This is a genomic window from Sphingomonas sp. SP2, from assembly GCF_058313385.1.
The window spans coordinates 163160-220019 of record NZ_JBZFLD010000002.1 but is presented as its reverse complement, the minus strand read 5'-3'; the positions used below and the strand labels follow the sequence as shown (position 1 = coordinate 220019).

The 56860-nt window shown below is 66.8% G+C and carries 52 protein-coding genes and 2 tRNA genes (2 of these 54 cut by a window edge); 22 read left to right on the top strand and 32 right to left on the bottom strand.

Translation table 11 applies throughout. The annotated features are described in order from the left end of the window. The 4 genes in view from cysK to fmt are tightly spaced (at most 5 nt apart) and all read right to left on the bottom strand, a layout consistent with a single transcriptional unit that may run on beyond the window. Positions 1-273, bottom strand: partial view of a cysteine synthase A gene (gene cysK / locus AC4GYU_RS11730; protein WP_491087132.1) — the start only. Its footprint begins 660 nt before the window's first position; only the first 273 of its 933 coding nucleotides appear in the window; its start codon is at positions 271-273; its stop codon lies off the left edge, out of view. Further along, positions 270-1550 carry an MFS transporter gene (locus AC4GYU_RS11725; RefSeq protein WP_491087131.1) on the bottom strand — a complete coding sequence of 427 codons (1281 nt, stop codon included), beginning with the start codon at positions 1548-1550 and terminating at the stop codon, positions 270-272. Before AC4GYU_RS11725 ends, cysK begins: the two co-directional genes overlap by 4 nt. A 5-nt stretch (positions 1551-1555) precedes the next feature. Further along, positions 1556-2308, bottom strand: coding sequence for a tRNA pseudouridine(38-40) synthase TruA (gene truA, locus AC4GYU_RS11720; protein ID WP_491087130.1), 753 nt, complete (start codon positions 2306-2308; stop codon positions 1556-1558). Then, positions 2305-3204 carry a methionyl-tRNA formyltransferase gene (fmt, locus tag AC4GYU_RS11715; protein ID WP_491087129.1) on the bottom strand — a complete coding sequence of 300 codons (900 nt, stop codon included), beginning with the start codon at positions 3202-3204 and terminating at the stop codon, positions 2305-2307. Before fmt ends, truA begins: the two co-directional genes overlap by 4 nt. A 49-nt stretch (positions 3205-3253) precedes the next feature. Here fmt and recR point away from each other — a divergent pair, with 49 nt between their 5' ends. The 4 genes from recR to AC4GYU_RS11695 all read left to right on the top strand — a co-directional run bounded on the left by recR (position 3254) and on the right by AC4GYU_RS11695 (position 5409). After that, on the top strand, positions 3254-3850 hold the full coding sequence (gene recR, locus AC4GYU_RS11710; RefSeq protein ID WP_491087128.1) for a recombination mediator RecR: 597 nt from the start codon (positions 3254-3256) through the stop codon (positions 3848-3850). Further along, positions 3847-4428, top strand: a complete 582-nt coding sequence (locus AC4GYU_RS11705) for a hypothetical protein (protein WP_491087127.1) — start codon at positions 3847-3849, stop codon at positions 4426-4428. The genes recR and AC4GYU_RS11705 overlap by 4 nt, the downstream gene beginning before the upstream one ends. A 60-nt stretch (positions 4429-4488) precedes the next feature. Next, positions 4489-4932 (top strand): EF-hand domain-containing protein, encoded by a 444-nt coding sequence (locus AC4GYU_RS11700; protein ID WP_491087126.1) that lies wholly within the window; start codon positions 4489-4491, stop codon positions 4930-4932. 66 nt (positions 4933-4998) lie between these two features. Continuing rightward, entirely contained in the window at positions 4999-5409 is a 411-nt protein-coding gene (locus AC4GYU_RS11695; RefSeq protein WP_491087125.1) for a BLUF domain-containing protein, read from the top strand. A gap of 3 nt (positions 5410-5412) precedes the next feature. Here the strand turns inward: AC4GYU_RS11695 and trmFO are convergent, their stop codons facing one another. From trmFO to AC4GYU_RS11675, 4 genes are all read right to left on the bottom strand, one after another. After that, entirely contained in the window at positions 5413-6744 is a 1332-nt protein-coding gene (gene trmFO / locus AC4GYU_RS11690) for a methylenetetrahydrofolate--tRNA-(uracil(54)-C(5))-methyltransferase (FADH(2)-oxidizing) TrmFO (protein WP_491087124.1), read from the bottom strand. Positions 6745-6799: 55 nt separating this feature from the next. Continuing rightward, positions 6800-7777, bottom strand: a complete 978-nt coding sequence (locus tag AC4GYU_RS11685; protein ID WP_491087123.1) for an SRPBCC family protein — start codon at positions 7775-7777, stop codon at positions 6800-6802. Between the two features lie 29 nt (positions 7778-7806). Then, a complete protein-coding gene (locus AC4GYU_RS11680) occupies positions 7807-8175 on the bottom strand; it encodes a hypothetical protein (RefSeq protein WP_491087122.1) in 369 nt (122 codons plus the stop codon). 80 nt (positions 8176-8255) lie between these two features. Then, positions 8256-8813, bottom strand: coding sequence for a GbsR/MarR family transcriptional regulator (locus AC4GYU_RS11675; protein ID WP_491087358.1), 558 nt, complete (start codon positions 8811-8813; stop codon positions 8256-8258). A gap of 113 nt (positions 8814-8926) precedes the next feature. Here AC4GYU_RS11675 and AC4GYU_RS11670 point away from each other — a divergent pair, with 113 nt between their 5' ends. After that, on the top strand, positions 8927-10291 hold the full coding sequence (locus tag AC4GYU_RS11670) for an alpha-amylase family glycosyl hydrolase (protein WP_491087121.1): 1365 nt from the start codon (positions 8927-8929) through the stop codon (positions 10289-10291). 4 nt (positions 10292-10295) lie between these two features. Here AC4GYU_RS11670 and AC4GYU_RS11665 read toward each other — a convergent pair whose 3' ends face one another. Continuing rightward, positions 10296-11582, bottom strand: a complete 1287-nt coding sequence (locus tag AC4GYU_RS11665; protein WP_491087120.1) for a sugar transferase — start codon at positions 11580-11582, stop codon at positions 10296-10298. A gap of 24 nt (positions 11583-11606) precedes the next feature. Continuing rightward, positions 11607-12878, bottom strand: a complete 1272-nt coding sequence (locus AC4GYU_RS11660) for a nucleotide sugar dehydrogenase (RefSeq protein WP_491087119.1) — start codon at positions 12876-12878, stop codon at positions 11607-11609. A gap of 153 nt (positions 12879-13031) precedes the next feature. On the opposite strand from AC4GYU_RS11660, the gene AC4GYU_RS11655 reads away from it, so the two are divergent. Then, a complete protein-coding gene (locus AC4GYU_RS11655) occupies positions 13032-13421 on the top strand; it encodes a hypothetical protein (protein WP_491087118.1) in 390 nt (129 codons plus the stop codon). Between the two features lie 9 nt (positions 13422-13430). On the opposite strand, the gene AC4GYU_RS11650 is transcribed toward AC4GYU_RS11655, so the two are convergent. The 4 genes from AC4GYU_RS11650 to AC4GYU_RS11635 all read right to left on the bottom strand — a co-directional run bounded on the left by AC4GYU_RS11650 (position 13431) and on the right by AC4GYU_RS11635 (position 18549). Continuing rightward, positions 13431-14879, bottom strand: coding sequence for an AMP nucleosidase (locus AC4GYU_RS11650; RefSeq protein WP_491087117.1), 1449 nt, complete (start codon positions 14877-14879; stop codon positions 13431-13433). 50 nt (positions 14880-14929) lie between these two features. Continuing rightward, positions 14930-15003: transfer RNA gene (locus AC4GYU_RS11645), tRNA-Gly, on the bottom strand. Between the two features lie 104 nt (positions 15004-15107). Beyond that, a complete protein-coding gene (locus AC4GYU_RS11640) occupies positions 15108-17696 on the bottom strand; it encodes a TonB-dependent receptor (protein ID WP_491087116.1) in 2589 nt (862 codons plus the stop codon). A gap of 205 nt (positions 17697-17901) precedes the next feature. Next, a complete protein-coding gene (locus AC4GYU_RS11635) occupies positions 17902-18549 on the bottom strand; it encodes a queuosine precursor transporter (RefSeq protein WP_491087115.1) in 648 nt (215 codons plus the stop codon). A 77-nt stretch (positions 18550-18626) separates the two neighbouring features. Between AC4GYU_RS11635 and AC4GYU_RS11630 the strand changes: the two genes are divergently transcribed. From AC4GYU_RS11630 to AC4GYU_RS11595, 8 genes are all read left to right on the top strand, one after another. Then, a complete protein-coding gene (locus tag AC4GYU_RS11630; RefSeq protein WP_491087114.1) occupies positions 18627-19613 on the top strand; it encodes an adenosine kinase in 987 nt (328 codons plus the stop codon). Then, a complete protein-coding gene (locus AC4GYU_RS11625) occupies positions 19610-20191 on the top strand; it encodes an LOG family protein (RefSeq protein WP_491087113.1) in 582 nt (193 codons plus the stop codon). Before AC4GYU_RS11630 ends, AC4GYU_RS11625 begins: the two co-directional genes overlap by 4 nt. 23 nt (positions 20192-20214) lie before the next feature. Further along, entirely contained in the window at positions 20215-21498 is a 1284-nt protein-coding gene (locus AC4GYU_RS11620; RefSeq protein WP_491087112.1) for a NupC/NupG family nucleoside CNT transporter, read from the top strand. A 55-nt stretch (positions 21499-21553) separates the two neighbouring features. Beyond that, a complete protein-coding gene (locus tag AC4GYU_RS11615) occupies positions 21554-22504 on the top strand; it encodes an isopenicillin N synthase family dioxygenase (RefSeq protein ID WP_491087111.1) in 951 nt (316 codons plus the stop codon). A gap of 101 nt (positions 22505-22605) precedes the next feature. Continuing rightward, positions 22606-23103, top strand: a complete 498-nt coding sequence (locus AC4GYU_RS11610; RefSeq protein ID WP_491087110.1) for a Csu type fimbrial protein — start codon at positions 22606-22608, stop codon at positions 23101-23103. A 2-nt stretch (positions 23104-23105) separates the two neighbouring features. Beyond that, on the top strand, positions 23106-23807 hold the full coding sequence (locus AC4GYU_RS11605) for a fimbrial biogenesis chaperone (RefSeq protein ID WP_491087109.1): 702 nt from the start codon (positions 23106-23108) through the stop codon (positions 23805-23807). Between the two features lie 15 nt (positions 23808-23822). Further along, complete coding sequence (locus tag AC4GYU_RS11600; protein ID WP_491087108.1) at positions 23823-26162, top strand: fimbria/pilus outer membrane usher protein; 2340 nt, start codon at positions 23823-23825, stop codon at positions 26160-26162. Further along, complete coding sequence (locus AC4GYU_RS11595; RefSeq protein ID WP_491087107.1) at positions 26159-26629, top strand: Csu type fimbrial protein; 471 nt, start codon at positions 26159-26161, stop codon at positions 26627-26629. Before AC4GYU_RS11600 ends, AC4GYU_RS11595 begins: the two co-directional genes overlap by 4 nt. On the opposite strand, the gene AC4GYU_RS11590 is transcribed toward AC4GYU_RS11595, so the two are convergent. From AC4GYU_RS11590 to AC4GYU_RS11545, 10 genes are all read right to left on the bottom strand, one after another. Further along, positions 26623-28275 carry a response regulator gene (locus AC4GYU_RS11590; protein ID WP_491087106.1) on the bottom strand — a complete coding sequence of 551 codons (1653 nt, stop codon included), beginning with the start codon at positions 28273-28275 and terminating at the stop codon, positions 26623-26625. The two genes, AC4GYU_RS11595 and AC4GYU_RS11590, sit on opposite strands and share 7 nt — an antisense overlap. Then, positions 28272-28844 (bottom strand): chemotaxis protein CheB, encoded by a 573-nt coding sequence (locus AC4GYU_RS11585; RefSeq protein WP_491087105.1) that lies wholly within the window; start codon positions 28842-28844, stop codon positions 28272-28274. The genes AC4GYU_RS11590 and AC4GYU_RS11585 overlap by 4 nt, the downstream gene beginning before the upstream one ends. Continuing rightward, the gene (locus tag AC4GYU_RS11580; protein ID WP_491087104.1) at positions 28841-29677 is read right to left on the bottom strand and encodes a CheR family methyltransferase; all 837 of its coding nucleotides are present in this window, start codon (positions 29675-29677) and stop codon (positions 28841-28843) included. Before AC4GYU_RS11580 ends, AC4GYU_RS11585 begins: the two co-directional genes overlap by 4 nt. Next, complete coding sequence (locus AC4GYU_RS11575) at positions 29674-33102, bottom strand: response regulator (RefSeq protein WP_491087103.1); 3429 nt, start codon at positions 33100-33102, stop codon at positions 29674-29676. Before AC4GYU_RS11575 ends, AC4GYU_RS11580 begins: the two co-directional genes overlap by 4 nt. A 154-nt stretch (positions 33103-33256) precedes the next feature. After that, positions 33257-33332: transfer RNA gene (locus AC4GYU_RS11570), tRNA-Lys, on the bottom strand. Positions 33333-33419: 87 nt separating this feature from the next. Beyond that, positions 33420-34535 (bottom strand): rod shape-determining protein RodA, encoded by a 1116-nt coding sequence (gene rodA, locus AC4GYU_RS11565; protein ID WP_491087102.1) that lies wholly within the window; start codon positions 34533-34535, stop codon positions 33420-33422. Next, entirely contained in the window at positions 34532-36421 is a 1890-nt protein-coding gene (gene mrdA, locus AC4GYU_RS11560; RefSeq protein WP_491087101.1) for a penicillin-binding protein 2, read from the bottom strand. The genes rodA and mrdA overlap by 4 nt, the downstream gene beginning before the upstream one ends. After that, positions 36418-36939, bottom strand: coding sequence for a rod shape-determining protein MreD (locus AC4GYU_RS11555; RefSeq protein WP_491087100.1), 522 nt, complete (start codon positions 36937-36939; stop codon positions 36418-36420). The genes mrdA and AC4GYU_RS11555 overlap by 4 nt, the downstream gene beginning before the upstream one ends. Before the next feature lie 3 nt (positions 36940-36942). Beyond that, complete coding sequence (locus tag AC4GYU_RS11550) at positions 36943-37827, bottom strand: rod shape-determining protein MreC (protein ID WP_491087099.1); 885 nt, start codon at positions 37825-37827, stop codon at positions 36943-36945. 14 nt (positions 37828-37841) lie between these two features. Next, on the bottom strand, positions 37842-38888 hold the full coding sequence (locus AC4GYU_RS11545; protein ID WP_491087098.1) for a rod shape-determining protein: 1047 nt from the start codon (positions 38886-38888) through the stop codon (positions 37842-37844). Between the two features lie 115 nt (positions 38889-39003). Between AC4GYU_RS11545 and mutL the strand changes: the two genes are divergently transcribed. Then, positions 39004-40782: a DNA mismatch repair endonuclease MutL gene (gene mutL, locus AC4GYU_RS11540; RefSeq protein WP_491087097.1), complete on the top strand. Its 1779-nt coding sequence runs from the start codon at positions 39004-39006 to the stop codon at positions 40780-40782. Between the two features lie 172 nt (positions 40783-40954). Here mutL and AC4GYU_RS11535 read toward each other — a convergent pair whose 3' ends face one another. The 3 genes from AC4GYU_RS11535 to AC4GYU_RS11525 form a co-directional block, all read right to left on the bottom strand. After that, positions 40955-42376 (bottom strand): MFS transporter, encoded by a 1422-nt coding sequence (locus AC4GYU_RS11535; protein WP_491087096.1) that lies wholly within the window; start codon positions 42374-42376, stop codon positions 40955-40957. A 13-nt stretch (positions 42377-42389) separates the two neighbouring features. Next, positions 42390-42980, bottom strand: a complete 591-nt coding sequence (locus AC4GYU_RS11530; protein WP_491087095.1) for a DUF4126 domain-containing protein — start codon at positions 42978-42980, stop codon at positions 42390-42392. A gap of 188 nt (positions 42981-43168) precedes the next feature. Further along, positions 43169-43507 carry a hypothetical protein gene (locus AC4GYU_RS11525; RefSeq protein WP_491087094.1) on the bottom strand — a complete coding sequence of 113 codons (339 nt, stop codon included), beginning with the start codon at positions 43505-43507 and terminating at the stop codon, positions 43169-43171. 73 nt (positions 43508-43580) lie between these two features. Between AC4GYU_RS11525 and ygiD the strand changes: the two genes are divergently transcribed. Further along, a complete protein-coding gene (ygiD, locus tag AC4GYU_RS11520) occupies positions 43581-44447 on the top strand; it encodes a 4,5-DOPA-extradiol-dioxygenase (RefSeq protein ID WP_491087093.1) in 867 nt (288 codons plus the stop codon). A 16-nt stretch (positions 44448-44463) separates the two neighbouring features. Here ygiD and AC4GYU_RS11515 read toward each other — a convergent pair whose 3' ends face one another. Beyond that, on the bottom strand, positions 44464-44937 hold the full coding sequence (locus AC4GYU_RS11515; RefSeq protein ID WP_491087092.1) for a hypothetical protein: 474 nt from the start codon (positions 44935-44937) through the stop codon (positions 44464-44466). 37 nt (positions 44938-44974) lie between these two features. Between AC4GYU_RS11515 and AC4GYU_RS11510 the strand changes: the two genes are divergently transcribed. The 3 genes from AC4GYU_RS11510 to AC4GYU_RS11500 all read left to right on the top strand — a co-directional run bounded on the left by AC4GYU_RS11510 (position 44975) and on the right by AC4GYU_RS11500 (position 47087). Next, positions 44975-45142 carry a cold-shock protein gene (locus tag AC4GYU_RS11510; protein ID WP_491087091.1) on the top strand — a complete coding sequence of 56 codons (168 nt, stop codon included), beginning with the start codon at positions 44975-44977 and terminating at the stop codon, positions 45140-45142. Between the two features lie 20 nt (positions 45143-45162). Continuing rightward, complete coding sequence (locus tag AC4GYU_RS11505; RefSeq protein ID WP_491087090.1) at positions 45163-45399, top strand: hypothetical protein; 237 nt, start codon at positions 45163-45165, stop codon at positions 45397-45399. A gap of 122 nt (positions 45400-45521) precedes the next feature. Further along, a complete protein-coding gene (locus AC4GYU_RS11500; RefSeq protein WP_491087089.1) occupies positions 45522-47087 on the top strand; it encodes a deaminase in 1566 nt (521 codons plus the stop codon). 403 nt (positions 47088-47490) lie between these two features. Here the strand turns inward: AC4GYU_RS11500 and rpoD are convergent, their stop codons facing one another. From rpoD to AC4GYU_RS11480, 4 genes are all read right to left on the bottom strand, one after another. Further along, positions 47491-49530, bottom strand: a complete 2040-nt coding sequence (gene rpoD / locus AC4GYU_RS11495; protein WP_491087088.1) for an RNA polymerase sigma factor RpoD — start codon at positions 49528-49530, stop codon at positions 47491-47493. A 15-nt stretch (positions 49531-49545) separates the two neighbouring features. Beyond that, entirely contained in the window at positions 49546-51414 is a 1869-nt protein-coding gene (gene dnaG / locus AC4GYU_RS11490; protein ID WP_491087087.1) for a DNA primase, read from the bottom strand. A gap of 29 nt (positions 51415-51443) precedes the next feature. Continuing rightward, entirely contained in the window at positions 51444-51797 is a 354-nt protein-coding gene (locus tag AC4GYU_RS11485) for a GIY-YIG nuclease family protein (protein ID WP_491087086.1), read from the bottom strand. 231 nt (positions 51798-52028) lie between these two features. Next, a complete protein-coding gene (locus AC4GYU_RS11480) occupies positions 52029-52484 on the bottom strand; it encodes a GatB/YqeY domain-containing protein (protein WP_491087085.1) in 456 nt (151 codons plus the stop codon). Between the two features lie 110 nt (positions 52485-52594). On the opposite strand from AC4GYU_RS11480, the gene carA reads away from it, so the two are divergent. The 3 genes in view from carA to carB are tightly spaced (at most 1 nt apart) and all read left to right on the top strand, a layout consistent with a single transcriptional unit that may run on beyond the window. Continuing rightward, the gene (gene carA, locus AC4GYU_RS11475) at positions 52595-53839 is read left to right on the top strand and encodes a glutamine-hydrolyzing carbamoyl-phosphate synthase small subunit (protein ID WP_491087084.1); all 1245 of its coding nucleotides are present in this window, start codon (positions 52595-52597) and stop codon (positions 53837-53839) included. Then, positions 53836-54159 carry a hypothetical protein gene (locus tag AC4GYU_RS11470; RefSeq protein ID WP_491087083.1) on the top strand — a complete coding sequence of 108 codons (324 nt, stop codon included), beginning with the start codon at positions 53836-53838 and terminating at the stop codon, positions 54157-54159. The genes carA and AC4GYU_RS11470 overlap by 4 nt, the downstream gene beginning before the upstream one ends. 1 nt (position 54160) lies before the next feature. Beyond that, positions 54161-56860, top strand: the 5' portion of a protein-coding gene (gene carB, locus AC4GYU_RS11465) for a carbamoyl-phosphate synthase large subunit (RefSeq protein WP_491087082.1). 639 nt of this gene lie beyond the right edge of the window; only the first 2700 of its 3339 coding nucleotides appear in the window; it begins with the start codon at positions 54161-54163; its stop codon lies beyond the right edge, outside the window.

Genomic DNA, 56860 nt, shown 5'->3' with positions numbered 1-56860 from the left:
GACGAGGATGAGCTTGTAGCCCTTGACCGCGGCGACCATCGCGAGGCCGACACCGGTGTTGCCGCTGGTCGGCTCGACGATCGTGCCGCCGGGTTTGAGGTGGCCGTCACGCTCGGCCGCTTCGATCATGGCAAGCGCGATGCGGTCCTTGACCGAGCCGGCCGGGTTCGACCGTTCGGACTTGATCCAGACCTCCGCATTGCCGCCGAACAGGCGATTGATGCGGATGTGGGGGGTTCCTCCGATGGTCTGAAGGATATTGTCGGCCTTCACGCTGGCTTCTCCTCTTGGATGGCGTTGGCGAGCACTTCGGGTGGCGGGTCGAAGGTCTTCGCCCGCTTCAGTTCGGGGAAGAGATAGGACCACGCCCCCGCAATACCAACCGCTGCCGCCCCGCCGGCGACCACGGCGCCCACCGGACCGAGCAAAGCGGCGGCGACGCCCGACTGCAATTCGCCCAGCTCATTGGACGCGCTGATGGCAAGCCCGCTTACCGCCGAAACGCGGCCGCGCATCATGTCGGGCGTGTGGAGCTGGACGAGGCTCGAGCGGACATAGACCGACAGCATGTCGGCCGCGCCGAGGAAAGCCAGGATGACGAGGCTGAGGAGGAAATTGCCCGACAGGCCGAACAGGATGGTGAGGAGGCCGAAGGCGGCGACGCTCCACAGCATCTTGATCCCGACATTGTTGCGGAGCGGCTGCCAAGCGAACCAGCCGGCGACCAGCGCCGCGCCGATCGCGGGTGCGCCGCGCATCAGCCCGAGGCCCTCGGTACCCACCTGGAGGATGTCGCGGGCGAAGACCGGAAGCATGGCCGTCGCCCCGCCGAGCAGGACCGCGAACAGGTCGAGGGTGATGGCGCCGAGCAGGAAGCGGTGACGGCGGACATAGGTAAGGCCGTCGACCATTTGTCGGATCGGGTGCGGATGGCCCTCGATCGGCGGAGGGACGATGCGCCGGACGGGGGTCAGGCAGAGGATCGCCACGAGCATCAGCGCGGCCGCGGTCCAGTAGGGAAGGGGGGCGCCTGCGGCATAGAGGAAGCCGCCGAGCGCGGGCCCCGCGACCGAGGCCGACTGCCAGGCGATCGACGACAAGGCGATCGCCTTCGGGAGCAGCTCGGGCGGCACGATATTGGGCGCGATCGACGACATGGAGGGGCCGACGAACACCCGCGCGACCCCGTGGAGCGCGGCGAAGGTGAAGAGCAAGGGGAGGTTGAGGACGTCGGCAGCGGTGGTAAGCGCGAGGCTGATTGCCACCAGCATGTCGACCGCATTGGCGCAGCGCGCCACCGTCCGCCGCTCGAAGCGGTCGGCGGTCCAGCCGGCGACCGGGGTCAAAAGCGCGAGCGGCACGAATTGCACCGCGCCGAGCAGGCCCAGCATCAGCGAGGCCTGACGGATGCTCATGCCGTAGTCGGCGCGGGCGACGTCATAGACCTGGTAGCCGATGATCACGACCATCCCCATGGTCGCGAGGACGGCGGCGAAGCGCGCGCACCAGTAGAGCTGGAAGTCGCGGATCTGGAGTGGCGAAGTGGGCATCGGGCTCAAGCGTTCGGACTCCGGTAAAGTGCCTCGGCGAAATAGAGGCCCTCGGCCGGGGCGTTGAGCCCGAGGGCGGCGCGGTCCCTGGCCTCGAGCGCCGCGCGCATCTGCTCGGGCGACCACTGGCCCATGCCAACCATGCCGAGGCAGCCGACCATCGAGCGAACCTGATGATGAAGGAAGGAGCGGGCGGCCGCGTCGACATGGATCTCGTCGCCGACCCGTTCGACGTCGAGCCGGTCGAGGGTCTTCACCGGACTGTCCGACTGGCAATGGACCGAGCGGAAGGTGGTGAAGTCATGGTGGCCGACGAGGTGCCGTGCGGCCTCGGCCATCCGTCCGGCATCGAGCGGCTTGGCAAGGCGCCAGGCCCGCCCGCGGTCGAGGGTCAGCGGAGCCCGGCGATTGCTGATCCGGTAGAGGTAGCGGCGGCCGGTGCAGGAGAAGCGCGCATGCCAGTCGGGCGCGACCTCCTCGGCGGAAAGGATTGCGACGGGGTGCGGACGGAGGAGGGCGTTCAACCCTTCGGCCAGGCGATGGCCAGTCAGTTCCTTTTGCAGATCGAGGTGCGCCGCCATCGCCAGCGCATGGACCCCGGCGTCGGTCCGGCCCGCCGCGTGAGCGGTGACTTCTTCGCCCGTCATGCGCCGGGCCGCTTCCTCGAGCGCGCCCTGGACCGACGGACCATGGTCCTGGCGCTGCCAGCCCATGAACGGCGCTCCGTCCCATTCGAGGATCAGCTTCCAGCGGGTCACGCGAGGAGGGTTCCGGGCGGGATCGGAAAGCCGCGCAGGAAGTCGGGAACGCTCATCGGGCGCGAGCCGGCGCGCTGGACGAGGGTCGGGCGAAGCGCCGCCGTCCCGCAGGCGATGGTCAGTGCCTCGTCGAGCACCGTTCCCGGCGCCCCCTGGTCATGAGTGAGGGTCGCGGCGAGGAGCTTGATCCGCTCGCCGCCCGCCTCGAACCAGGCCCCGGGCGAGGGCGAGAAGGCGCGGACCTGGCGCTCGGTAAAGGCGCCCGCGCGGGTCCAGTCGATCCGTGCCTCGGCCTTGGCGATCTTGGGGGCGTGGGTGACGCCCTCGGCGGGCTGGACGACAGGGGTGGAAGGGTCGGCAAGTTCCTCGACCATCAGCCGGGCGCCCATCAGCGCCAGCTCCTCGGTAAGGTCGGCGACATTCTTGTCGGCGATGGCGGTGCGGCCGACGCGCAGCATGGGTCCGGTGTCGAGCCCGGCTTCCATCTGCATGATGGTGACTCCCGTCTCCTCGTCGCCGGCAAGGATTGCCCGATGGATCGGCGCGGCACCCCGCCAGCGGGGGAGTAGGCTCGCATGGACGTTGAGGCAGCCGCGGCGGGGCGCGTCGAGGATCGCCTGCGGCAGGAGGAGGCCGTAGGCGGCGACCACGGCGGCATCGGCGTCGAGCGCCGCGAACGCCTGCTGTTCCTCTTCGCCGCGAAGCCGCTCGGGCGAACGGACGGGCAGGCCGAGCGCCTCGGCCCGCAGCTGCACCGCGGTCGGCTGGAGCTTCTTGCCGCGCTGGGCAGGCCGCGGCGGCTGGCAATAGACGGCCGCAATCTCGTGCCCGGCGGCGACCAGGGCATCGAGCGTCGGCACGGCGAAGGCGGGCGAGCCCATGAAGACGAGGCGCATAGCCGCGCGCTATGGCCTAGCGGGCCGCAAATTCCTACATGGCACGGAAATGGCGAGCCAAGAGATCGAAGCCCTGGCCGGTGCGCTGTCCCGTCTTCCCGGCCTTGGGCCGCGATCGGCACGGCGTGCGGTGCTGCACCTGATGAAGCGGCGCGAGGGCGCGCTGATGCCGTTGCTCGCGGCGCTCCAGACCGTCGCCGAGCGGCTGTCGACCTGCTCGATCTGCGGCAATGTCGATACGCGCGACCCCTGCACCATCTGCGCCGACCCCCGCCGCGATGACAAGAGCCTTTGCGTGGTCGAGGAAGTGTCCGACCTGTGGGCGCTCGATCGCTCGCGGCTGTTTCCCGGACGCTTCCATGTGCTCGGCGGACGGCTCTCGGCGCTCGAGGGGGTGCGGCCCGAGGACCTGTCGGTCGAGCCCTTGCTGCGCCGCGTCGCGGCCGGGGGGATCGACGAGGTGGTGCTGGCGATGAACGCCACGCTTGAGGGCCAGACTACCGCTCATTACCTTGCCGAGCGGCTGGAGAAGTTTCCGGTGCGGCTGACCCAGCTGGCGCATGGGCTGCCCGTCGGCGGCGAGCTCGACTATCTCGACGAAGGCACGCTCGCGCAGGCCCTGAGGGCGCGCCGCCCGGTCGCATGAGGGACCGCGATCTCGTCCGGCTGCACTGGCCCGAATCGCGGCGGCCGGCCTTTGACACCGTGCTGGCGCTCGACGACCGGCTTGCCGACATCGCCCTCGGCGCGGCGCAGCCGGCGCTCGGCGCAATCAAAATCGCCTGGTGGCGCGATCAGCTGGCCGCGCTCGACACCCAGCCCGCGCCGCCCGAACCCCTCCTGATGCAGGTGGTGGCGGAGCTCCTTCCGCTCGGCCTCAAGGGCGGCGATCTGGCAGGGCTTGCCGAGGCCTGGCTGGCGCTGACCGAGGAGCAGCCCGACCCCGGGCCGCGCGGCTGGGCGCTGTTCGGCCTGCTGGGCAAGCTGCTCGGGACCGAGGTGCGCGGCGGCGAGGCCTTCTCGCGCGCGGACCTTGCGCGGCGGTCCGGCGACCCGGCCTGGCTGGAAAAATCGGCGCCGGTGACGAGTCCGCGGCCGGCGCGTCCGGTCAGCCTGCTCGACGCGCTCGGCCGGCGCGATTCGGCGCGCTTCTGGCCGCCCGAACCCGAGGCAACGCCGGGCCGGTCCTGGACGCTCATCCGGCACCGTCTGACGGGGCGTTGACGACCGCTCGCGAAGGGCAGAAAAGGGCGCTCGCCGGATCGATGTCTGTGGAGGTCACTGATGACCCGCCTCATCGCCGGTGGCATCGCCGCCGTCCTGCTCGCCTCGGGTGCCTTCGTCTATTTCACGGGCAGCGCCGCCCCGCCCAAGCTCGCCGAAGCCCCGCCGGTTGCGACCGCCGCACCGCTGGTCGCCATCCCGACGCCCGAGGTCCGCGCCCCGCTGCTCGCTTCGCCCAAGTCGCGGGAGGAGAAAAGGTTCGCGCGGGCCGACAAGGACGATGACGGGCGGATCACCGCCGCCGAACTGTTCGAGCCCCGGCGCAAGGCCTTCGCCAAGCTCGACAGGGACGGCAATGGCGCGCTTAGCTTCGAGGAATGGGCGGCGAAGACCGTCGACAAGTTCGCAAGCGCCGATCAGGACCGGTCGGGCTGGCTGACGCCGGCCGAATATGCCTCGACCGCGCCTCCTCCGCCAAAGCGCAAGGCAGTCTGTTCCTGCTGATTTGCCAATAGCTTAGCCGGGTGGTAGATCGTTACGGGGCCCTTCCGGTCCGGGAAGGGTTTCCCCTTGCAGTACAAGCGTCTCGCCTACACCAGCCTCGCCGCGCTCGATCTCAGCGTGGAACAGCTCTTCGACATCGGCCAAACCGCCCGCGACCTCAACGCGCTCGACGGCGTGACCGGCCTGCTGCTCTTCAACGGCACCCACTTCCTCCAGTGGATCGAGGGCGCGCCGGAGACGATCGACGAGCTGATGGAGCGTCTGCGCCGCGATCCCCGTCACAGCGCGGTCGAGATCCGCGAGACGCAGATGGCCGACACGCGGCTGTTCGCCGACTGGTCGATGAAGCTGGTGCGGGTCCGCGCGCAGTTCATGCAGGCGCACGAGGATGTGCTCGAGGCGCTCCCCAGGGGCCTGCCCAACACCATCCGCGAACGCATCGCCGACATGGTCGAGCTGATCTCGGTCGAGGTCTGAGCCTCAGGCGGCGACCAGCTCGGTCTGGGTCGCCGCCAGCCATTCGCCGAAGTCGCCGCGGGCGCGATCAGTGTAGGCCTTCTTGCGGTCTGCCTTCCGGAAGCGCTCGGGCAGCGGCGGCATCAGCCCGAAATTGACGTTCATCGGCTGGAAGGTCTCGGGATTGGCATCGCCGGTGATGTGCCCGAGGAGCGCGCCCAGCGCGCTCGTGTTTGGCGGCGGAGCGAGCATCTCGCCACGCGCCTCGGCCGCCGCGAAGCGGGCGGCGATGAGGCCGATGGCAGCGCTTTCGACATAGCCTTCGCAGCCGGTGATCTGGCCGGCGAAGCGGATATTGGGCTTGCTCTTCAGGCGAAGCTGCCGGTCGAGCAGTTCGGGCGAGCGGATGAAGCTGTTGCGGTGGATCCCGCCAAGCCGCGCGAATTCGGCATTCTCCAGCCCGGGAATGGTGCGGAAGATGCGAACCTGCTCGCCATGCTTCAGCTTGGTCTGGAAGCCGACCATGTTCCACAAGGTGCCGCTCGCATTGTCCTGGCGGAGCTGGACGCAGGCATGGGGCCAGCGGCCGGTCTTGGGATCGTCGAGGCCGACACCCTTCAACGGGCCGAAGCGCAGGGTCTGGACGCCGCGCTCGGCCATCACCTCGATCGGCATGCAGCCCTCGAAATAGGGCGTGTCCTTTTCCCACTCCTTGAATTCGGTCTTCTCGCCAGCGTTCAGCGCGGCGACGAATGCGTCATACTGTTCGCGGGTCAGCGGACAGTTGATATAGTCGTCGCCGCCCTTGCCCCAGCGCGCGGCCTTCCACGCGACCGACATGTCGATGCTGTCGCCGTGGACGATCGGCGCAATGGCGTCGAAGAAGGCGAGCGCATCCTTTCCGGTCTCGGCGGCGATCGCCTCGGCCAGCTTCGAGCCGGTCAAGGGGCCGGTCGCGATGATCGTCGGATGGTCGGGGAGGGCATCGACCCGTTCGCGCACGATGCTGATGTTGGGATGCGCCTCGAGCGCGGCAGTGACCTCGGCGGCGAAGCCCTCGCGATCGACCGCCAGCGCCGAGCCGGCGGGGACCTTGGTCGCGTCGGCGCAGCGCATGACAAGGCTGCCCATCCGCCGCATTTCCTGGTGGAGGAGGCCGACGGCGTTGTTGTCGGCATCATCCGAGCGGAAGCTGTTGGAGCAGACCATCTCGGCCAAGCGGTCGGTCTCGTGCGCCGGGGTCATGTCCCCGCCGCCGCGCATTTCGCTGATGCGGACCTTGAGCCCGGCCTCGGCGAGCTGCCAGGCGGCTTCGGATCCGGCAAGGCCGCCGCCGACGATGTGAATATCCTGCATGGGGAGCGCCTTAGCGCCGATCCGCCGCCGAGCGAAGGGCGCTTGAACAGGTCTTTCAGCCCTCCGCCCGCTTCGCCACCAGCGCGAGAAGGTTGTTGTGGAGGTCGCCGAGGAAAAGCTCGCCCCACAGCCGGGCATAGCCGTTCACCGGCGTCCGGATGCGATAGCGAGTGGTGAGGGTGAGGCGGGTGTGGCCGGCGTCCATGGGCTCCATCCGGTAGCTGCCGCTCACCACCTTGAAGGTCGGCGTGTCGGGGAGGAGGTGGCGGTCGGTCATGTCCCAACCGCGGAAATCGTCCAACTGGAAGCGCCAGCCGATCTCGCGGCCCGGCTGCCAGCGATCGATGGTCTCGCGAAAGGCGATGCCATCGTCCCAGCGCGCGCGCCGCTCGGCGCCGAGGCCGCTTCCGACCAGCGTCGCGCCGCGCGGGCGGGGGACTCCGATCACGTCCTGCGACAGATTCCATTGACCTTCGCCGGCACGGACGTCGGGGATGCCTTCGAGCAATGGCCAGAGCGTCGCGCTGCTGGCGGCAATGACGCGCGAGCGGGTGACGTCGACCTCCGCCACCGGCAGCGGGACCAGGGGTTCGATCAGCAAGGCGGCGAGGGGGAAGGTGACGAGGCCGGTGCAATAGACCCGCCCGTCGCCCCGGCGATGACGGAGTCGGTGGGTCAGATAGGCGCCGAGGTAGAGGCAGGGGATCCACAAAGGCATCAGCATCAGGATGCAGATTGTTCCTTCGCGCAGGACGATGACCGAGGAGAGGAGAACAAGTCCGGCGAAGATCCAGATGACTTTCTGATAATGGCCGAACGAGCGCGTGCCGCTGAGGTCGGCGAGGTAGCAGAGCAGGGCGGCAAGCGCGGTCGGCAGGATCAGCAGGAAGGTGAAGCTGATCAGCGCCTCCGACCTGGTCGAATCAAGCAGGAAGTAGATGGCCAGCGCGAAGCCGCCGACCAGCAACAGCGCGGAGAGCAGCTGGCGCGGTCCGGACTTTCGACCGCCTTCCTGCCGAACATCGTCGATCATGACTGCTCTCCTGCGCTTGCTGATGTTGTTCAGGCGGCGACCGGCTCCATGGCCAGCCACTGGTTAACTTTGCGACCGAAGCGGGCGATCGCCGACATGTTGAAGAAGTGCATGCCGCCGAGAACCAGCACGGCGAGGCCGACCTTGCTCGACAGGAAGCGGATCATCTCCGGCCAGGTCGTCGGTTCGCGGCCGAGGCTGAGGGTGAGGGCGATGAAGCCGATGTTGACGAGGTAGAAGCCGACGACGAGCAGATGGTTAGTCGAGGTGGCGAGCTCGTCGTTCTGGCCGAAGCACTGAACGAGGAAGACCTTGCCATTCTTCGACAGGGTGCGGGCGACCCAGACGGTGATCCCAAGCGAGATCGTCAGGTAGAGCAGATAGGCAATCTCGACCATGCTTGCTTCCTTTCCTTCAGTCGTTTCTGTTGAAACCGAAATTAAGTCGCGTGGATTTGCCGTGGGTATCTTCCTGGCGGTCAGGTCGGGGGGGTGGCGTCCTTGCCGCTGCCCGGAATGAAGCGGGCGACCTTGGCGCCGAGCTTCATCAGGGTGATCAGCGTCGGCTTGGGCAATTTACGCACCTGCTCGTACCAATTGCCGAGCGTGCCGATGAATTCGTGCATACGGGTGACCCGCTCGCGCACTTGCGGCGGGGCGGTGGGATCGTTCTTGAGCTTTGCCGCCAGTTCCTCGAGCAGCCGGACGGTCGGGTCAATCTCGCGCCGCTTCCGCTCAGCGGCGATCTTCATCAGCATGTCCCACAGGTCGGTGTCCGCGACGAAATGGTCACGGCGGTCGCCCTCGACATGCACCCGGCGGACAATGCCATAGCTTTGAAGCTCGCGGACGCCGGTCGAGACGTTGGAGCGGGCGATGCCCAATTGCTCGACGATCTCCTCCGCATGAAGTGGCCGGTCGGAGAGATAGAGAAGGGCATGAAGCTGCGCGACCGAGCGGTTGACCCCCCATTGCGTGCCCATCTCCCCCCAGTGGAGGATGAAGGCCTTGGCATCGGGATGATCGACGATTCTCATGACAGTCATTTCTGTATCGACAGAAATACGAGAATGCAAGCGAGTAGTGCGTGTGGCGGTGAATACGTGTGCACGGGCTGGCGGGTCGGGCGTGGCCATGCTTCACTCGGCCGATGAAGCGCCTTCTCCTTGCCGCCGCCCTCGCGACCGTCGCTCTTCCCGCCACCGCCGTCGCCGGCCCCTATGCGCCGAAGGATCTGAGCGGGGTCAGGCATCCCGAATGGACCAAGGACGCGGTCATCTACCAGATCAACACCCGGCAGTTCACGCCCGAGGGGACGTTCAGGGCCGCCGAGGCGCAGCTTCCGCGGCTGAAAGCCATGGGCGTCGACATCCTGTGGGTTATGCCGATCCATCCCATCGGGGTGAAGAATCGCAAGGGGACGCTAGGCTCGCCCTACAGCGTGAAGGACTATCGCGCGGTCAATCCCGAGCTCGGCACGATGGCCGACTTCCAGCGCTTCGTGCGGGCCGCGCACGGGCAGGGGATGAAGGTCATCATCGACTGGGTCGCCAACCACAGCGCCTGGGACAATCCGCTCGTGGCACAGCATCCCGACTGGTACGATCGGGACTGGAAGGGTGATTTCCGGCCGACGCCCTGGTGGGACTGGTCCGACATCATCGACTTCGACTTCAGCAAGGAGCCGCTGCGCCAATATATGGCGGACAGCATGCTCTACTGGGTGCGCGAAGCCGACATCGACGGCTTCCGGGCCGACGTCGCCGCCTACATTCCGCGCGACTTCTGGGAGCAGGTCCGCACCGACGCCGATCGTATCAAGCCGGTCTTCATGCTCGGCGAGGCGCAGATGCGCGACCTCCACGACAAGGCGTTCGACGCGACCTACGGCTGGGGCTGGTACAATGCGCTGGCCGAGGTGGCGCAGGGCAAGGCCGATACCGGCGCGCTGTTCGGCTATTTCAGCGAGAATGAAAGCGCCTGGCCCAAGGGCGCAATGCGTATGGTCTATGCCGAAAACCACGACCAGAACGCCTGGCACGGGACCGGCGAGGAAGTCTTCGGGCCGGCGCTCAAGAACGTTCACGTGCTCGCTTTCGCCGGCGAAGGCATCCCGCTCATCTACAATGGCGAGGAAGCGGGCAATCCGAAGCGGCTGAAATTCTTCGAGAAGGACCCGATCGCCTGGCGCGATCACCCGAACCTGGCGCTGTTCACGAAGCTCGCCGCCCTCAAGACCCGCAATCGGGCGATGTGGAACGCGCCGTGGGGCGGGCGGATGGTCGGCGTGGTGAACGACCGGCCGCAGAAAGTATTTTCCTTCGTCCGCAGCGCCGGCAACGCGAAGGTGTTCGGCGTCTTCAACTTCTCGAAGGAGCCGCAGACAGTGAAGTTCACCGAGCGGCTGGCCGACGGCACCTACAGGGATTTCGACAGCGGCCAGTCGGTCAGGGTGGATGCGGCGACGAGCTTCACCATGGCGCCATGGAGCTATCGCCTGCTGACGGTGGAGTAACCGCCTACCGGGCGCCGAAGCCCGTCAGCATCGTCCGCAGCGTCTTGAAGACGATCAGCAGGTCGAGGAACGGCGAGAAGTATTTGATATAGTAGAAATCATACTGCAGCTTGCGGTGGATCTCGTCGACTTCCGCGACATGGCCCTGGTTGGTCTGCGCCCAGCCAGTAATCCCCGGCTTCACCACATGGCGATAGCGGTAGAAGGGGATTTCGCCGACATACCAGTGGCTGAGCACCTCGGCCTCGGGGCGCGGGCCGATCCAGCTCATCTCGCCCTTGAGGATATTCCAGGCCTGCGGGAGCTCGTCGATGCGGCTCTTGCGGAGGAAGCCGCCAACCCGGGTAATGCGCGGATCGAGGTCGCCCGTCATGGCGGCGGCGCGCGCGTCCTTGCCGGGCTGATCGCTGACCCGCATCGTCCGGAATTTCAGCACATGGAAGACGTGCCCGCGGTGGCCGATGCGGCGCTGGCGGAAGAAGATCGGGCCGCCGTCGTCGAGCTTGATGGCCAAAGCGGCGCCCAGCATGATCGGCACGATCAGCGGCGCGGCGGCGATCACAGCGACGAAGTCGATGATCGTCTTCAGGTGGAAATAGCCGAGCGCCGGGACCAGCGAGCCGAAGCTGTTTTCCGACAGATGGTCGATCTCGACCCGGCCCGTCACCGATTCCGCAAGCGGCTTCACCTGGTAGACGATGAGCCCGTCGAGCGCGGCGTCGGCGAGGAAGCTTTCCCACTCGGGCGACAGGTCAGCATTGAAGTCGGCGACGATCGCGTCGCAGCGGCGGGCAAGCTCGAGGCTCGGCTCCTCGAGACTGATGAAATTGATCCGCTCCAGCTCCTTGAGCTGGTCGACCTCGCCCACGGGCACGACCCCGATCTGCATCACCGTCTGCCGCTGGACGAGAAAGTAGATGAAGTAGAACCAGACGACGTGGAGCAGGAAGCCCGCGAGGAAGGACGAGCGGTCGTAGGGCAGTCGGGAGAAGAAGAAGAAGGCCAGCACCGCGCCATGCGCGACCGCGCAGGTCGGGAGGATGACGAGACTTGAGCGGATGCCCGGATAGGGCTCGACGCTGAGCCGCAGCCACAGCGCGATTGCGACCGCCACCACGTTCGCGTAGAAGGCATTGAAGGTCGAGATCCACAGTTTCTCGGGCGTCAGCAGGAGCCGCGCGGCGAGCGGCAGCACGGCGGCGATAAGGATCGCGCCAAGAAGCTGCACGCGCCGGCGCGAAAGCCAGCCACTGCGGCGGACATGCTGGACGGGAGAAACTTGCAACATCATGCGGCTACTGCGGGATCAACCGTATCAGAGGGTCCAGACGGGTATGCCAGATGGCACCCGATCTTGCCACAAGCGCTTGAGATCGGCCAATTGTCCGCCGTCGCGGAGCAAGGCCGAGAGGGTCTCGGCCGACATTGAACGATAGTCGTCGTGGGCGACCGCGCCGACCACGAGGTCGAAGCCCTCGGTATCGGCTGCCGGATCGATCAGGGTCAGGCCGTATTCGTGCTCGGCCTCGGCCGGGCGCGCGAGCGGGTCGGCGACCTTCACCTCATGCCCGAGCCATTCGAGGCGGCGGATGACGTCGATCACCCGGCTGTTGCGCAGGTCGGGCACATTTTCCTTGAAGGTCAGGCCGAGGATCAGGACCCGCGAGCTCTTCTTGCCGAGCTGCTCGTGGAGGCGGTCGCCGATCCACTCGCCCATGCCGTCGTTGGTCTCGCGTCCGGCAAGGATGATCCGCGGCCAGTGGCCGAGCTCGCGCGCCCGGTGGGCAAGATAATAAGGGTCGACCCCGATGCAGTGGCCGCCGACGAGGCCGGGCTCGAAGGGGAGGAAGTTCCACTTCGTCCGGGCCGCGGCGAGCACGTCCCAGATCGACAGGTCGAGCTTGGCGAAGATTTGCGTGATCTCGTTGATGAAGGCGATGTTTATGTCGCGCTGGGCGTTCTCGATCACCTTGGCCGCTTCCGCCGCCTTGATCGAGGCCGCCTCGAAGATCCGGCCGCCGTTCATCCGGCCGTACATGGCCACCAGCGTTGCCGAGGTCTCGGCATCCTCGCCTGCGACCACCTTGGTGATCCGGTCGACCGTATGCTCGCGATCGCCCGGATTGATCCGCTCGGGGCTGTAGCCGAGGCGGAAATGAGTGCCGCGGACGAGGTTGCCCGCCTTTTCGAGCTCGGGGCCGCAGATGTCCTCGGTGACGCCCGGATAGACGGTGCTCTCGTAGACGACGATGGCCGGGCGCTCGGGATCGATCATCTGAGCGACCGTCCGCGTCGCCGAGATCAGCGGCCGCAGGTCCGGAAGGTTCGACTGGTCGACGGGGGTCGGCACGGTGACGATGTAGATGTCGGCGCCGCGCGCATCGGCGACGTCGGTAGTGAGCGCGAGCGGGGAGGCCGACAGGCGCTCGCTGGTCAGCTCATGGGTTCGGTCCTCGCCGCGGCGAAGCTCCTCGACCCGGCCTTCGTCGATGTCGAAGCCGATGACATTTCCGTGCTCGGCCAGGGCGACAGCCAGCGGCAGCCCCACGTAGCCGAGGCCGATAACCACAATTTTCTGATCTCGCACGCCAACCTCGTTGTCTTCCGGGGCTCCATAGGGTGCACTTCTGCCACTGCCTATGGGATAATCTTCCCGATGAAGTTCTGCTTGCAACCGGTTCGGCTTTCCGGGAGTTGCAATGTACCGGACTAGTTTTCGTTCAACCGAGGGGAATGCCGCATGACCAAGTTCACCATCGCCGCCGGCCTTGCCGCCGCAAGCCTGCTGTCGACCGCGGCAGCCGCTCAGTGGGTGCCCGGCTCCGAAATCGCCGGTCAGACCGTCCAGGTCGAGACCAATGGCGTCGTCAACAACATCACCTTCCAGCCGGGCGGCACCGCCACCATCACCACGCCGAGCGGCAATGCCATTCCGGCGAGCTGGACCGCCAACGCCGGCCAGCTGTGCCTGCGCACCGGCGGCGCGTCGGAGTGCTTCCCCTACAACCAGCCCTTCCAGGCCGGTCAGAGCGTGACCGCGACCAGCAGCTGTGGCGCGACCAGCCGCTGGCTGGCCAATGCCACCAACCAGCCGGCCCAGCCGGCCCGTTCGGCCGGCGAGCGCGGCTAAGCCCGCTCCCTAGCGGAACGGCGGTTCATCGAAACTCCTGAGCTTGCGGCTGTGGAGGGCGTCGCCCTCCTCACGCAGCAGGTTCAGGGTTTCGATGCCGATCCGCAGATGCTGACTGATGGCCCGCTCGTAGAAAGCGTTGGCTTGGCCCGGAAGTTTGAGCTCGCCGTGCAGCGGCTTGTCCGACACGCATAGCAAGGTCCCGTAGGGCACGCGGAAGCGATAGCCCTGGGCCGAAACCGTGGCGCTCTCCATGTCGATGGCGACCGCGCGGCTCTGATTGAAGCGCAGCGCCGAGTCGGTGTAGCGCAGCTCCCAGTTCCGGTCGTCGGTCGTCACGACCGTTCCCGTCCGAAGCCGTTTCTTGAGCGTCTCCTCTTCCTCACCGGTCACCTTTGCGGCGGCGTTGAACAGCGCCGTCTGGACTTCCGCGATCGCGGGGATCGGAATCTCCACCGGCAGGATGCCGTCCAGCACATGGTCGTCGCGCAGATAGGCGTGGGCGAGGACATAGTCGCCGATCGTCTGACTCGGGCGCAGGCCTCCGCAATGGCCGATCATCAGCCACACCTCAGGACGAAGCACCGCGATATGGTCGCAGATCGTCTTGGCGTTGCTCGGCCCCACGCCGATGTTGACGAGGGTGATGCCGTCGTCGCCATTGGGCCCGATCAGGTGATAGGCGGGCATCTGGAAGCGCCGCCACGAGCCCGACGCAATCTCCGCCTCGGCATTGTCGAGCATGCCCTTCTCGTAGCGCCCGCCCGGGACCGACAGCGCCTGGTAGGGGCTGCCCTCCTCGCGCAGCGCATCCGCGGCGAAGCGCACGAACTCGTCCACGTAACGGACGTAGTTGGTGAAGAGGATGAAGCGCTGGAAATGCTCGGTCGGCGTTCCGGTATAATGCTTCAGCCGGGCGAGGCTGAAGTCGGTCCGCGGCCCGTCGAAGAGCGCCAGCGGCCGGGTCGAATGACGCGACATGTCCCAGTCGCCGTCGGCGATCTCGTCGCCGATATGGACCAGCTCGGTGGTCGGGAACCAGCGCCCGAGCTCGGCCGACTGGATGCCCCCGAGCTGGAGGTCGTCGCTCCCGTCGAGGACATAAGGGTAGGGGATCTCGCTCGCCGAGCGGCCGACACTGACCTTCACGTCATAGTCGCGGCAGAGATGCTCGAGCTGGGTGCGGAGATATTCCCGGAACAGCGCCGGCCGGGCGATGCTCGCGACATAGATGCCGGGCTGGTTCAGCCGGGCGAAGGCGCGGGCGGGGAGGGGCGGCGGGGTCGACGGGTCATAATCGATCCGCAGCTCCGGATAGGCAAAGCAGCCGTCGGCCCGGGCCGAGGCCTCGGGGCGGATGCCTTCGCGCACATAAGCGATCAGGGCGCGGCGGAGATTACGGACGGAGCCGTCGAAAATGGTCTCGAGTTCGTCGAGGATCGTTTCGATGTCAGGCATGGCCTCCTGTAACCGAAAGCGGTCGCGGGGCAAGGGCCGGGCGCCGGGACTGGAGCGGGTAGCGGGAATCGAACCCGCGCGTTCAGCTTGGGAAGCTGACAGGCTACCATTACATCATACCCGCCCGCGTCGCCGTGGGCACGGCGGGCCGATGCCACAGCTTTCCCCATAAGAAAAGAGGCGCCGCGGTTGCCCGCGACGCCTCCCTTCGAACGAAGTCGGTCGACCTTAGAAGTCGAGGCCCAGCGTCGCCTGGAAGGTGCGCGGAGCACCGACCGAGAAGCGCGGGTTGCCGGCCAGGTTGTTCTGGGTGTTGATGTTCGCGAAGTAGAACTTGTTGAACAGGTTCACCACGCTGGCGCGGGCATAGAGGCCCGGGAGCAGCGCATCGAGCTTGGCGCGGACGTCACCGTCGACGAGGAAGAAGTCCTCGGTGCGGCCGTTGGTCGAGATCGGCAGGTTGCCGACATTGGCGAGCGCGCCGACGCGACCATTGTCGTCGGTCGAGTAGCGCTTGCCGGTCCACTTGGCCTGCAGGCTGAACGACAGGAAGCTGACGTCCTGCTGGACGCGGCCGCCCCAGCTCCACTTCGGCGTCTCGACGAACTGCGCGCCCTTGGTCAGGACGACGGCGCAGGTGTTGGCGACGGTGTCGGTGGTGCCGGTGATGCAGTTCGAGCCGCCCGCGCGACCAAGGACGTTCTCCTTGATCTTCGAGTCGATGTACGAAAGGTAGCCGTACAGCGTCGTGTTGCGGAGCGGACGGAAGCTCACCTGGCCGTCGAAGCCGTAGGCACGGGCATCGCCGACGTTACGATCGACGGTCGAACCGAAGGTCGGGCTGGCCGGATCGAGATCCTGCGCCGTGACGATGCGGTTCTTGTAGTCGACATAGTAGCTGGCGAGCTGCGCCTGCAGGTTGCCCGAGCGATAGCGGTAGCCGAACTCGTAGCTGTTGGTGGTTTCCGGCTTCGGATCCAGCACGACCGAACGATAGAGGTTGTCGGTCGACGGCGACGAGAAGTTCTTGCCGTAGCTGGCATAGAGGCTGTGGCCGCCCGAGAAGTCGTACGACACGCCGCCCGACGGAAGGATCGGGCTGTACTTCACCGTCCGCTCGAACGGCAGGAAGTAGGACGTGCCCGCACCCGCGAACGGGTTGGTCGGGGTCGCGCCCGGCAGGATCGGGGTCGGGTTGCTGGTGCAGTAGGGGTTGCCCGCGGTAACGCTGACGCCGCCCGTGCTGGTGCTGGCGCCGCCGAACACGAAGGTGCCGTTCGACGTGTAGCAGTTCTGGTTCAGCTCACGCTTGAACCACGGCGCGCGGATGCCCACGGTGGCAGTCAGACGGTTGTCCAGGAACTTGCCGAAATATTCGAAGCTCAGCTGCTGGAGCTGGGCGATCGAAAGACGGTCGCGGTTCTGGAGGACGGCACCGTTGGCGCCAAGGACGACGGCTTGGTCGTTATACTTGCCGCCGAACGGGCTGATCGGGTCGCCGTTGGTTTCGAGACGCCCGAACTCGCCGGTCTGCCGGTGACGGCCGCGGTCGAAGGTGTAGGCGAGACGGACGCGCTGGCTTTCCGACAGCTCGTACACCAGCGACGACAGCAGCGTGTAGCGCTTCGTGCGGGTGTTGCTCGGCTGATAGAGGCGGACGATGTCGATCGTGTCGCCGTCGCCGTTGAGGTCGAAGCCGGTGGCGGTCGAACCGACGCGCAGGCGAGCGTCGTTCTCGCGCACGGTGGCGGTGCCGCCGCCGTTGGCGAGGACGTGCTGGTAGCCCGGGTCGGCCGTGAAGATCAGGCCCGGAGCCAGGGTCAGCTTGATCGCACCGCGGAAGTTGCCCGTGTTCGACGGGTTGATGCGCAGGTTGTAATAGTTGGTGCAGGTCGACGGAGCGAGACCGACGACGTTCGAGTTCGCGGTCGAGCTCGAGCCGTCATCATCGGCAACGCCGGTGGTCGGAAGGTCGCGCGCGCACTGCTCGATGTTGTCGAAGTCGCGGTTGACCAGATAGTCGGCGACCGTGCCGTTGTTGTACGCGTTGTTGCGGTTGCGGTTGTAGTGCCAGGCGAGGCTGATGAAGTCGCCGTTGGTGCCGAGCGGCTTGTACAGGCGGGCATTGCCCTGCTGCTTGCGCAGTTCGCCCGGGCCCTTGAACTTGTCGTACTTCTGGTTCGAGCCCGAGATGAAGCCGCGGATGCCGGTGCCGGCGATGTCGCCGGTCTCGATCATGCCGAACACGCGGGTGTAGTCGTTCTCACCGATGGTGCCCTTCAGCAGGCCACCGAATTCCTTGCCCGGGACGCGGGTGCGGTAGCTGACGACGCCGCCGGCGGCCGACGGGGTCGGCGAATCGACGTCGGTGGTGCCGAGGTTCACCGACACCTGGTCGATGATTTCCTGGTCCATCTGCTGGTTGCCAAAGATGGCATAGTTGCCGGTGTCGTTCAGCGGCAGGCCGTCGAACAGCAGCGCGACGCGGTTACCCGGGAAGCCGCGGATGCGGAGGTTGCCGCCCGACGAACCATAGGGGTCGTTGTTGGTGTACTGGACACCCGGGATGAGGTTGATCGACTGCAGGACCGACTGGCCTTCCGACTGGCGGGCGAGGACGTCGCTGGTCAGGATCGAGCGGGTCTTGGGAACGTCGGGGACGACCACGCCGCTGATGCCGCGCGAGCGGGTGCCGGTGACGACGATCGCCTCGGCTTCCTTGTTGTTCTCGGTCGCGTCCGTACCGGTCGACTGAGCAAAGGCCGCGGTCGGCATGAAGGCCGCTGCGGTGGTGCAAAGCAGAAGTAGCTTTTTCACGTGTTGAACCCCGATGATGAAGAGTGACTGACGTGTGTTCGTGCAGTTCACCGGGGCCGCTAGGGCGAGATTAAGACAAAGAGGTGACGACCGGACCGGCCTCACCCTCTATCCCAACCTCTGTTGTCGAAAAACAACGCTGCCAGTCGCCACCCCCGCGACTCGGGGGCGCTAACAGCAAATTAAGCCGTCATTTTCAAGTGACCTACCGGTCCAAACGCCGCCCGAGCTTCACGAAGAGGACGATGAGTGGCGGAACGAACACAACCGAAAGCACGATCTTGGCCAGCATCTGGCCGCCCATCAGCGTGGCGATCGGGAAGACGCCGTAAAAGGCGACCGTGACGAAGATCAACGTGTCGACCGCCTGGCTGAGCGCGGAGGCGATCGCCGAGCGGACGACCAGCAGCCGCGAGCCCTCGCGGCCCTTCAGCGCCGAGAAGATGGTGACGTTGAGAAGCGTCGAGATGCCATAGGCGAGGATCCCGCCGAGCCAGATCCGCGGCGTGCCGCTCATCAGCAGCGTGAAGGCGTCGAGTCGCTTCGGATCCATCTCGGGGCTGGCGGGGAGGGCGAGGACGATCTCGCTCAGCACGAGGCTCACCAGCAGCGGGACGAAGCCCCAGATGACGAGCTTGTTGGCGATCGCCCGGCCGTGCAGCTCGGCGACCGACGAGCTCGTCACCACCAGCAGGAGGAAGGCGAAGATGCCGGCCTCGACCGCGAGCGGGCCAAGGCCGACCTGCTTGTTGCCGAGCACCCCGGCGATGCAGACCATGCCGCCATAGAAGATGCCGAACGCGAACAGGCTGGGCGCGATCAGCTTGGCGGGCGAAGCGGTGTCAGTCGTCATGGGCGGGGAGGCGTAACGCCTCGAAATCAAAGTGCAACATTGACCCTGTTGCGCGCACGCCCTAACCGCCCGCCCTCGTGACCTCCACCAGCCTCGACATCCTCGCCATGGGCGATGCCCTGGTCGATGTGATCGCGACCTGCGACGCCGACTTCCTTGAACGATTCGCCCTTCCCAAGGGGGCGATGCAGCTGCTTGGCGCCGACGAGGCGCTGGCGCTCTACGACGCCATGGGCACCGCCCGCGAGACGAGCGGCGGATCGGCCGCAAACTCGATGGCGGGCGCGGCGGCGATGGGCGCGAAGGTCGGCTTCGTCGGGCAGATCGCCAACGACCAGCTCGGCACCATCTTCACCCACGACATGCGCGCCCTCGGAGTCGACTTCGCTACTCCGCCGCTGGTCGACGGGCCGCCGACGGGTCGTTGCCTGATCCTCGTCACGCCCGATGGCGAGCGGACCATGAACACCTGCCCGGGCGCGGCACACTGCCTGCCACCGGCGGCGGTCGACGAGGCGGCCATCCGCGGCGCCTCGATCCTCTATCTTGAGGGCTATCTGTTCGGCCCCGAATTGCCGCGCCAGGCGATGTTCAAGGCGATCGACATCGCCCATGCCGCCCAGCGCACCGTCGCCTTCACGCTCAGCGAGAGCGTTTGCCTCCCGGGCCGCAAGGAGCCGCTCCAGCAACTGCTCGCGGGCGGGGGCGTCGACCTCATCTTCGCCAACGAATCCGAAGCCCTTCAGCTGGCCGATGCGCCCGATCTCGACACGGCGGTCGAGCGCCTGTCCAAGCAGGTCGGGACACTGGTCTTCACCCGCGGTCCCGCCGGCGCGCTCGCGTTCGAGAATGGCGAGAAGACCGAAGTGCCGGCGATCGGCGTTCGCGAGGTGGTCGACACCACCGGCGCGGGCGACCTCTTCGCCGCCGGCTTCCTCGCCGCGCGCTGCAAGGGTCACCCGATCGACCGCCAGCTGATGACCGGCGGGATTGCTGCGGCCGAGATCATCAGCCACTTCGGCGCTCGCCCGGTCGCCGATCTCAGCGAGCTGGTGAAGCTGTGAGCAATTCCATCCGCCGCATCGCCGTCTATTGCGGCTCCTCGCCCGGCAATGACGCTGCCTTCGCTGACGCGGCCGTCGCGCTCGTCCGGGCGATGGCGGCACGCGGGATCGACCTCGTCTACGGCGGGGGCAAGCTCGGCCTGATGGGCCTCATCGCCGACACGATGCTGGAGTCGGGCGGCAAGGTCTATGGCGTCATTCCGGCCGCCCTGGTCGACAAGGAAGTCGCCCATCTTGGCCTGACCGAACTGCATCAGGTCGCCGGCATGCACGAGCGCAAGGCCAAGATGACCGAGCTGTGCGACGCTTTCGTCTGCCTGCCGGGCGGCATCGGCACGCTCGACGAACTGTTCGAGGCCTGGACATGGAATGCGCTCGGCTATCACGCCAAGCCCTTCTGCCTGTTGAACGTCAACGGCTTCTGGAACGGCCTCGACCGCTTCATGGATCATGTTGCGGGTTCGGGCTTCCTGTCGCAGGCGCGCCGCGCGCAGCTGCTGCTCGCCGACACGCCCGAGGGCGCCATCAACAAACTGGACGAAGCTGCGGCAAACGCTACGCAGGGCATGGTCTGGTAATCGCCGGGGGGCGGGGAATAGAAATGAGTCACTGGTTCGGCCTGATCGGGATCGTCGCGATCCTGCTCGTCGCATTCCTCTTCTCGAGCGACCGCAAGGCGATCCGCCTGCGCGTCGTCGGCGCGGCCTTCGCGCTGCAGGCGGCGATCGCCTTCCTCGTGCTCTACACGCCGTGGGGCCGGGCCGGCATCGAGGGAATGGCGACCGGCGTTTCCAACCTTCTCGGCTATGCCGGCGAGGGCACGGCCTTCCTCTTCGGTGCCAAGGACAAGAATCCGGCGCTCTACAACACCTTCGCGCTCGGCGCGCTGCCGGTGATCATCTTCTTCGCCGCCCTCGTCTCGATCCTCTACTATCTCGGCATCATGCAGCGCGTGGTCCGCTGGGTCGGCGGCGCGATCGGCTGGATCACGGGGATCGGCCGGGTCGAGGCCCTCGGTTCGGCGGCGAACATCTTCGTCGGCCAGTCGGAAAGCCCGCTGGTGGTGCGGCCCTATCTCGCCAGCCTCGCCCCGGCGCAGCTCTTCACCCTGATGGTCGTCGGCATGGCGGGGGTCGCGGGGACCATCCTCGCCGCCTACGCCAGCCTGCTCGGCGAAACCTATCTGCCCTATCTCCTCGCCGCCGCCTTCATGTCGGCGCCGGGCGGCATCCTGATGGCCAAGATCATCATGCCCGACGCGCGCGACCTTGCGCCGCCGACCAATGCCGAAGCGCGCGCCGAAGCCGGTCCGCCGGCCGAGACGATCGAGATCGCCGAGACCTTCGAGGAAGGCGAGAAGCCCGCCAACATCATCATGGCCGCCGCCCAGGGCGCACAGACCGGGGTCAAGCTCGCGGTCGCGGTCGGCGCGATGGTGCTCGCCTTTGTCGCGCTTGTCGCGCTGGCCAACGGCATTCTTGGCGGGATTGGTGCCCGGCTCGGCTTCGCGGGCCTCAGCTTCCAGCAGCTGGTCGGCCTCGTCTTCCAGCCGATCATGTATCTCATCGGCGTTCCCTGGAGCGAGGCGGGTACGGCCGGCGGGCTGTTCGGGACCAAGATCGTCCTCAACGAATTTGTTGCCTTCATTGAGCTTGGCAATGCCGCCGGTCCGGCCGCCGCGCTGACCGACCGGAGCCGGGCGATCGTCACCTTCGCCCTGTGCGGCTTTGCCAATTTCTCGTCGATCGCGATCCAGATGGCGGTGACCGGCGGGCTCGCGCCCAACCAGCGCCCGGTGATCGCCCGCCTCGGCCTCAAGGCCCTGCTGGCGGGCAGCCTCGCCAATCTGATGAGCGCCGCGCTCGCCGGGATCATGCTGCCCTAGGACCGATTGATCTCAATCATTTGCGAGCGGGCGCCGAGCGGATTAAGGCGCCCGCATGACCACCGAGACTTTCGCCGCCGACAACATCGCCTCCGTTTCGCTGACCGAGGCTGACCGCGATCAGGATGCCTTTGCCCGCAAGCTCGGGCGGAGCTTCGAGGAATATGGCTTCGCCGTCCTCGCCGACCACGGCATCCCGGACGAGCTGATCGCGCGCGCCGAGGAGAAGGCCAGGGCCTTCTTCGCGCTGCCGGAGGTGGTGAAGCGCCGCTACGCGCTCGGAAGCGGCGGCGCGCGCGGCTACACGCCGTTCGGGATCGAGACCGCCAAGGGCGCCAAGGCGCACGACCTCAAGGAATTCTGGCATGTCGGGCGCGAGCTGACCCCGGGGCACAGCTTCCGCGACGTCATGGCCGACAATGTCTGGCCGGACGAAGTGCCGGGCTTCAAGGAAACCTTCCTCGAGCTCTACGACACCTTCGACCGCACGGGCGTCACGGTGCTGAAGGCGATCGCCCGCTATCTCGGGATCGACGAGGATTATTTCACCGACACCGTCCGCGACGGCAATTCGGTGCTCCGCCTGCTCCACTATCCCCCGCAGCAGGAAGCGACCGGCGAGCATATCCGCGCCGGCGCGCACGAGGACATCAACACCATCACCCTGCTGCTCGGCGCCGAGGAAGCGGGGCTTGAGCTCAAGACCCGCGACGGGCGCTGGATCCCGGTTTCGCCGAAGCCCGGCGAACTCGTCATCAACATCGGCGACATGCTGCAGCGGCTGACCAACGGCAAGCTGCGCTCAACTCCGCACCGGGTGGTCAATCCGACCCCCGACCGGGCCAGCAACGCCCGCTATTCGATGCCTTTCTTCCTCCATTTCCGCCCCGATTTCATGATCGAGGCGCTGCCCGGCACGGTGCCGGCGGGGGAGGAGCCGAAGTGGCCGCCGATCAGCAGCCACGACTATCTCATGGAGCGGCTGCGCGAGATCAAGCTCGCCTGACCTGACCCACTGACGCGGGCCGCGATCGGTCCGCTTCGGACCTTTGCTTAGACCACCGTTAGGCGGCGCCGTTCAATTGGCGCTGTCGAAGGGCGGTCAACATGCGAATTAACAAGCTTCTCGCGCCGGCGGTCTTCACGGTCCTGATGTGTGCCGCCGATGCGGCGCAGGCCGGGACCGCGACGACGACGATGAACGTCTCGGCGACGGTCCAGAACAGCTGCCTTGTCAGCGCCTCGGCCCTGGCCTTCGGCAATTACGATCCGGTCAGCGCCAGTCCGACCAACGCGACCAGCAGCATCACCGTGACCTGCACCACGGGGACGAGCTTCACCGTCGGCCTCGACGCGGGCTCGGCGGCGGGTGCGACGGTGACCACGCGCCAGATGAGCAACGCGGCCAATCGCCTGAGCTACAGCCTGTTCAGCGATTCCGCGCGGACCACCAACTGGGGCAATACCGCCGGGGTCAACACACCCGCCGCGATCACCGCCACCGCCTCCCCGTCGGTGCTGACCGTCTATGGCCAGATCGCAGCCCAGCAGAATCTCCCGGCCGGGAATTATTCCGACACCGTCATCGTCACGGTCACCTACTAGCCATGCCGGGAAAGCGCCTCGGCCCCGGGCGGTGGCTTGCGATCATGGTCCTCGCGGGCGTTGCGCTCTCCACGCCGGCCGCAGCGGGACGCATCGCCGTCGTCCCCATCCGGATCATGGTCGCGCCCGCGTCGAGCTTCTGCGCACTGAACGTCAGCAACCAGGGGGAGAAACCGGTTTCGGTCCAGGTTCGCGGCTTTCGCTGGCGGCAGGACCCGAACGGCTCGGACATTCTCGAGCCTGCCGGAATAGGGCTCAACCCCGCGATCCTGACCCTCTCGCCGCAGCAGAAGAGGTTGGTGCGCTGCAGCCTGCCGCCGCCGAGCGGTGCGGGCGAAGACAGCTTTCGGCTGATCGTCGACGAATTGCCCGAGGGCGAGCCGATGCCCGGCACCATGCGCACCTTGCTGCGCCTCAGCCTCCCGGTCCTTCGCACGCCAAAGACCGCGCGGCCGCTCGTCCGCTGGTCATCGGGACCGGACGGAGCGCCGCGCCTCCGCAACGACGGCAGCGCGAGTATTCTCGTTGCGCGGCTGGTGATCGGTCGCGCCGGCGCGGGGCCGATCACGCTCGACCGCTCCCTATACCTTTTGGCCGGATCGAGCCGATCGCTTTCCGGTGACCTCGCCGCAGGGGACATCCGCAGCATCGAGATCGTCGACGGCGCGGGCCAGCGCCACCCGGTCGAACGGTCGCGCGACTGAGCCGGCGTCCGGTCCGTGACGCCCTATGCCTCGCGCGCTGCCGTCATCGTCGCCCGTGCCTGCGTCACGGCCGCGATGCTGTTCGCCGCGGGCGCGCCGCCATCCCTTGCCAGCGTCATCGGCCGAAGTGAGGACGAAACGCTCGCGCTCGGCGGCGCCGCGGTCCGTCCTTACTCGCTCACGCTGAATGGCCTTCGCCTCGATGAACCGACACTGGCCGGCGCTTCCAGGGACGGCCTGTTCATCCTCCGCGATAGTCTCGTGAAGCTCGGCCTGCGGATCCCGCCGGCCGCCGTCTTCGCGCTCGATGGCGAGGAATTCGTCCGGGTCGCCGCCGTGCCGGGACTAACCCTCGTCGGCGATCTCGACGGCGAGGAACTGCGCCTTGCCGCGCCCGCAACGGCCTTCCGCGGCACCCGCTACGCCCGCCCGGCGGGAACGGGTCCGCCACCGCTGAGCCCGATCGTCCCCGCCGCCATCCTTGGCTACGACCTGACGCTTGCAGGCACTGGAAAAGAAGCCCGGCTCGGCGGCCTTTTCGATCTCGGCCTGTCGGGCGCATGGGGAGTCGCTTCGACCGCGGCGCTGCTCCGTCCGGGCGATCTTCGTCCGGTGCGGCTCGAGACGCGCTTCCACCGCGACTGGCCCGGACAGCGCGTGCGGATGATTGTCGGCGATGCCGAAACGCGCGTGGGCGAGAGCGGAAGGGCAGCGCGCTTTGCCGGTCTCTGGCTCGGTACCGACTTCACGCTCGATCCCACCGATCCCATCGCGCCGGCGCCCTTGCTCGAGGGCGATGCGCTCGTCCCTTCGGCGGTGGAATTGCTGAGCGCGGCCGGGCGGCAGCAGGTCGAGATTGCCGCTGGACCGTTCCAGATCGAGGCACCCCCGTCGATCAACGGGGCTGGCGAAGTGACGCTTGCCCTGCGCGATGCCACCGGCGCGGTGCGGCAATGGCGTCAGTCCATTTACAACAGCGAACGGTTGCTGAGGCCGGGTCTCCTGGATTTCTCGCTCGCAGCGGGGTTTCTCCGGCAGGATTTCGGCGTCCGCAGCTTCGCTTATGGCGAGGGCTTCGTCGCCGCCCGCGCGCGCCGCGGGCTGACGCCATGGCTGACGCTTGGCGGGCGCGGCGAGGCGAGCGGCTCGACCCTGCTCGGCGGCGCAAGCCTCGACCTCCTCGTGCCGCGCCTGTTCGAGGTCGGGCTCAGCGGTGCCGTCTCGACCAGTGAGGGTGAGCAGGGCACTTCCTGGCGCGTGCAGGCGCAGCGCATCGGCCCGGGCTTCTCGCTGACCGCAAGCTATGAACGGGCGAGCCGCAACTATGGCGAGATCGGCCTTCCGCGACCGGGCAGCGCCCGCCACGAACTGACGCTTGCGGGGTCGCTGTCGCTCGGGTCCGCGGGCGAACTTCGCGCAAGCTATATCGACGCGCGCCTGTCCGCCGACACGCGCTATCGCCTCGCGCTCCTCGGCTATTCCGCCACGTTGGCCGGGTTTAATCTTCTCGCCAGCCTTCGTCCGGACCTCGGCAGGGACAGCGACGGCGGCTTCTTCCTTTCGGTCAGCCGAGCACTCGGACCCCGCCGGAGCGCGTCGGTGGCGGTCGAGCGAAACATCGTCACTGCCGCCTTCCAGCAGCAAGGCGAGGAGGGCGGCGACCAGACCTTCGGCGTCGCCGCAAGCCATTGGAACGGGCGCTCGCGTGTCGACGGCTTCCTCCTCGCCCGGGGCCCCACTGGCGAGGTCGAATTCGCGGCGAGCATCGGGAATGCCGGCCTCGACTGGCGCGCCACTGCCCGTGGCGGCGTCATTGCGGTCGATGGCCGGCTGGTCGGAACCGCGCGGCTGCAGGACGGACTGGCATTGGTTGAGGTCGCAGGCGACGCGCCGATCGCGCTTTTCCAGGAGGGGCGGCGCCTTACATCCCTCGCGGGCGAGGGTCGGCAAATCCTCCTTTCCGACCTTCGGCCCTACAGCGCCAATCGGATCGGGATCGATCCGGCCATGCTCCCGCCCGAGGTCGCAATCGACAGCGACGAGGCGATGGTGGTGCCGGGCTACCGGCAGGTCGCACGCCTTTCGTTCGGGACGAGCGAAGCCGCGTCGCCGCGTACCTTGCGGCTGATCGACGAGGCGGGAAGGCCGCTGCCGCCCGGTCTTGCGGTGACGATGGATGGCGCGAACGTCGGTCCGACCGGGAACGGCGGGGAGGTTTTCCTCCCCGGCGGAACGACCGGCGGGCGTATGCTCATCCTCGGCGAGACCGTTCGCTGCAGTGCCGAGCTCCGTCCGGACACGCAGGCGCCGATCCGATGCATCCCCCTCACGAGCAAGACGGAGCCACCCCGATGAGAGCCGCCACCATCCTTCTCGCGCTCGGCCTCGCCTCCCTCGCGACACCGGCCACGGCCTGCACCTTGTGCAGTTGCACCGCCTCCACCACCGCCGTCAGCTTCGGCACCTACGACCCCGTCTCGGCCAGCGCGCGCGATGCGACGGGCGCGGTGCAGGTCGATTGCACGGGCGTGGTCTCGCTGTTCGGAACGGTCGACATCCGTGCCAGCGCGGGAGGCTCGGGCAATGTCCTCGAGCGGCGCCTGTCGCGAAGCGGGGCGACCCTGGCGTACAATCTGTACGCCGACGCCGCGCGGACCCGGATCTTCGGCGACGGAAGCAGCGGCACCAGCACGCTCTCGGCGCCGCTCAACGGCCTCCTCCTCTTCAGTACGAGCGTGCCCGTCTACGGACGCCTGCCGGCCGGTCAGTGGGTCGCAAGCGGGACCTACACCGACACGGTGGTGATCACCGTCGTCTACTGATCGTCGACCGGCGCGTCTGCCTTCGACACCAGCGCGCTGATCTTCGCCGCCAGCGTTTCGAGCGAAAAGGGCTTGGTGATGAGCGACATGCCCGGTCCGAGGAATTCGGTCAGCGTGGTCGCATGCTCGGCATAGCCGGTGATGAAGAGGATCGGCAGGTCGGGTCGGTGCTTGCGGGCCTGGTCGGCAAGATCGCGCCCGTTGATCCCGGGCATTCCGATGTCCGAGATCATGAGATCCAGCCGCTCGCCCGAGCCGAGATGGTCGAGCGCCGCGGCCGGATCCCCGATCTCGATCGCCTCATAATCCAGTTCCTGGAGCACCTCGCGCACCAGCATCCGGACCGCGTCCTCGTCCTCGACGATCAGCACCCGTTCGCCCGCCCCGCGGCGCACCGGTGCTGGCGTCGGCGCCGGCGCCGACAGATCTTCGCGGGTGGCGGGCAGGTAGAGACGCACCGTCGTCCCGCGCCCGACATGGCTCTCGATCCGTGCGCTGCCGCCGCTCTGCTGCGCAAAACCATAGACCATCGACAGCCCTAGGCCGGTGCCCTGGCCAGCGGGCTTGGTCGTGAAGAAGGGGTCGAACACTTTTGCAAGCGTCTCGGGCGGAATGCCCGTGCCGGTGTCCGACACCGAGATGACGACATGCTCGCCCGCGCTGCCCTCGGCCGGCTCCGCGCGCGCTTCGATACTGAGATCGCCGCCCTCGGGCATGGCGTCGCGCGCATTCACCGCAAGGTTCAGGATCGCATTCTCGAGCTGGTTGGCGTCGGCCAGCGCATGGGGAAGATCGGCGTCGCAGTCGACCTTGAGGCGCACCGTCTCGGGCAGGGCATGGGTCACGAGCTGCGCGACATTGGTGATGAGCTCGTTCACCGCGATCGGCTTGGGATCGAGCGGCTGGCGGCGCGAGAAGGCGAGCAGCCGGTGGGTCAATGAGGCCGCCCGCTCGGCCGAGCCAAGCGCGGTGTCGAGATAGCGCTGGAGCCCGTCGAAGCGGTCCTCTGCAATCCGCCGGCGCATCATGTCCAATGACCCGATGATGCCCGTCAGCATGTTGTTGAAGTCGTGCGCGATGCCGCCCGTGAGCTGTCCGACGGCTTCCATCTTCTGGCTCTGGCGAAGCGATTCCTCGGCGCGTTCGCGATCGGCGACCTCGGCCTTCAGTCGCGTCAGCGCCTCCTCAAGTTCGCCGGTTCGCGCGCGGACCTGCTCCTCGAGATGGTCGGCGGCATGGGCGAGCGCCTGACGCTGGCGATAGAGGTCGACGAAGACGCTGACCTTGCCGCGCAGAACGTCGGGCTCGATCGGCTTCTGGATAAAGTCGACGGCGCCCGCTTCATAGCCGCGGAAGCGCCGGTGCGTGTCGCCGCTACCGGCGGTCACGAAGATGATGGGAACGCGCCGGGACCGCTCGTTGCCGCGCATGAACTCGGCCAGTTCGAAGCCGTCCATGCCGGGCATCTGCACGTCGAGCAGCGCCAGTGCGACATCATTGGCGAGCAGCAGTTCGAGCGCTTCCTCGCCCGAGCGCGCGCGCAGGAAACGGATATCGTCCGACCGCAGCAGCGCCTCGAGCGCGAGGAGGTTCTCGTCGAGGTCGTCGACGATCAGCAACGGAATGGGGGCGGTCGGGTCGATCATCGGCTTCCAGATGTGAGCAGGTAGTCGCAGATGGCGTCGAGCGATAGCGCCCGGGCCGCGGAGCAGCGGGCAAGGGCGGCCGCCGGCATGGTCGAAACGAAGGCGGTGGCGGGATCCTCGACGATGACCGAGCCACCCGCCGCCTCCACCGCCGCCGCGCCGCGGGCGCCGTCTTCATTGGCGCCGGTCAGCACGATCGCGAGAAGACTCGGCCCGAAATGATCGGCCGCGCTTTCGAACAGGACATCGATAGACGGCCGCGAGAAGAGCACCGGCTCGTCCGCCGACAGCGCGATGCTTCCGTCGCTCTCGACCAGCAGGTGATAGGCCGGCGGAGCGAAATAAACGGTGCCGGGCGCGATCTTTTCCTTGTCGTCGGGCTCGACCACCGGGACCGCGCATTTGGCCGCAAACAGGGTGGTGAGGCCGGACGGGGCGGCCGGCACATGGACCACGATCAGGATCGGCAGGGCAAAATCGACCGGCAGGCGGGGAAGGATTTCGGACAGCGCCTGGACCGCGCCCGCCGACGCGCCGATCACGACGGCCGAAGGCGCGGTTGCGGTCACTTGTCGCTCCGCTGGTAGATTTTCTCTTCGCGGACGAACTCCGTGAAGGCGTCCGCATGGTCGGAGAAGCGCAGCGTCTCCTTCGAGCCAAGGCCGAGGAAACCGCGCCGGCTGAGCGAATCCCTGAACAGCCCGACCGCTCGGTCCTGAAGCGGCCGATCGAAATAGATCATGACGTTGCGGCAGGAAACGAACTGGCACTCGGCGAAGACTTCGTCGGTCACGAGGCTATGGTCGGAGAAGACCACCTGCGCGCGCAGCTTCTTGTCGAACACCGCCCGTCCGTAGGCGGTGGCATAATAATCGGCGAGCGACGACTTGCCGCCCGAACGCTGGTGATTGCGGGTAAAGGCCGCGATCCGGTCGAGCGAATAGATCCCGCTCTGCGCCGCCTCGATCGCGCCCGGATTGATGTCGGTCGCGTAGATGAGCGTCCGGTCGAGAAGCCCTTCCTCGTGGAGCAGGATGGCGAAGCTGTAGACTTCCTCGCCGTGGCTGCATCCCGCGATCCACAGCTTCAGGCTGGGATAGGTGCGAAGATGCGGCACGACCTTCTCGCGGATCGCGCGGAAATAGCCGGGATCGCGAAACATCTCGCTCACCTGCACCGTCAGATAGTCGAGCAGCCGCCCGATCAGTTCCTCGCGATGTAGCAGCGCCTCTTGCATCGCCGAGATGGTCGGAAAGCCAAGCTGCTCGCACGCCTGCCGCAACCGGCGCTTGATCGACGCCCGGGCATAATGGCGAAAGTCGTAATGATAGCGGAGGTACAGCGCGTCGAGCAGAAGCTGGATCTCGATGTCCTCGACCGGCTCGGCCGGATCATGCTTCATCGCGGCATCCAGACCCGGACCAGCGACAGCAATTTATCGACGTCGAGCGGCTTCGCCATATAGTCGTTCGCGCCCGCCGCGAGGCATTTTTCCTGGTCGTCGGGCATCGCCTTGGCGGTCAGCATGATGATCGGAAGCTTGTCCCAGCTGCGCTCCTGCCGGATCTTCCGGGTCGCCTCGAGCCCGTCCATCACGGGCATCATGACGTCCATCAGGACGAGATCGATCGGCGAACCGGCGTCGGCCTTGGCAAGCGCGTCGAGCGCTTCCTGCCCGTTGCGGGCGATCTTCACCTTGGCCCCGCGCGGCTCGAGGATGTTGGTCAGCGAATAGACGTTCCGGACGTCGTCCTCGACGACGAGGATCGTCCGGCCCTCGAGCAAGGCATCGCGATGCCGCGCCTGCTGGATCATCTTCTGCTGCTCGGGCGGAAGCTCGGACACCACCTGGTGGAGGAAGAGCGTCACCTCGTCGAGCAGTCGCTCGGGCGATTTCGCGCCCTTGATGATGATCGAGCTCGAATAGCGGCGCAGCCGTTGCTCGTCCTCCTGGCTGAGGTCGTGACCGGTATAGACGATCACCGGCGGGAAGCTGTGCTCGCCGTCGTCGCTCAGCGTCTCGAGCAGGGAATAGCCCGAGGCGTCGGGGAGGGTGAGGTCGAGGACCATGCAGTCGAAGGTCTGCTCGCTCAACAGCTCGAGGCATTCGGCGGCGGTGCCGACCCCGACGGTCTCGATCTCCGGTCCCGCCAGCAGCTTGCCCACCGCCTCGCGCTGGAGCGGGTCGTCCTCGACGATGAGCACGCGGCGCATCGTCCGGGTCAGCTGCGCCTCGAGCGTCTCCAGCGCGTGCGCGAGATCCTCGCGCTTCACCGGCTTCACCAGATAGCCCATCGCGCCAAGCGAGAAGGCCGTCTGCGTCTGGTCGCTCGCCGAGATGACGTGGATCGGGATGTGCCGCGTCGCGTCCTCGCGCTTCAGTCGGTCGAGCACGGCAAGGCCCGACTGGTCGGGAAGGCCGAGATCGAGCACGATCGCGCTCGGCTTGTGCTCGCGGGCAAGCTCGAGCGCTTCCTCGGCGGTTCCCGCGACCAGGGTCTGGAAAGACGCCTCGCGCGCGATGTCGCGGACAATTCCCGCGAAGGTCCGGTCGTCCTCGACGATCAGCAGCACCCGGCGGGCGCCGGCGAGCTTGTCGCGATCATCGTCGAGCGGCGCGGCGCGGACGGCGCGCTTCTTGGGCGACCGCTTCACCGGCATGGCGAGCGACGCCGTGGGGGAGGGCGAGGCCGCCCGCGGCTCGGCGCGGGCCGGGACCAGCGCCGGATCATATTCGAGCGGAATGGTGACGGTGAAGCGGCTGCCTTCGCCGGGCGTGCTCTCGAGCGTGATCGCCCCGCCGAGCAGCCGGGCCAGTTCGCGCGAAATGGAGAGCCCGAGCCCGGTCCCGCCGAACTTGCGATTGATGGCGCCATCGGCCTGGCGGAACGCCTCGAAGATCGCCTGCTGTTGCTCGGGCGCGATGCCGATGCCCGTGTCCGATACCGTAAGCGCGAGCCGATTGTCGGCCGCAGGCGCGATCGTCAGCGCGACCCTGCCTTCCTCGGTGAACTTGAAGGCGTTGGCGAGAAGGTTCTTGAGGATCTGCTCGAGTCGCTGGCGATCGGTCACGATGCCTCTGGGCGCGTCCTCGGCGAGCTCGATCTCGAATGGCAGGTCCTTCTGCGCCGCGATCGGGTCGAAGGTCCGCTGAAGGTCCTTCACCAGCCGCGACAGCGACAGCTCCTCGGCGCGCACGTCGACGTGCCCGGCCTCAATCTTGGAAAGGTCGAGGATGTCGTTGATGAGGTTGAGGAGATCATTGCCCGAGGCCTGGATCGTCCGCGCATATTGCTCCTGCTCCTCGGTAAGATTCCCCATCGGATTGTCGCCGAGGAGCTTCGAAAGGATCAGCAGCGAATTGAGCGGCGTGCGCAATTCGTGGCTCATGTTGGCGAGGAAGTCGGACTTGTACTGGCTCGCCTGCTCGAGCTCGCGGGCCTTCAGCTCGACCGCCGCGCTCGACCGGGCAAGGTCGTCGCGCTGCCGCTCGAGCAATTGCGACTGCTCCTCGAGCTGCGAATTGGTCTGCTCCAGTTCGACCTGCTGTTGCTCGAGCCGGACCGCCGATTCCTTCAGCGCCCTCCCTTGCTCCTCGAGTTCCTCGTTCGAGACCTTGAGCTCCTCGCTCTGGACCTGCAGCTCTTCCGACTGGCGCTGGGTTTCCTCGAGCAGGGTCTGGAGCTCGGTCCGGTATTTCGCCGAACGAAGCGCGATACCCGCCGGCGCGCTGATCTGGTCGAGGAGGTCGAGCACGCCCACATCGACATCTTTCAGGAAACCGAGCTCGACCACGGCATTGACCCGCCCGTCGGCGCGCAGCGGCGCGATGACGAGATGGCGCGGACGGTCGCTGCCGAGCGCCGACCCGATCGACAGATAGCCCTCGGGCACCTCGTCGAGGACCATCGCCTTGTCCTCGGCGGCGACCCGGCCGAGCATCCCTTCCTTGAGCTTGAAGGTGGTCGGCACCTTGGCTTCCTGCGGCACGCCGAGCATGGCCATCCGCTCGAACGAGCCATGCTCGCCCTTGAACAGGACGCTGGCCTGCGCCCCGACATAATTGGTCAGATAGTCGAGGATGTCGCCGCTCAGCTCCTTGACGCTCTTGTCGCCGAGCATGGCCTGGCCGAGCCCGACCTCGCCGGCCTGGAGCCATTGCTGGCGCTGCCGCGCGATCGCGCTGCGATGCGTGAGGAAGCCGATCGCAAGGGTCAGGATGACGCCGAGCAGGCCGGCGAGTATCGCGCTGAAGGTCGCGGTCGCAAACGCCGCGTCGCGCTCGGCGAGCCGCGCCTCGCGGGTCTGCCGCTCGTCGGTCCGGAGCTGCGCGATCTGCCCGCGGATCATGTCCATCTGCGCCTTGTCGCGATCGGTGCTGATGATCGCGAGCGCGGCCGGAAGGCCCTGCGAGCGGCGGACGACGATCGAGCGCGCAAGGTCGGCGAGCTTGGCTTCGAGCCGCGGCCGGAGCTGGCGGAGATTGGCCATCTGCGTTGCATCGCCGCGCTCGAGCTGTTCGAGCGAGCGCAGCGTCGCCATCGCCCGCGTCTCGGCGTCGCGATAGGGCTCGAGATAGCTATCGTTGCCGGTCAGCAGGTAGCCGCGCTGTCCGGTCTCGGCGTCCTGCATCGCCGAGAGGAGGTCGCCCAGCCCGGTGATGACTTCGTGGGTCCTGGTGACACGCTCGGTCTCGGCGCGGACCGCCTGGATATTCTGGTAGGTGAGCGTGCCCGTGATGAGGAAGAAGACCAAAGCGGCGACGACGCCGACGATGATGCCGAGGCTCGGTTTGGCCTCGAGGCCGTCGTCACGATTGAGCTTCATTGCTTGCGCCAGATCCCGTTTGATTACCGGTGGGCGTTCCCGCTTTCATGCTTGGGCGTCCAAGGCAACCCGGAACATTGACCCGTGTCATCCCAGCGCACGGCAACAGCACCCGCTGACGCGGTCAGATCTTGCATGATGTCGAAGGGAAGAATGGTGGACGCACTAGGGCTCGAACCTAGGACCCGCTGATTAAGAGTCAGCTGCTCTACCAACTGAGCTATGCGTCCATGCCGTGAGGCAAAGCGCTCGGCCGCCTCGTTGAAGCGGGGGCGCGGTCGGGCCTTTAGCGGTGGCTCGCGGACCGCGCAACCCCTTTAACTCAAGGTCGAGCGAGTTCTTTGCTGCCGCTCGAAGCTCATCAGCAGGCCAAGGCAGATCATCACGGTCATCACCGCCGATCCGCCGTAGCTGATGAGGGGCAGGGGAATGCCCACCACGGGGGCGAGGCCCATCACCATCAGGAGGTTGATCGCGAAATAGCTGAAGAGCACGGTGGTGAGGCCGGCGCAGGCGAGGCGGGCGAAGCGGGTGGTCGCATTGGCGGCGACGTTGAGGCACCAGCGGATCACCAGCAGGTAGGCAATGATCACGATCGTGCCGCCGAACATGCCCCATTCCTCGGCGAGGGTGGCGAAGGCGAAGTCGGTATGGCCCTCGGGCAGATACTGGAGGTGGCTCTGGCTGCCCTGGAGGTAGCCCTTGCCGAACAGCCCGCCCGAACCGATCGCGATCTTGCTCTGGGTGATGTGATAGCCCGCGCCGCGAAGATCGCTTTCGGGGTCGAGGAAGATGTCGATCCGCTTGCGCTGATAGTCGTGGAGCAGGAACTCGTAGATGACCGGGATAGAGGCCGCGACGAGGGTCCCGGGGATCAGGAACCACCGCAAGGGCACGCCCGCCAGGAACATCACCGTCACGCCGGCGAAAACGACCATCAGCCCGGTGCCGAGGTCGGGCTGGAGGATGACGAGCCCCGCCGGCACCCCGATCAGCGCCGCCGCGGGCCAGATCGCGCGCAGCGACCGCATGTCGCCCGCGGGCAGGAGGTCGTAGAAACGCGCCAGCATCAGCGCGATCGCCGGCTTCATGAATTCGGACGGCTGGAGGCGGATGAAGCCGAGGTCGAGCCAGCGCTGTGCGCCCTTGCCGACGAAGCCGAGCATGTCGACCAGCACCAGCATGATCACGATCGCGATGTAGATGGGGATGGTGAGCTGCTTGATTCGCTGCTCGCGGACGTTCGACAGCGCGACCGCCAGGGTCATGAAGACGCCGAAGGCCATGCCCTGGCGCAGCGCCCACGGCTCGATCGAGCCACCGGCCGCCGAATAGAGGTTGATGAGCCCGAACAGGCCGATCCCGCTGATCAGGAAGATCAGCCGCCAGGGCAGGCGGGCGAGGGGCTGGGGGATGATCGCGCTCGAGATCATGCGCTGGCCTTCTGCGCGGCGGCGACGGCGCGGATCATCTCGGCCTGCCGGGCAGTGCGCTCGGCAAGCGTTCCGCCCCAGCTCTTCTCGAGCGGCTCGAGCGCGGCCCAGGCCTTCTGCTGGTCGAACAGATAGGTCATCGTGTCACGCACGATGGGGGCCGCGGTGGCGGCGCCGAAGCCGCCATGCTCGATGATGCAGCCGATCGCGTAGCGCGGCTTGTCGGCCGGCGCGAAGGCGATGAACAGGGCGTGGTCGCGAAGCTTCCAGTTGCTGTTGGCGACCCCGCGCTCGGTCAGCCGAAAGACCTGCGCGGTGCCCGTCTTGCCGGCCATCTGGACCCCGTCGAGCGGAAGCTTGGAGGCGACCGCGGTGCCGCGACCGTTGACCACGGCGGCCATCGCGCTGCGGATAATCGCCAGCTGCTCGGGGTCGGCGCCGACTGGCTCGGCGGGCTTCCTCGGCGCATTCATCAGCAGCCGTGGCTGGACCAGCTTGCCCGAGGCGAGGCGCGCCGGCATCACCGCCAGCTGCAGCGGATTGATCAGCACATAGCCCTGACCGATCGAGGTGTTGGCCGAATCGAAGCCCTGCCACTTGCGCTTGTACTTGCGCATCAGCCACTCGGGATTGGGCATGGTGCCGAAACGCTGCGTCGTCAGCGGCAGGTCGAATTCCTGGCCGTAGCCGAGGATATTGACCATTTCGGTCGTCAGCTGCGGATCGGTGCGCAGGCCCATCGCCCAGAAATAGGTGTTGCAGCTGCGCTCGACCGCCGAGTGCATGTCCATCGAACCATGGACGGCGTCGCAGCGGAAGTAGCGGTTGCCGACCCGGAGCCCGCCCGGGCAATGGACCCGCTGGCGCGGATCGACGCCCTGCTTGAGGAAGGCCAGCGCCATTGCCGGCTTGATCGTCGATCCCGACGGATAGAGCCCCTGCGCGACCTTGTTGAGCAAGGGCAGGTGGTCGTTCTCCGACAGCATCTTCCACTCGGTGCGGCCGATCCCGCTCGAGAAGCTGTTGGGGTCGAAGGCGGGCATCGACACGAAGGCGAGGATGTCGCCGCTGTCGACGTCGAGCGCGACCAGCGCGCCCGATTCCTCGCCCATCCGCCGCGCCGCAAAGTCCTGCAGCCCGGCATCGATGGTAAGCTGGACCGCCTCGCCGCTGCGATCGGGCTTGGGGTCGAGCTCCTTGACCAGCCGGCCGCCGGCGGTGACTTCGATCCGCTGTCCGCCGGGCTCGCCGCGAAGATTGGGTTCGAGCACCTTTTCAAGACCCTGCTTGCCGATCTTGAAGCCGGGGGTGAGGAACAGCGGGTCCTTGTTCTTCTTGTAATCCTCGGCCGAGGGCGTTCCGACATAGCCGACGAGATGCGCGACGGCGGGGCCGGTCGGATAATAACGCGAGAAGCCGCGCGAGGCCTGGACACCGGGCAGCTCGGGCAGCCGCACGGTGATGGCGGCATAGCGCTCGTAGGGGACGTTCTCGGCGACCTGCACCGGCTGGTAGGTGCGCGCGGTCGCCAGCTCGCGACGGATCCGGTCGACCTCGTCGGGCTCGAGCGCGAGCAGTTCGGTCAGCAAGGTGACCGTCCTGTCCTTGTCGGTCACCTGCTCGGGAATGATGTCGACGCGAAAGTCGCTGCGGTTGATCGCGATCGGCTTGCCCGCGCGGTCGACGATCCAGCCGCGCCGCGGCGGCACGATGATCAGCTGGACGCGATTGTCCTCGCTGAGGAGGTTATATTTCTCATTCTCCTTGATCGCGAGCCAGCCCATCCGGCCGACCAGCGTCCCGGCGATGGCGATCTGGGCGCCGCCGACGACCAGCATCCGGCGCGAGAAGACGAGATCGGCCTGGACCTTGGTGAAGCGGTTCACAGCCCCAGCCTCCAGCGGTCGAGCCGGCTCGCGGTCCAGGCGGCGATGGGGAAGGCGAGGACCGAGATGGCGATGGCGGGGAGGATCACGACGAGGTCGTAGCGCGCGCCCATGGCGGCATCGACCTCGCGCCGCGCCAGCGCGGCCAGGGTGACCAGCGCCGCCGCGATCAGCCACTCCAGCCAATAGTCGCGCCACATGGTGCGCCGGTCGAGGAGGTCGATGATGATCATCGCCGCCGTCCAGGTCGCGACCGAGAGGCCGATCGGGAGACCGAGCACGAGGTCGTTCCACAGCCCGAGCGGCGCTGCCCACCAGGCCGGGATGACGTCGCCGCGAAGCAGGCGCCAGGCAAGCAGGAGGAGAAAGCCCGTCTCGGGCATCCAGCCGACTTCGGCGACGATCGGCAGCAGCGGCAGCAGCGAGGCCAGCGCCACCGAGATGGCGGGCAGGCCGCGCGCCATCCGCATCGGCCGACGGTCGAGCGGATTGGGCCGGCCAAGCGCGGAACGGACCATCGTCTAGCGCTCCGCCTCCGCCGCCGGGGCGGTCTCGGGCAGCGCCGCTTCCTCATAGGCGCGCTCGACCACGGCGAAGCTGACATTGGCGGGATCGGCCATCGGAATGGCGATCGCGCCATCGTCGTCGAGGCGGAGGACCCGCGCGACCGGAACGTTGGGCGGATAGAGGCCGCCGGTGCCCGAAGTGACGATGATGTCGCCCGGGCGGAAAGGATTGCGGCCGACCTCGAGCGGACGGACGTCGATGGTGCCGTCGCCGCGCCCGGTCGCGATCACCGGGAGATTGCCGCGAAGCAGGCGCGAGGGCACGATGTTGGCCCGGTCCGAGACCAGGAGCACGCGCGAGGCGAGGCGCCCGGCGTCGACCACCCGGCCGATCAGCCCGGCCGCGGCGCGGACCGGCATGCCGACCGCCACCCCGTCACCGCTCCCGGCCGAGATGACCGCGAAGCGCCGCTCGCTCTCGAGGCTCGAGCCGACGATCCGGCCGCTCGCGACTGCGACCACGGTCCGCTCGCGAAGCGCCAGCGCGGCCTTCAGCTGGGCATTTTCCTGGAAGATCGCACGGGCCTGGATCGACTGGCGGCGGAGCGCCTGATTTTCCTTGCGCAGCGCGCCATTCTGCCGTGCGGCGTCCCAGTAATTGCCGGCGCCGCTGATCAGCCCGCCGACCGTATCGGTGACGCTGCGCAGCCCGCCCGTCACCGGCGCGGTCACGTCGAGCGCCACTCCGCGCACGCTCGCATAGGTCGCCGGAGCGACCAGGCTCAGGGCCAGCAACCCGAGGCCAACCAGCAACCCGGCGATGGCCGCCAGGAAGCTGAAGAACAGGCCATATTGCGCCCGCCTCGACCAGCCCGGGCGCGCGCTTGTCGGCGGCGCCACTATCTACCTCCCGATCAGGCGGTCTGGAGAACGCCGCGGAACTGCTCTTCCTCCAGCGCGCGGCCGGTGCCGAGCGCGACGCAGGTCAGCGGATCCTCGGCGACCGTCACCGGCAGCCCGGTCTCGTCGCGCAGCACCTCGTCGAGGCCCTGCAGCAGCGCGCCCCCGCCGGTAAGCACGATGCCCTGGTCGCAGATGTCGGCGGCAAGCTCGGGCGCGGTATTCTCGAGCGCGATGCGGACGCCCTCGACGATCGTGCCGACCGGCTCCGACAGCGCTTCGGCGATCTGGCCCTGATTGATCGAGATTTCCTTGGGCACGCCGTTGACGAGGTCGCGGCCCTTGATGTGGACCGTCTTGCCGATACCGTCGACCGGCGGCTTGGCGATACCGACTTCCTGCTTGATCCGCTCGGCGGTGGCTTCGCCGATCAGGAGATTGTGGTTGCGGCGGACGTAGGAGGAGATCGCCTCGTCCATCTTATCGCCGCCGACGCGGACGCTGGTGGTGTAGGCGAGGCCGCGCAGCGAGAGGACCGCGACTTCGGTGGTGCCGCCGCCGATGTCGACGACCATCGAGCCGACCGGCTCGGTCACCGGCATGTCGGCGCCGATCGCGGCCGCCATCGGCTCCTCGATCAGGTAGACGGCCGAGGCGCCGGCGTTGCTCGCGGCGTCACGGATGGCGCGGCGCTCGACGCTGGTCGAGCCCGACGGAACGCAGATCACGATCTCCGGGAAGCGCAGGCTGCGCAGCTTGCCGCCGCCGTGCACCTTGTGGATGAAGTGCTTGATCATCTGCTCGGCGACATCGATGTCGGCGATGACGCCGTCGCGCAGCGGACGGATCGCCTCGATCTGGTCGGGGGTCTTGCCCATCATCAGCTTGGCGTCTTCGCCGACAGCCTTGACCTTCTTGATCCCGTTGATCGTTTCGATCGCGACCACCGACGGCTCGTTGAGAACGATACCCCGTCCGCGCACGTAGACGAGCGTATTCGCCGTCCCGAGGTCGATCGCCATGTCGTGGCTCATCCACTTGAACCAGCGCGTCCAGAACATCCCGCTCGCCACCTTCCGCCCAAAAAGTGTTCAATGTCAGCGGCGTAACAACTTATGAATCCGAGTGAAACGCAGTGCCTCGCCGCCGCCCGGCGATTGGGCTAGAGCCTCCGCCATGTCAATAAGAAGGCTGCCTTCGCATCTGGTGGACCGGATCGCCGCCGGCGAGGTGGTGGAACGTCCCGCGAGCGCGCTGAAGGAACTGGTCGAGAACAGCCTGGACGCCGGCGCGAGCCAGGTCGACATCCGCCTCGGCGGCGGCGGCCTCGACCTCGTCGAGGTGAGCGACGACGGAGCAGGAATGGCGCCCGAGGAGATGGCGCTGGCGATCGAGCGTCATGCGACGTCCAAGCTCCCCGACGAGGCGATCGAGCAGGTGTCGAGCTTCGGTTTTCGCGGCGAGGCGCTTCCCTCGATCGCGTCGGTTGCGCGCTTCACGCTCGACAGTCGGGTGCGGGGGCGCGACGGATGGCGGCTGGAAATCGACCATGGCGTCCGGATCGGCGAGGGGCCGGCGGCGCTTCCGCCCGGAACCCGGGTTCGGGTCGAGGGCCTGTTCGCCAAGGTCCCGGCCCGCCGCAAGTTCCTGCGCAGCCCGCGCTCCGAATATGCCGCCTGCCTCGACATCGTCCGGCGGCTGGCCATGGCCCGCCCGGACGTCGGCTTCACCTTCGAGCATGACGGCCGCCGGATCCTCTCGCTCCAGCCGAGTGGCCTTCCCCAGCGGGTCGCCGAGCTCCTCGACCGCGGGCTCGCCGAGCACGGCCTTCCGATCGATCTCGAGCGCGGCCCGCTGCAGCTTGGCGGGGTGGTCAGCCTGCCCACCTTCACCCGTGGCGCGGCCGACCAGCAATATCTCTTCGTCAATCGCCGCCCGGTGAAGGACCGGCTCCTGGTCGGGGCCCTTCGCGCCGCCTACCAGGACCTCATCGCCCGCGACCGCGCACCGATCGTCGCCCTGTTCCTCGAGCTTCCCGGGAGCGAGGTCGACATCAACGTGCACCCGGCCAAGACCGAGGTCCGCTTCGCCGATCCGCAGGCGGTCCGCGGGCTGATCGTCGGCGGCCTCCGCCAGGCGCTCGACCAGGCGGGCCACCGCAGCGCCGCCCGGACTCAGGCGGCGGCCCCGGTCCATTGGACGACCGAGCTCGACCAGCCTCCGCCTTCTCGGAAAGGCGGCGACCTTGGCGGCTATGCGTCGCACGCCTGGCCGGAGGCGCCTGCCTATGCGCCGACAGGCGTGCGGGAGGCGCAGCATCTCTTCAGCGCTGCGCCCGCTGGCCGCGCCGAGCCAGCTGTCGCGCCCGTCCCCGACCATCCGCTCGGGGTCGCTCGCGGCCAGGTCGCCAACACCTATATCGTCGCCGAAGCCGAGGACGGCCTCGTCATCGTCGACCAGCATGCCGCGCACGAACGGCTGGTGCTCGAACGGCTGAAGGGCGCGGCCGGGAAGGGCGGCGTCGCCGTCCAGGCACTGCTGCTCCCCGAAGTGGTCGAGCTCGACGAGCCCGATGCCGACCGGATCGAGGAAGCGGCGCACGAACTTCATCGCTTCGGACTGGAGGTCGAGCGTTTCGGTCCGGGCGCGATCCTCGTCCGCGGCACGCCCGCGCCGCTCGGCCGCTTCGACATTGCCGGGCTGGTCCGCGACCTCGCCGCCGAGATCGCCGAACTTGGCGGGCCGCAGGCGCTCAAAGCCCGCCTCGACCTCCTCGCCGCGACCTTCGCCTGCCACCATAGCGTCCGCGCCGGGCGAACCCTTTCGGTGGCGGAAATGAACGCTCTCCTGCGCGAAATGGAGGTCACGCCCCACAGTGGCCATTGCAACCATGGTCGCCCGACCTGGGTGAAGCTTGCGCACGGCGATATCGAGCGCCTGTTCGGCCGCCGCTAAGCTCTTGAAATCACGTCGGACGAGGCCACCTTCTTCGCTATCGTCAACAAGTGAAAGGAGGTGGTCAGATGTCTCATTGCTCCAAGTCGGTGAGCCCTGCCTCCAGTCGTGAGGTTCTCGGCCTGTAGGGCTCGGTTCACCGAGCAAGGCAATGCGGAAAGGCCGTCGGAGCTTAGGCTTCGGCGGCCTTTCTCTTGTCGAGCTGCGGCGTTCCGACGGTCAGCCAGGCCGCCGCGCCCGCCGCGACGCAGATCACCGCGGCGATGAGCAAGGCGGTATGGAACGCGCTGACCAGTGCCTCGCCCTCCGCCGCCAGCACCGCGCCGAGCAGTGCCGTCGCGATCAGCCCGCCCGTCCGCGCCACCGCGCTGTTGAGCCCGCTGGCGGTACCCGCGTGGCGCTGGTCGACCGAGGACAGGACCGTGCTCGTCAGCGGCGCGACCGCGAGCGCCATGCCGCTTGCCAGCACGAGAACCGACGGAAGCACGTCGACGACATAGCTTCCTTCCGCGCCGATCCTCCGGGCAAGGATCAGCCCGGCGGCGACCACGAGCGGGCCGGCGCTTAAGGGCAGGCGTCCGCCGATCCGCGCCGCGACCTTGCCCATGATCGGCGACAGGACGGCGATCACCACGGCGAGCGGGGTCAGCGCGAGGCCCGCCTGGAGCGGCGAATAGCCGGCCGCCTCGATCAGCACGTAGGGTAGGAGCAGCATCACCGCGCCGAAGGCCCCATAGAGGAGGAAGGTCAGGAGATTGGTGCCGACGAAGCAGCGATTGCCGAACATGGCGAGCGGCATCATCGCCCCGTCGCCGCGGCGCGCCTCGACCCACAGGAACAAGGCGAGCATGGCGATCCCTGCCAGCATTAGTCCGGTGATGACGGGATCAAAGGCGAGCTTCACCGACCACAGGGTGAGGCCGTAGGTGATTCCGAGGAGCCCGAGCGTGGCGAGCAGCGCGCCCGGATAGTCGGTCCGCGCGGCGTCCTCGTTGCGGCTCTCGGCGGCGAACCTGGCGCCGATGAGGATCGCGCCGCCGGCGAGCGGCAGGTTGATGTAGAAGATGGCGGGCCAGCCGACATGGTCCACCAGCCAGCCGCCGATCAGCGGGGCGATGGCGGCGGCGCCGGCACCGGCCGCGGCCCAGATGCCGATCGCCTGCCCGCGCTTCTCGCCCTCGAAGGTGGCGTTGAGGAGGGCAAGGCTGTTGGGAAGCAGCAGCGCCGCGCCAATCCCCTGCAGCACGCGTCCGGCGAGCAGCAGGCCAAGGCCCGGCGCCAGCGCGCAGAGAAGGGAGGCAGCGGCGAAGATGGCGGTCCCGCTGATCAGCAGGCGCTTGCGGCCGTAGCGGTCGCCAAGCGCGCCGCCGAGCAGGAGCAAAGCGGAGAGCGGGAGGAGATAGGCGTTCACCACCCACTGCACCTCGCTCGCACCGGCGCCGAAGCTGCTCCGGATCGCGGGCAGGGCGACATTGAGGACCGAGCCCTCGACGAAGCTCAGGCTGGAGGCGAGGATGCAGGCGACGAGCGTCCAGCGCGCGTGCGCCGGATGGGTGCGGGAATGATCGTCGGCGGCCTCGCGATGGTCGGTCATCCCCCCGCAACCCTCAAGAGGCGCTTCGGTTCAGTAGCCGGCCGACCGCGCGGCGGGCGGCGAGGATCAGCCACAGGCTGAGGAGGACCAGGATCAGCGCGACCAGTGCGGCGGCGATGGGATTGGCGATGGCGAGCGCGAGGAGGCCGGCGGTGGCGACGTCCTCGCCGGCCGAGACGGCGATGTTGCTGAACGGCTCGGGGCTGGCGTTGACCATCGCCCGGGCGCCCGCCTTGCCGGCATGGGCGACGAAGGCCGCGCCGCCGCCCAGGAGGAAGGCCGCGACCTGCCAGGCGGGGTCGCCGGGGTCGACGATGGCGAGCGCGAGGAGGGCGCCGCCGAGCGGCCGGATCGCGCTGTTGATGCCGTCCCACAGGCTGTCGATGAAGGCGATCTTGTCGGCGAAGAATTCGAACAGAGCGGCGGCACCGGCGATCACCAGCACCCAGGGGTTGGCGAGCACGTCCAGCGCGGCGAGCTTGTCGGGGAGGTCGATCCACCCCAGCCGCATCGACAGGCCGGTGACGAAGGTCACCAGATAGAGCCGCCACCCCGCCAGCAGGCTGGTCGAGGCGGCGAGCGCGAGCAGTTCGACCCCGGTCATGGACAAGGAGGCTAGGCCGCCCCGCGCCCCCCGTCCACCGGCAGCGAAGTTGACGAAGTTGACACACTCCGCGCCCTCGCGCCGCCCGGCCTTCCCGAAGCGCCCAGGCCGGGCGCAAAGGAAGATACGAACCGTTCCGGTTCCTTATGTCAAGCGCTATCCTACATTTCAAGCCGCCCGAAGAAGGCTCAGTCGGCGCGCTCGTCCCGGACGTCGGCCGCCGCGCCCTTGCGGAGGCCGTCGCGCATCTTGTGGAAGGCGATCGCGATCAGCACCAGCATGACGAAGCCGGTGAAGGCGTGGGCGAGGATCGCCTCGACATAGGCGCCATAATCCTCGTCGGCGCGGACGACCCCGCTGTAGCGGCGAAGCGGCGGCACGACCCCACTGGTGATCCCGTCCCAGGCATCCTGGAAGCTCGACGCGGCAATGGCGAAGAGAAGCAGCATGACGCCGATGGTCAGGTAGAATTGCTTGCGGCCGCCCTTGGGCGCTGCGGGACGATCGGGCCTTGCGTCGCGTGACATGGAGACGTCCCTAGCACGGGCGCGTTAAGGAGCGGTAAGGCGCGGCAGGCGCGGTGAGGTGGAGGGATCAGCGATGGACGCAGAAGCGGACGGACGGCCGATGCCGGCCCTGTTCATCGGTCACGGAAGCCCGATGAACACGCTCGAGGAGAATGACTTCACGCGGGCCTGGCGGGCGCTGGGGCGGGCGTTGCCGCGGCCGCGGGCGGTGCTGTGCGTCTCGGCGCACTGGTATATCGGCGCGACGGCGGTGACCGCCATGGCGCGGCCGCGAACCATCCACGATTTCTATGGCTTCACGCCCGAATTGAACGCCTTCCAATATCCCGCGCCCGGCGATCCGGAAGTGGCGGGGGAGGTGGTCGAGGCGCTGAAACCCACCTGGGCCGGGCTCGACAACGACCAGTGGGGGCTCGACCACGGGACGTGGAGCGTGCTCGCGCATCTCTATCCCGAGGCCGACGTGCCGGTGCTCCAGCTCTCGATCAATGCGCTGAAGCCGATGGACTATCACCTCAATCTGGGCGCGCAGCTCGCCGCCTTGCGCGAACAGGGGGTGATGGTCGTCGCCAGCGGCAATGTCGTCCACAACCTCCGGATGATGCAGCGGCACATGCCCGACGGCACGTTCGACTGGAATGCGAGGTTCGACGCGGCGGTGGAGGCGCAACTGGCCGAAGATCCGGGCGCGATCCTGAAGCTCACCGAGCATCCCGACTATGACAAGGCGGTGCCGACGCCCGATCATTTCCTGCCCTTGCTGTACCTCGCCGGCATGGCGCGCGGGGAGGGGGGCCTGAACGCGCTGGTCCACGGCCACGCCATGGGGTCGCTGTCGATGACCTGCTATGGGCTGGGCGTCGAGGCGGCGCGCGCTATCGAGGCCGAGGGCGCGGCGACGGTGCCGGACGGGGTGCCGGCGGACCAGTCGAACATCTGATCCGCCGCACCCGCTTCTACATCGCCGGCCAGGGCTCGACGCGGAGAAAGCTGCCGGCCTTGGGGCGCCAGTCGCGGATCGCGGTGCCATCGGCCTTGCGGTAATTGTCGGCCAGCTGGGCGCGATACCAGCGGAAGGCGCGCTCCTTTTCGGTCGTGACCCAGCAGATGGCATGGATGTCGCCTTTTTCCGTGGCGAAATCCTTGAACTGGCCGACCAGGCTGGACGGGTAATAGCTGCCGATGGGGCGGACATCGTTGGGCATGTCGGCGGCCATCAGTGCCTCCCATGCCTTGTTCTTGTCGTAGCTATATTCGCCGTAACCGTCCTTCAGTGCATAGGCATCGACGACGAAGAGCGCGGTGAAGGGGTTAATCCCCGTATTGCCGTCCTGATACTGGCAGGCCGAATAGAGAATGTCCTTGTCGGCGGCGGCGGCGGGCGCGGTGACGGACACGGCCGCAAGCGCGGCAACAATGGCTAGACGCATGGACGATCCCCCTGTGGAGCCGCAATGATCGCGGCGGATGGGGCTGTTGGCAAGGGCCGAGGGCGGCGGCACCGACGCCTTCGTGCACATCAGCGCGGTCGAAGCGGCCGGCATGCGCACGCTCGATCGCGACCAGCGCGTCCAGTATGAAGTGCAGGCCGGCCGCGACGGCCGCATGAGCGCGGTCAACCTCCAGTCGGCCTGACCGGGCGACCCGGCCCGTCCGTGACCCTCACGGGCGGGCCTTCACCCCAGCCAGGAGCCCTTCGAATATCGAGTGTCGAATATTTTGAAGAGCAGGCCGCGCGGTGCCGCAAGGACGCCGAGGCCGCGAGCCTCGCTAACGTGCGCGACCGCCTGCTCCAGTCCGCCATCACCTGGGAAGCCATGGCCGCCCGCATGACCCGCACGCTGGCGCAGCGCGATGTGAACGAGGCGGCGAAGGCGGCGCGAGAGGGGTAGCGAAATCTTGGCTGTTTGTGAGAAAGTAGTTAATCGCGCGATCGAACTTAGCTCTCTTCAATTTCTGAAGACTTGACCTTTAGCGAACGATTTATTCACAATGGGCCTGAAGGAGCGCCAACGTGAGCAAGTCATTCGATGAGAGGCCAGACCTCTATATTGGGTTGGTCTGTGCGGCAGGGACGGATCTAACCGACCTTAAGGACCAACTCTCTGCTCAACTAAGTGTTGTTGGCTATAAGACCGAAATTATAAAAGTCAGCGACCTGCTTTCGGAGCTGCTCAGAATCCCCGCTATTGAGGACGAATACGAGCGGATTAAGAGCCTTATGGCCGCTGGCGACAAGCTGAGGCAAAATTCCACTAAGGGCGAGGGCGTAGCCGCTGCCATAATTGCCGAAACTAGACGTCGTCGTGGAGGGTCTGAGAATCCATCTTCGACTGCTTATGTAATTGATTCATTGAAGAATCCCGCAGAAGTCGGCCTGCTTGATCAAATATATGGTCGGAACTACTACACAATTTCGGTATTCTTTCCAAAAGAAAGCCGTCTATCAACGCTTACTAATCTAATTGCTCGCAAGCAGAAAATTCCTCCCAACGATAGTCATATCAAACTTGCGAAAGAGTTGGTTAAGGAGGACGAGCGCGGAGCAGGAAAGCTCTGCCAAAATGTGCAAGACACATTTCCCAAGGCTGATTTCTTTATCGACGGCGAGAGAAATATCGTCGAGCAGGCTCAACGATTTGTGCAGCTTGTGTTCCGAGAGCCATTCACGACGCCAACTCCTGACGAGTTTAATATGTTTGTCGCCAAGGCTGCTGCTTTGCGGTCGTGTGACCTGTCCAAGCTTGTTGGTGCCGCTATAGTCGATGAACGCGGCTGTATCGTAGCGACCGGGAGCAATGAAGTGCCTTATCCGGGCGGTTCAATATATTACGAGGGTCGTACCGATGGGATCGGCGACAATCGCGATAAAGAAGAGGGGCATGACCCCAATTACTTCGAGATACACCGAACGATCATTGAGTTGATCGGCCTTCTTAAGGAAACCGGCCACGTTCAAACCAATCGTACCGAAGGCGACATCGCCGACGATCTGCTACACGGCGAGCATAAAGAACGCATAAAGGGGGCGCGAATTCGAAATCTTATCGAGTTTGGGCGTGTGGTTCATGCGGAAATGCATGCAATCACTCAAGCAGCTTCGGTCGGGCGACCGGTCGGAGGGAGTACTCTCTATTGCACCACTTTTCCGTGTCATGGCTGCGCCAGGCACATCATCTCATCCGGCATTGCTGAGGTCGTTTACATCGAGCCCTACCCAAAGAGCCTGACTGGGACGCTTTACGGGCGAGAAATCGAGATGAGCAATGAACCTCTAACGCGTGAGCAGCGCCATAATATCTCCCGGGTCCGTTTCCGTCCATTCCACGGCGTCTCACCCACTTTGTACTCGAGGGTTTTTCAAATGCGAGACCGGAAGGATGATCGTGGCGTTATTGCAACATGGAAGCCGAAGAAGGCGATCCCTGTCGGAGCGGTCTTCGGTGTAGAGCGCCCGAAGCTCGAAATTGCCGCGTCAAACTCTGTTGCGGAGGTTCTCGAGAAGATTAGTGTGGCTTCACCGAATCAAGCAGGGGAGATCATTGATGCCGCGCCCGACACTCCTCCAGCAGATCAGTAGCGACCGACAGACTTACCGGACTTTTCAGCCTGCTGAAAAGTCGTCGTCATCACGCGAAATCAGGTATGCAAACGGTTGTTCGCCGTCCTCCTCCTTTTCGGAAGCCCCGCGCTCAAATCGTTTGAAGTAATTTCCGCGTTCGCGCTCGGAACAAAACGGGAACGTTGGCGTTCGTTTTGCTGGAAAGTGAGGCTGTCATGGCCAAGAAAACTACGGGCATTAAGGCAGCTAAAGCTGCTTCGAAAACGCTACGCGATGATCGAACCGCGTCCGCATCTAAAACTGCGGCCGGATCCGCACTGAGTCAGGTCGAGCGGAAGAAGACAAAGAAAAAATAATCTATCCCAGTGCTATCTGGAATGCTCCGGTGGCAGCCTCTCTCCGAATTGAGAGAGGCAACTTATTACTGATCTAGGAAGCTCCGCATCTTCCTCGAGCGGCTCGGGTGCTTGAGCTTCCGGAGCGCCTTGGCCTCGATCTGGCGGATACGTTCGCGCGTCACGCTGAACTGCTGGCCGACTTCCTCGAGGGTGTGGTCGGTGTTCATGCCGATGCCGAAGCGCATGCGCAGGACTCGCTCCTCGCGCGGCGTCAGTGACGCGAGGACCCGGGTGACCGTTTCCTTGAGGTTGGCCTGGATCGCGGCGTCGACCGGGATGACGGCATTCTTGTCCTCGATGAAGTCGCCGAGGTGGCTGTCTTCCTCGTCGCCGATCGGCGTCTCGAGGCTGATCGGCTCCTTGGCGATCTTCATCACCTTGCGGACCTTCTCCAGCGGCATGGAGAGGCGCTCGGCAAGCTCTTCCGGGGTCGGCTCGCGGCCGGTCTCGTGGAGGAACTGGCGGCTGGTGCGGACGAGCTTGTTGATCGTCTCGATCATGTGGACCGGGATTCGGATGGTCCGCGCCTGGTCGGCGATCGAGCGGGTGATGGCCTGCCGGATCCACCAGGTGGCGTAGGTCGAGAATTTGTAGCCGCGGCGATACTCGAACTTGTCGACCGCCTTCATCAGGCCGATGTTGCCTTCCTGGATGAGGTCCAGGAACTGCAGCCCGCGGTTGGTGTATTTCTTGGCGATCGAGATGACGAGGCGGAGGTTCGCCTCGACCATTTCCTTCTTGGCGATGCGCGCTTCGCGCTCCGCCTTCTGGACCTGGTTGACGATGCGCCGGAACTCGCTGAGCGCCATGCCGGTGCCCTGGGCGATCTCGCCGATCTCGGTGCGGATGCGGTCGACGGTCGGACGCTCGGCCGCGGCGAAGGCGGCGAACTTCTTGTCGATGGTGGCGACGCGGTCGAGCCAGCCGTCGTCGAGCTCATGGCCCATGTAGCTGTCGAGGAAGGCCTTGCGCGGCACGCGGTGGCGCTCGGCAAGGCGCAGCATCTGGCCACCGAGCGCGGTCAGGCGCCGATTGTAGCTGTAGAGCTGCTCGACCAGATATTCGATCTTGGCGTTGTGGAACTGGACGCTCTCGACCTCGGCCGTGAGCTGTTCGCGCAGCTTTTGGTATTCCTTCTCCTTGGCGGGGGAGAAGGGCGTGCCGGCGGCCATGCAGGCGAGGCGCGCGTCCTGGAGCTTGGCGAACTTCTTGTAATGGTCGGTGATGGCGGCGAACCGCTCGAGCGCCTGCGGCTTGAGCGTCTCCTCCATCTGGGCGAGGCTGAGGGTGTTGTCCTCCTCTTCCTCTTCGGCGGGCTTGGGCGCGCGGTTCTCGCGCAGCTCGTCCTCGTCGTCGCCGTCGGCGGGGGCCGATTCGGGCTCTTCCTCGTCCTTGAGGGTCGGGCCAGCGGCCGCAGCGGTGACTTCGCCGTCGCCGTCCTCGTCATTTTCCGCGGCGTTGAGCTGTTCGGCCGAGGGGCCCTTCGACAGCATCGCCTCGAGATCGAGGATCTCGCGCAGCTGCATCCGGCCTTCGTTGAGGGCCGTCGACCATTCGATGATGGCGTTGAAGGTGATCGGGCTTTCGCACAGGCCCCAGATCATCGTGTCGCGGCCGGCCTCGATGCGCTTGGCGATGGCGATCTCGCCCTCGCGGCTGAGAAGCTCGACCGCGCCCATCTCACGCAGGTACATGCGGACGGGATCGTCGGTGCGATCGACCGTCTCCTTCTTGACCGCCGCCGCGGGGCGCGGACCGCCGTCGTCGAGCGGATCGACCTCGTCGTCGGAGGAGTCGTCCTTGTCCTGCTCCTCCTCGTCGTCGGAGCCTTCTTCCTTCTCGACGATCTGGACGCCCATGTCGTTCAGCGCCGACATGATGTCCTCGATCTGCTCGCTGGACATCTGGTCCTGCGGCAAAGCTTCGTTGAGCTCGTCAATGGTGATCGTCCCGCGCTTCTTGGCGCGGGCGATGAGCTTTTTGACGGACGCGTCGTTGAGATCGATCAGCGGGGCGTCGCCGCCATCCTGATCTTCGCTGTCCTGAGGTTCGACTTTGGCCATGGTTGGGTGCTGCGCTTAATCGCTGGCGTTCAATTCTGCCAGCCTCTTGGTGAGTTCCTGATTCGTAAGGCTGAGCCGGTGCTGCTCTGCCACAGCCGACTCATCTTCCGATGCCCGCTTGGTCGCCTCCGCGAGCGCCGTCGCAATCTCCCTCTGCATCGCAAGCAGTTCGATGACCGCGCGCAGGTCGCGGCGGGCATGATCGGGATCGCTGTCAGCGCGGTTGAAGGTGAACCCTTTGCCGAAGCCCCCACGCACCTCGCGGAGCAGACGGGAAATCTCGGCATCGGCGAAGATGGGAGCAAGTTGCTGCGAATCAAGGGCGGGGAGGGTGAAGGCGAGGTCGAGCAGCCGGCGCTTCAATGTCTCGGCCGCCACGTCGGCGAAGGGCAGGGAGGCGAGCGCGTCGGTTTCTTCCTGAAGGACGTCGGGGAAAGCGGCGAGCCCGGCGACGATCGCGCGCGAGGTCCAGCGGTCGATGCCTTCGCTGGCGATGGCGCGGGCGGCCGGCGAGGCGGGCGGCTCGGCGGGGAGGAAGCCCTTGCCCTTGACCCAGGTCCCGCGGCGCTGGGCCGGTCCCTGCTGCGGGCCGCGGTGACCAGGGGAGGCGGGCGCCCGGTCGCGGCGGTTGAGCGCGAAGAAGCGGTCCATCCACTCCTCGCGGTAGAGCTGCGACAGCGAGCGGTCGGCAATCGCCGCGGCATGGTCGATGAGACGCTGCTTGAGGCCCGCGCGCTGCTCTGGCGTGGTGAGCGGCGAGGCCTCCACCTCGTGGCGCCAGAGCCGGTCGACCAAGGGCTCGGGCCGGGCCAGGAGCGCCTCGACCGCGTCGCGGCCCCCAGTGTTGACCAGATCGTCGGGGTCCTGGCCTTCGGGCAAGGTGACGAAGGAGAGGGTGCGCTCGGGTCCCAGCAGCGGGAGCGCGCGCGTTGCGGCGCGGATCGCGGCCTTCACGCCCGCCTTGTCGCCGTCGAAGCAGAGGATCGGCGAGGGGTCCATCCGCCAGAGGAGTTCGAGTTGCCGCTCGGTGAGCGCGGTCCCGTTGGGCGCGACGACTTCGGCGATGTTGGCGCGGTCGAGCCCGATCACGTCCATATAGCCCTCGACCACGATCAGGCGCTTGGCTTGGCGCGCGGCGGGCGAGGCGCGGTCGATGTGATAGAGGGTCGAGCCCTTGTCGAAGAGCACGGTCTCGGGGCTGTTGAGATATTTGGGTTCGCCCGCGCCGAGGATCCGTCCGCCGAAGCCGATCACCCGCCCGCGAGGATCGCGGATAGGAATCATCAGCCGCCCGCGGAACCGGTCGTAGGGCTCCTTCCTGGGCTCGTCCTCGACCCTGATGAGAAGGCCGCAGTCGACGAGTTTGTCGTCGCCGTGCCGTTCGAGGGCTTTCCTGAGGCCGTTGCGGCGGTCGGGGGCGAAGCCGATTCCGAAGCGCTTGATCGCCGCCGCGCCGATCCCGCGCTTTTGGCAATAAGCGCGCGCTTCCGCGCCTTCGATCCCGTCGAGCTGCTCGGCGAACCAAGCCTGGGCGTCGGCCATGACGTCGTGGAGCGTCGCCTGGCGCTTGGCGCGTTCCTGGGCACGCGGGTCCGCGGCGGGGACCTCGAGCCCGGCGGCGGAGGCGAGTTCCTTGACCGCGTCCATGAAGGGCAGCCCGCGGTTCTCGGTCAGGAAGCGGATCGCATCGCCATGCGCGCCGCAGCCGAAGCAATGGTAGAAATGCTTCTCGTCGTTGACCGTGAAGCTGGGCGTCTTCTCGTTGTGGAACGGGCAGCAGGCCTTCCACTCGCGGCCCGCGCGGGTGAGCTTCACGTGCGGCGCGATGACGCTGCTGAGCGTCGTGCGGGCGCGGAGCTCGTCGAGGAAGGCGGGGGTCAGCATGGGGCGGTGAGGGCGTCCTTCGACTTCGCTCAGGACGAACGAGGATTCGGGCTCATCTTACACGGTTCGTTCGTGCTGAGCGAAGTCGAAGCACGTTCGTGCGGCGGTTTCGAAAGCAGCTTTATGGTCTCCCAATTCCCCGCGATCAGCGCCTCTTTCTTTGCGCGCGTCCAGCCCTTGATGCGGCGCTCGAAAGCCAGCGCATCGTCGCGACTGCCCGTGGCTTCGGACCAGACAAGCCGGACAGGTCGTCGACGACGCGTATAGCCTTCATGCGAGCCGTACTGATGCTCGGCCAGCCGCTTCTCGAGGTCGTCGGTATGCCCGACATAATAAGAGCCGTCCGAACAGCGCAGCATGTAGACCCAGAAGTGCAAGTGCATGTGGAGGCGTTCGCGCCCGCGCCCTTCGACTTCGCTCAGGGCGAACGATGAGGGGATGGACGGTTTGGCGCAAGCGGCCTTCGACTTCGCTCAGGGCGAGGTTTATTTTCGCCCAAGTTCTCGTTCGTGCTGAGCGAAGTCGAAGCACATCGATGCGTGCGCTAGGCGCCGCTCAACGCCCCCTCCCCCAGCCCCTCCCGCAAGCGGGAGGGGAGTTGTGGGGTACGACCCTCAGCCCGCCAGCGCCCCCTTCACCAGCCCGCTCGCGCGGGCCGGTTCGATGCTGGTGCCGAGCTGTTCCTTCACGGCGGCCATGACCCGGCCCATGTCCTTCATGCTCGATGCGCCCAGTTCGGCGATGATGGCGCGGACCTTGGCCGACGCTTCCTCGTCGCTGAGCTGCGCGGGCAGGAAGGTTTCGATGACGGCGATCTCGCTTTCCTCCTGAGCGGCGAGTTCCTCGCGGTTGCCCTGGCGGTACATGGTGACCGATTCGCGGCGCTGCTTGATCATCTTCTGGAGGACCTCGGTGACCAAGGCGTCGTCGTTGACAGGGGCGGCGGCGGTGCGCAGCTCGATGTCGCGATTCTTGATCGCGCTCTGGATGAGGCGGATGGTGGCGGTGGCCTGCTTGTCGCCGCCCTTCATGGCGGTGACGAGGGCGGTCTTGATGGTGTCGCGGATCATGGGGCGGGCTGTTAAATGCTATGGCCTCGGTTGACCAGCGCATCGCTTTTCCCTAGCGGCGGCGGCTTAGCGACATCGTTGTCCCAACCTTCAAAGGAGCCCTCGCCCCGATGGCCAATCCTGCGCCCATGTCCGCGCCCCCGGGAGCCACCGGCGCCCTCGTTTTCGCCGATGGACGGGTCGTTTGGGGCAGGGGGTTCGGCGCGCAAGGGGCCGAGGTGGCCGAGCTCTGCTTCCACACGGCGATGACCGGCTACCAGGAAGTGATGACCGATCCGTCCTTCGCGCGGCAGGTGGTCTGCTTCACCTTTCCGCACATCGGCAATGTCGGCGCGAACGACGAGGACGTCGAGGCGGACGATCCCCATGCGGTCGGCGCGATCGTCCGCGAGAGCGTGACCGGGCCGTCGAACTTCCGGGCGAAGAGCGACTTTCCGGCGTGGATGGCGAAGCACGGCCGGATCGGCCTGTCGGGGGTCGACACCCGCGCGCTGACCAAGCTGGTGCGGCGCGAGGGGCCGCCGACGGTGGTCATCGCGCATGACGCGGAAGGGCGGTTCGACATTCCCGCGCTGGTGAAAATGGCCGCCGAATGGCCGGGGCTGGAAGGCATGGACCTCGCGAAGGAGGTGTCAGCCAAGCAGCTCCGGGTGTGGAGCGGCGGCAAGTGGACGATCGAGCTGGGCTATGCGGGGGAGGAGCGTCAGCGTGCTTCGACTTCGCTCAGCACGAACGATGTTGGGAATGCGTCCACCGGTTCGTTCGCCCTGAGCGAAGTCGAAGGGCCGCAGACCAGGCCCCACGTCGTCGCGATCGACTATGGCGCCAAGCGCAATATCTTCCGCAACCTGGTTGAGGCCGGCGCGCGCGTCACGATCCTGCCGGCGACCGCCAGCTTCGAGGAGGTGATGGCGCACGAGCCCGACGGCTTCTTCCTCTCGAACGGGCCGGGCGATCCGGCGGCGACGGGGGAATATGCGATTCCGGTCATTCAGGCGATGCTGGAAACGAAGCGGCCGCTGTTCGGCATCTGCCTCGGTCACCAGCTTCTCGCGCTCGCGGTGGGGGGCAAGACGAGCAAGATGTTCCAGGGCCACCGCGGCGCCAACCACCCAGTCAAGCGCCTCGCCGACGGGGCGGTCGAGATCACCAGCATGAATCACGGCTTCGCCGTCGAGCGGGAGGGAATGCCGGCGAACGTGCGCGAAACGCACGTCTCGCTGTTCGACGGGAGCAATTGCGGGCTCGAGCTCACCGACCGGCCGGCGTTCAGCGTGCAATATCACCCCGAGGCGAGCCCGGGACCGCAGGACAGTTTCTATCTGTTCCAGCGGTTCGTGGGGATGATGCGGTGAGGCAGCCCGCAGCACTGCTGATCGCATCGCTGCTGACTGCATGCGCAACGCAGCGAAGCCCGGATCTGCTGATCACCCAGCAGAGTTGGTCCAGCATGTCCCTTAAGGAGAAGCAGGCCAGTCTGGATCAGCTGTCCGCAACCTGCGGATTACGTCCATACACACTAAGAGCGCTCGGCGGTGATCAAGTGACTTTGCGACCAGATCCTAATTCATCCTTCGAAAGCGTCGACTGTCTTCTCAAGAAGGTGAAACCACTTGGGTCGTTCGTGAAGCTCGGCTTCGTCGGCAACGAAGCATACGCAGAAGAGAAGAAGTAAGATGCCCCGCCGCACCGACATCTCCTCCATCCTCATCATCGGCGCCGGCCCGATCGTCATCGGGCAGGCGGCGGAGTTCGATTATTCGGGCAGCCAGGCGGTCAAGGCGCTTCGGGCCGAGGGCTATCGCGTGATCGTGGTCAATTCGAACCCGGCGACGATCATGACCGATCCCGAGCTCGCCGACGCGACCTATATCGAGCCGATCACGCCCGAAGTGGTGGCGCGGATCATCGAGGCGGAGAAGCCCGACGCGCTGCTCCCGACCATGGGCGGGCAGACCGCGCTCAATACGGCTCTGGCGCTCTATAAGGACGGGACGCTCGACCGGCTCGGCGTCGAGCTGATCGGGGCCAATGCGGCGGCGATCGAGAAGGCCGAGGACCGGCAGAAGTTCCGCGACGCGATGGACGCGATCGGGCTGGAAAGTCCGCGCTCGGCGATCGTCCACTCGATCGAGGAGGCGATGGCGGCGCTCGACGAGGTGGGCTTGCCGGCGGTGATCCGGCCGAGCTTCACGCTCGGCGGCACCGGCGGGGGCATCGCCTACAATCGCGAGGAATATCTCGAGATCGTGAAGTCGGGGCTCGAGGCCTCGCCGACGACCGAGGTGCTGATCGACGAGAGCCTCGTCGGGTGGAAGGAATATGAGATGGAAGTCGTGCGCGACCGCGCCGACAATGCCATCATCATCTGTTCGATCGAGAATGTCGATCCGATGGGGGTGCATACGGGGGATTCGATCACCGTCGCCCCGGCGCTGACGCTGACCGACAAGGAATATCAAAGGATGCGCTCGGCGAGCATCGCCGTGCTCCGCGAAATCGGCGTCGAAACAGGCGGTTCCAACGTCCAGTTCGCGGTCGATCCGAAGACCGGGCGGATGGTCGTGATCGAGATGAACCCGCGTGTGTCGCGTTCCTCGGCGCTGGCGTCGAAGGCGACCGGCTTCCCGATCGCCAAGGTCGCGGCGAAGCTCGCGGTCGGCTACACATTGGACGAGATCGCCAACGACATCACCGGCGGCGCGACCCCGGCGAGCTTCGAGCCGACGATCGATTATGTCGTCACCAAGATCCCGCGTTTCACCTTCGAGAAGTTCGCCGGGAGCCCGGCCGAGCTGTCGACCGCGATGAAGTCTGTCGGCGAGGTGATGGCGATCGGGCGGAGCTTCGGCGAAAGCCTCCAGAAGGCGCTGCGCGGGCTCGAGATCGGGCTGTGCGGGCTCGACCGGGTGCGGCACCTCGAGACTGCGGCGCCCGACGAGGTCGAGGCGGCGCTGGCCAAGGCGACCCCCGACCGGCTTCTGGTCGCGGCCGAGGCGCTTCGCCACGGCCTCAGCGTCGAGCGGATCAACGCCATCGCCGGCTTCGATCCCTGGTTCCTGGAGCGGCTGGCGGAGATCGTCCGGGCCGAGGGACAGGTCCGCGCTTATGGCCTGCCCAACGATGCGGCGGGGCTTCGCCGGCTGAAGGCGATGGGCTTCTCGGACGCGCGGCTGGCGCAGCTGTCGCTCCGCTCGACCGGCATGAACCGCGAGATGAGCGAGCTTCAGGCGCGGGGCGGGGGCGTGGTCCATGCCGCGATGCGGGCGATGACCGGCGGCGTCACCGAGGCCGAGGTGCGCAAGCACCGGATGAAGCTCGGCGTGCGGCCGGTCTACAAGCGCATCGACAGCTGCGCGGCCGAGTTCGATGCCTCGACGCCCTATCTCTATTCGACCTACGAGGCGCCCCTGTTCGGCGAGCCCGAGGACGAGGCGGAGATTTCCGACCGCCGCAAGGTGGTCATCCTGGGTGGCGGCCCGAACCGGATCGGGCAGGGGATCGAGTTCGATTATTGCTGCTGCCATGCCGCCTTCGCGCTTCGCGACGCGGGCTATGAGACGGTGATGGTCAACTGCAATCCGGAGACGGTCTCGACCGATCCGGAGACCAGCGACCGGCTCTATTTCGAGCCGCTGACCCGCGAGGACGTGCTCGAGATCGTCACCCGCGAAAGCGAGAAGGGCGAGCTTGCCGGCGTGGTGGTCCAGCTTGGCGGGCAGACCCCGCTCAAGCTCGCGGCCGGGCTGCAGGCGGCGGGGATCCCGATCCTCGGCACCAGCCCCGACAGCATCGACCTGGCCGAGGACCGCGAGCGGTTCGCGGCCTTGGTCAACCGGCTTGGGCTGATGCAGCCCGAGAACGGGATCGCGCGCAGCCGCGAGGAAGCCCTCAAGGTCGCCGAGCGGATCGGCTATCCGGTGCTGCTCCGCCCGAGCTACGTGCTCGGCGGGCGGGCGATGGAGATCGTCGACGGCCCGGCGCAGCTCGACCATTATGTCGCGACCGCGGTTCAGGTGTCGGGCGAGAGCCCGGTGCTGGTCGACCGCTACCTGCGCGACGCGACCGAGGTGGACGTCGACGCCATCTGCGACGGGACCGACGTGGTCATCGCCGGCGTGCTCGAACATATCGAGGAAGCCGGGGTCCATTCGGGCGACAGCGCCTGCTCGATCCCGCCGCACAGCCTGTCGGCCGAAATTGTCGCCGAGATCGAGCGGCAGACCCGCGCGCTCGCGCTTGAGCTCAAGGTCCAGGGGCTGATGAACGTCCAATATGCGGTCAAGGACGGGCAGCTCTACCTGATCGAGGTCAATCCGCGCGCCAGCCGGACGGTGCCCTTTACCGCCAAGGCGATCGGGACCCCGGTCGCGAAG

Coding starts and splice junctions, on each gene's coding strand:
- rodA (WP_491087102.1), bottom strand. CDS start 34,535: ATGATCTCGAGCGCGATCATCCCCCAGCCCCTCGCCCGCCTGCCCTGG.
- trmFO (WP_491087124.1), bottom strand. CDS start 6,744: ATGCAGGATATTCACATCGTCGGCGGCGGCCTTGCCGGATCCGAAGCC.
- AC4GYU_RS11685 (WP_491087123.1), bottom strand. CDS start 7,777: ATGATCGACGATGTTCGGCAGGAAGGCGGTCGAAAGTCCGGACCGCGC.
- AC4GYU_RS11670 (WP_491087121.1), top strand. CDS start 8,927: ATGAAGCGCCTTCTCCTTGCCGCCGCCCTCGCGACCGTCGCTCTTCCC.
- AC4GYU_RS11675 (WP_491087358.1), bottom strand. CDS start 8,813: ATGAGAATCGTCGATCATCCCGATGCCAAGGCCTTCATCCTCCACTGG.
- AC4GYU_RS11595 (WP_491087107.1), top strand. CDS start 26,159: ATGAGAGCCGCCACCATCCTTCTCGCGCTCGGCCTCGCCTCCCTCGCG.
- AC4GYU_RS11555 (WP_491087100.1), bottom strand. CDS start 36,939: ATGGTCCGTTCCGCGCTTGGCCGGCCCAATCCGCTCGACCGTCGGCCG.
- AC4GYU_RS11605 (WP_491087109.1), top strand. CDS start 23,106: ATGCCGGGAAAGCGCCTCGGCCCCGGGCGGTGGCTTGCGATCATGGTC.
- rpoD (WP_491087088.1), bottom strand. CDS start 49,530: ATGGCCAAAGTCGAACCTCAGGACAGCGAAGATCAGGATGGCGGCGAC.
- AC4GYU_RS11705 (WP_491087127.1), top strand. CDS start 3,847: ATGAGGGACCGCGATCTCGTCCGGCTGCACTGGCCCGAATCGCGGCGG.
- AC4GYU_RS11665 (WP_491087120.1), bottom strand. CDS start 11,582: ATGATGTTGCAAGTTTCTCCCGTCCAGCATGTCCGCCGCAGTGGCTGG.
- fmt (WP_491087129.1), bottom strand. CDS start 3,204: ATGCGCCTCGTCTTCATGGGCTCGCCCGCCTTCGCCGTGCCGACGCTC.
- AC4GYU_RS11655 (WP_491087118.1), top strand. CDS start 13,032: ATGACCAAGTTCACCATCGCCGCCGGCCTTGCCGCCGCAAGCCTGCTG.
- ygiD (WP_491087093.1), top strand. CDS start 43,581: ATGGACGCAGAAGCGGACGGACGGCCGATGCCGGCCCTGTTCATCGGT.
- AC4GYU_RS11545 (WP_491087098.1), bottom strand. CDS start 38,888: ATGTTCTGGACGCGCTGGTTCAAGTGGATGAGCCACGACATGGCGATC.
- dnaG (WP_491087087.1), bottom strand. CDS start 51,414: ATGCTGACCCCCGCCTTCCTCGACGAGCTCCGCGCCCGCACGACGCTC.
- AC4GYU_RS11525 (WP_491087094.1), bottom strand. CDS start 43,507: ATGTCACGCGACGCAAGGCCCGATCGTCCCGCAGCGCCCAAGGGCGGC.
- AC4GYU_RS11480 (WP_491087085.1), bottom strand. CDS start 52,484: ATGATCCGCGACACCATCAAGACCGCCCTCGTCACCGCCATGAAGGGC.
- AC4GYU_RS11620 (WP_491087112.1), top strand. CDS start 20,215: ATGAGTCACTGGTTCGGCCTGATCGGGATCGTCGCGATCCTGCTCGTC.
- AC4GYU_RS11515 (WP_491087092.1), bottom strand. CDS start 44,937: ATGCGTCTAGCCATTGTTGCCGCGCTTGCGGCCGTGTCCGTCACCGCG.
- AC4GYU_RS11530 (WP_491087095.1), bottom strand. CDS start 42,980: ATGACCGGGGTCGAACTGCTCGCGCTCGCCGCCTCGACCAGCCTGCTG.
- AC4GYU_RS11485 (WP_491087086.1), bottom strand. CDS start 51,797: ATGCACTTGCACTTCTGGGTCTACATGCTGCGCTGTTCGGACGGCTCT.
- AC4GYU_RS11650 (WP_491087117.1), bottom strand. CDS start 14,879: ATGCCTGACATCGAAACGATCCTCGACGAACTCGAGACCATTTTCGAC.
- carA (WP_491087084.1), top strand. CDS start 52,595: ATGGCCAATCCTGCGCCCATGTCCGCGCCCCCGGGAGCCACCGGCGCC.
- AC4GYU_RS11575 (WP_491087103.1), bottom strand. CDS start 33,102: ATGAAGCTCAATCGTGACGACGGCCTCGAGGCCAAACCGAGCCTCGGC.
- recR (WP_491087128.1), top strand. CDS start 3,254: ATGGCGAGCCAAGAGATCGAAGCCCTGGCCGGTGCGCTGTCCCGTCTT.
- mutL (WP_491087097.1), top strand. CDS start 39,004: ATGTCAATAAGAAGGCTGCCTTCGCATCTGGTGGACCGGATCGCCGCC.
- AC4GYU_RS11680 (WP_491087122.1), bottom strand. CDS start 8,175: ATGGTCGAGATTGCCTATCTGCTCTACCTGACGATCTCGCTTGGGATC.
- AC4GYU_RS11615 (WP_491087111.1), top strand. CDS start 21,554: ATGACCACCGAGACTTTCGCCGCCGACAACATCGCCTCCGTTTCGCTG.
- AC4GYU_RS11700 (WP_491087126.1), top strand. CDS start 4,489: ATGACCCGCCTCATCGCCGGTGGCATCGCCGCCGTCCTGCTCGCCTCG.
- AC4GYU_RS11590 (WP_491087106.1), bottom strand. CDS start 28,275: ATGATCGACCCGACCGCCCCCATTCCGTTGCTGATCGTCGACGACCTC.
- AC4GYU_RS11610 (WP_491087110.1), top strand. CDS start 22,606: ATGCGAATTAACAAGCTTCTCGCGCCGGCGGTCTTCACGGTCCTGATG.
- AC4GYU_RS11510 (WP_491087091.1), top strand. CDS start 44,975: ATGGGGCTGTTGGCAAGGGCCGAGGGCGGCGGCACCGACGCCTTCGTG.
- AC4GYU_RS11725 (WP_491087131.1), bottom strand. CDS start 1,550: ATGCCCACTTCGCCACTCCAGATCCGCGACTTCCAGCTCTACTGGTGC.
- AC4GYU_RS11535 (WP_491087096.1), bottom strand. CDS start 42,376: ATGACCGACCATCGCGAGGCCGCCGACGATCATTCCCGCACCCATCCG.
- AC4GYU_RS11635 (WP_491087115.1), bottom strand. CDS start 18,549: ATGACGACTGACACCGCTTCGCCCGCCAAGCTGATCGCGCCCAGCCTG.
- AC4GYU_RS11580 (WP_491087104.1), bottom strand. CDS start 29,677: ATGAAGCATGATCCGGCCGAGCCGGTCGAGGACATCGAGATCCAGCTT.